Source organism: Acinetobacter sp. YH01011 (genome assembly GCF_013420785.1).
GTDB lineage: Bacteria > Pseudomonadota > Gammaproteobacteria > Pseudomonadales > Moraxellaceae > Acinetobacter > Acinetobacter towneri.
The window spans coordinates 1-43690 of sequence record NZ_VOYG01000020.1 but is presented as its reverse complement, the minus strand read 5'-3'; the positions used below and the strand labels follow the sequence as shown (position 1 = coordinate 43690).

The following is a 43690-nucleotide window of genomic DNA, read 5'->3' as shown; positions in this document are numbered from 1 at the left end:
TGCTGGCGACCATAGCAAGAGTGAACCACCTGATCCCTTCCCGAACTCAGAAGTGAAACCTCTTCGCGCTGATGGTAGTGTGGGGTTACCCATGTGAGAGTAAGTCATCGCCAGCTCATTATTCAAACACCCTCAACAAATGTTGGGGGTGTTTTTTTATGCAAGAGAGAAAATAAAGTTAGAAAAACAATAATAAATTGAATAGAACTTCTGATTAAAATCTTTATGTCTTTTGATAAATCTGTGCTATACCTAATAAAACGGCATAGAAATTGCTTATCAAAAACTTATATATTAAGTTGTTGAAAAACATAAATTTAAAAGAGTGGGTGAAAATGAAGTTATCGGTTGGATTAAAAGTTGCAAACTCCTTGTCACTGACACCGCAGTTACAACAAGCCATTCGTTTGCTTCAACTTTCGAGCTTGGAACTTGAACAAGAAGTTCAAATTCAGTTGGACAGTAATCCCTTATTAGAAAAAGTCGAAGAACAAAGTAGTGTCGAAAGTTTATCCACCTTAGAAGAGCAAGAGCATGATCAAAAGGATTTGACTAAAGAATTAAATGCAGATCATCTACCGAATGACTTGCCTGTCGATACAGACTGGGATGATGTGTACACTCATTTACCCACGAGTTTGGGAGCAGCGGAATATGAAGAGCGCGAGGATAATCGTCAGGGACATTTAGGTTTAAAAGAGCACATGATGCAACAAATCAATCTGTTGCATTTTTCTCAAGTCGAGCAGCTCATTGCCTACTGTATTGTCGATGCTTTGGATGACAATGGTTTCTTGGATTGTGAAATATCTGAAATCACTACATCTGTGCAACATTTATTGATCTCCATGGAATACGAAGATGAAGTTGAAGACGATGAAGTTTTGGTCGTTTTGAAACATATTCAGCGTTTAGAGCCGATTGGTATTGGTTCGCGTAATTTGGCGGAATGTTTATCTATTCAGCTTGAAAGTTTGGCTACAGATGTGCCTTATCGGCAGGAAGCACTGCAACTCTTGCAGCATTATGAGTTATTAATTTCGAATGATTTAGCCAAGTTAATTAAGCAAACGGGTTTAAGCGCAGATCAGCTACAGCATGCAGTGGCTTTATTAAAAACCTTGAAAGCGCATCCTGGTACAGCATTTGAAGATCAGGAGTCAGATTATCAAATTCCAGATGTAGTGGTCAGTAAAAAGCAGTACCATTGGCAGGTGCAGCTGAATCCTGATGTTGTGCCTAAGCTTAGAATTAATTCGTTTTATGCCAATATGATTAAACGCGCAGATCAAAGTGAAGATAATCAATATTTGCGTAATCAAATGCTAGATGCGAAAAACTTTATTAAAAGTGTTGATGAACGTCATAAAACCTTATTAAAGGTAGCGACTTGTATTGTGCAGCATCAACGTGAATTTTTAGAAATTGGTGCTGAAGGAATGAAACCGTTGATTTTGCGTGATGTAGCTGATGAGGTGGAGTTGCATGAATCTACAGTTTCACGGGTGACCACCAATAAATATATGTTAACTCCACGTGGTTTATTTGAATTGAAATATTTCTTTTCAAGTCATGTTGGAACCTGTTCAGGTGGAGAAGCATCCTCAACTGCGATTCGCGCGAAGATTAAAAAGTTAATTGCAGATGAAAATCCACGTAAACCTTTGTCAGACAACACAATTGCAAACCTTCTTAAGGAAGAAGGAATTGATGTGGCACGTAGAACGGTTGCGAAATATCGTGAGTCATTAAATATTCCGTCATCTTCTGAACGAAAAGTCTTGATCTAGTTTTTAAAATCGGTCTATTCTAAGGATTCATTATGACCAAATAATGAATTTTTTTTGAAGGAATAGTTAGACATGATTTAAAGTGACCGCTGCAGTGATCTGTTATTTGGCAATCAATCATGTGAACTATGCCTTCCTAATCCTAATGAAGGTGAGGGATAGAATTATGCAAATAACAATTCGTGGACATCACTTAGCTATCACCCCTGCAATTGAAGAAAATATTCGACTTAAGTTTGCACAAATGACCAAACATCTGGATCAGGTCAATAGTATGCAGGTGAAATTAAGTAAAGATCATCAAATCGATAAACATTCTAAAAAAGGCAGTGCCAATCATATTGCTGAAGCGATTATTCGCTTGCCCGGCACCGAGCTGTTTGCGCAAGCTTGTGCGGATGATATGTATACTTCAATTAAGATGATGACAGAAAAATTAAAACGTCAGTTAGAGAAACATCGGAAGATGCAGTTGGATTATCAGCCTTTAGCCATCTAGTTAAAATGTGATTTAAAAAGAGGTTTTGGATAAACCTCTTTTTTTATTGCGATAATGTATAGGATTAATGAATTATTTTTTCTATTTATAGTAAAATGACAGGTTTTTACACCGTTGGTCCTATAAGAGGTCTTTGTGATGAATAGTGAACAGCTCACTGAAACTTTAAAAGCTGCTTTTCCAGAGGCTGAAGTTGCTGTAAGTGGGCAAGGCGGCAAGTTTGATCTTCGTATTGTAGATAATCAGTTTGAAGGTAAGCGTCCTGTTGCTCGTCAACAAGCAGTGTATGCACCATTGAATAGCTATATTGCCAGCGGTGAAGTTCATGCGGTTACAATTCGTGCAATGACACAAGAAGAATGGCGTAAAGCAAGCTTATTTGGAGCTTAATAATTTAATGGATAAATTTTTAATTCAGGGCGGTAATAAGCTCGAAGGTGAAGTGCGTATTTCTGGTGCAAAAAATGCAGCCTTGCCACTTCTTGCTGCAATGATTCTTGCAGAAACGCCAATTACATTGAAAAATGTTCCAAATTTAAAAGATGTAAATACCTTGGTGAAGTTGATCGCAGGCTTGGGCATTAAAATGTCTTATGAAGGCGATACAGTCATTGCAGATACATCAACGTTGAACAACCAATTTGCACCTTATGAATTGGTAAAAACCATGCGTGCTTCTATTTTGGTGCTTGGCCCATTGGTCGCGCGCTATGGTAGTGCAAAAGTATCTTTGCCAGGTGGTTGTGCAATTGGTTCACGTCCTGTCGATCAGCATCTTAAAGCACTTGAAGCTTTAGGCGCAGAAATTGAAGTTGAAAATGGCTATGTAAATGCCAAAGTCAATGGTCGTCTTAAAGGTGGCGAAGTGGTCTTTGATATGGTCACTGTTGGCGGTACAGAAAACATTCTCATGGCTGCGGTATTGGCAGATGGTGTTACCACTATTCGTAATGCTGCACGTGAACCTGAAATTACCGACCTTGCGCAAATGCTCATCAAAATGGGCGCTAAAATTGAAGGTTTAGACACCGATACTTTAGTGGTTACAGGTGTTGAACACTTGCATGGTTGTGAGTATTCAGTAGTTGCTGACCGTATCGAAACAGGTTCTTATTTGGCTGCAGCTGCAATTACGGGCGGTAAAATCAGAACCACACATACCGATCCTGCCTTGCTAGAATCTGTGTTAGATAAGTTTGAAGAAATGGGTGCGGAAGTCACACGTGGCGATGACTGGATTGAACTGGACATGATGGGCAAGCGCCCTAAAGCCGTGAGTTTCAGAACTTTACCACATCCTGAATTTCCAACAGACATGCAAGCACAGTTAATGGCGGTGAATGCGATTGGACGCGGTTTTGCTACCATTTCGGAAACTATTTTTGAAAACCGTTTTATGCATGTCCCTGAGTTGTCACGTATGGGTGCCAATATTCAGGTAGAAGGCAATGATGCGGTGGTGACAGGCGTAGAAAAACTTTCTGCTGCACCTGTTATGGCAACCGATTTACGTGCCTCATTCTCGTTGGTGTTAGCAGCATTGGCGGCAGAAGGCGAAACATTGATTGACCGTATTTATCATATTGATCGCGGTTATGAAAATGTAGAACAAAAGTTACAAGGTTTAGGCGCCCAAATTAAGCGAGTAAATTGATGAATGACATGAGAAACGATGATCCAAATTTTGACGTCATGGGCAATTTTGATCATGGTTTAACTTTGGCATTAAGTAAGGGGCGAATTTTAAAAGAAACTTTGCCTTTATTAGAAACTGCGGGAATTAATTTACTGGAAGATCCAGATAAATCACGTAAGTTGATTTTCCCAACCACACATAAACAAGTGCGTATTTTAATTTTACGTGCCTCTGATGTACCAACTTATGTTGAAAATGGTGCGGCAGATATTGGGGTTGCGGGTAAAGACGTGCTGATGGAGCATGGCGCTCAAAATGTATATGAGCCGCTGGATCTGAAAATTGCCAATTGTAAATTAATGACTGCGGGCAAAGTTGGTATGCAGCGTCCAAAAGGTCGTTTAAAAATTGCCACTAAATATGTGAATTTGACCCGTCAATATTATGCCAGCTTAGGTGAGCAGGTTGATGTCATTAAACTCTATGGCTCAATGGAATTAGCACCATTGGTCGGTTTGGGTGATTACATTGTCGATGTGGTTGATACAGGTAATACTTTACGTGCCAACGGTTTAGAGCCGCTAGAAGAAATCTGTAAAGTATCTTCACGTTTAATTGTCAATAAAGCCAGTTTTAAGCGCAAGCAAGATTTGCTCAATCCAATTTTGGCACAACTTGAAAAAGCTGTGGCAGAACGAGAGTTGGCAAAACAATCTGCTTAACTTTGAACTTTGTATCCATCATCCTGCCTTCTCAAAAAACCGTCATTCAATGGCGGTTTTTTTATGTTCGTGCATGATTCTGTTCTTGAATGATTCTGTTCTTGAATTTCCATCAAAACATACTGCTTTCGCCATGTATAGATTCCCACAAAGCCCTAGAAACAAGGTAAACTAAACTTTTCTATCAAACCTTGTGGGTAAATTGATGCGACGTTTATCGACTCAAGATCAAAGCTTTAAACAAGCCTTTGCAGACTTGTTGGCTTTTGAAACTGTCAGTGATCCTGAACTTTTAAAAACTGTAGATCAAATTATTGCTGATGTGCGTCAGCACGGTGATGCTCAGGTTCTTAAACTCACTCAACAGTTCGATCGACATCCAGCGCATCAATTTTCAGAACTTGAGTTAAGTCAAGAACAACTGAAAGCCGCATTTGATGCTTTAGATAACGAAGTTCGTGAAGCTTTGGAATTGGCTGCTGCACGTATTCGTGAATTTCACCAAGCGCAAAAGCAGGATGGTTGGACTTATGTTGATGCTTTGGGCAATACACTCGGGCAAAAAGTCACACCATTAGACCGTGTTGGTATTTATGTGCCAGGTGGTTTGGCGTCTTATCCATCTTCAGTGCTTATGAATGCTGTACCTGCGCATGTTGCTGGCGTGCCTGAAATTATTATGGTGGTGCCTGCACCGAATGGTGAACTCAATCCATTGGTTTTGGCTGCTGCATATTTGGCAGGGGTGACTCGTGTATTTACCATTGGCGGCGCGCAAGCCGTTGCTGCGTTGGCGTATGGTACAGAAACTATCCCTTCGGTAGATAAAATTACGGGGCCGGGTAATCGCTTTGTGGCAGCTGCAAAACGTGCTGTGTTTGGTCAGGTCGGCATTGATATGATTGCAGGGCCATCCGAAATTTTGGTTTATGCTGAAGGTGAGAATAATCCTGAATGGTTGGCCATGGACTTACTTTCTCAAGCCGAGCATGACACGGTTGCACAATCTATTTTTATTACACCAGATGAGCAATTGCTGAATCAGGTTGAGCAAGCGATTGAACGGCACTTGGCGAATTTGCCTAAAGCTGAAATTGCCCGTACTTCTATTGCAAATCGTGGTGCATTGATCTTAGTCAAAGATCGTCAAGAGGCGATTGAATTGATCAACCAAGTTGCGCCCGAACACTTGGAGTTGTGTATGGATGATCCACAAGTGATGGCAGAAGAAATTCGTCATGCGGGTGCGATCTTTATGGGGCGCTATACACCAGAAGCTATTGGTGATTATTGTGCAGGGCCAAACCACGTATTACCAACGTCGGGTACAGCACGTTTTTCATCGCCATTGGGTGTTTACGATTTCCAAAAACGCTCAAGTCTGATTATGTGTTCAGCTGAGGGCGTGAAAAGTTTGGCGAAAACCGCTGATATTTTAGCGAAGCAGGAAAATCTGGATGCGCATGCACGATCAGCACGTTATCGTTATCAATCATAAATAGCATTACAACCTCTCCCTGACCCTCTCCTAATAAAGAGAGGGGAATTTAAACCACACAAATTTTGTGTCTTTAGTAATGAAAATTCCTCTCCCTTTGGGAGAGGTTAGGAGAGGGTTTAAAGAGAATACAAAATGAATATCACAGCAGAACAAATACGTTTTTGGAGCCCTGAAGTACGTGAGCTAGAGCCTTATGTACCGGGTGAGCAGCCAAAAATTCAAAATTTATTAAAATTAAACACCAATGAAAACCCGTATCCACCTTCGCCTAAAGTGGTGGAAGCGGTGCAAAAGGTTTTAGAAAACTCGGCAGATGCACTGCGTTTATATCCAGACCCAGATGCGTCTGAGCTTAAGCAAGCCATTGCGAAACAGCAAAATGTAGCTGTTGGAAATGTCTTTGTTGGCAATGGTTCAGATGAAGTCCTTGCACATATTTTTAAGGCTTTTTTTGTTCAGGAACAGCCGTTACTGTATCCGGATATCACCTATAGCTTTTACCCTGTATATAGTCAATTTTTTGGGGTGAAAACTAAAATTTTGCCTTTAAATGATGATTTTGAAATTGTAGTTGATGACTATAAGCAAGCCAATGGTGGCATTATCATCACCAATCCGAATGCACCGACCAGTATTGCTTTAGGTTTAAGCGCTATTGAAGAAATTTTACAGGCCAATCCAAATTCAGTGGTCGTGATTGATGAGGCTTATGTCGATTTTGGTGCAGAGTCTGCAGTAAAATTGGTAGAAAAGTACGATAATCTTGTGGTGTGTCAAACCACATCTAAATCACGTTCTTTGGCAGGTTTACGTGTTGGTTTTGCGATTGCGCAACCGCATTTAATTGCCGCACTGGAAGCCGTGAAAAATAGTTTTAACTCCTATCCAATGGATCGTTTTGCGATTGCAGCAGCGGTGGCATCTTTTCAAGATCAGGCGTATTTTGAAGCACAATGCCAAAAAGTTATTGCAAGCCGTGAGAAATTGGTGACGGATTTAACGAGCTTGGGCTTTAAGATATTGCCATCACACGCCAACTTTATTTTTGCATCACATCCTCAACAGGATGCGGGTGAATTAGCTGCAGCATTACGTGAACGCGGTATTATTGTGCGTTATTTTAATAAACCACGCATCAATCAATATTTGCGCATTACTATTGGTACAGATGATCAAAATCAACGCTTAGTAGATACTTTAAAATACGATATTTTGGCTTAATTGTTAAAATATCGTAGAGGCGAGTGAAGCATTGAATTCACTCGCTTTTTTTGTTTTTGCGACATGCTATTGCGCAGGTTTGTACCAGCGGTTCAATAAGTCCAACATCGCTGAAACCTTGTCAAAACATTCTTGATATTCTGCTTCACAAACAGATGCAATCGTGACGCCACCACCAGCCCATAATGAAACATCTTGCTGATATTTCTGAATAGAACGGATCAGGATATTCCAAGAACCCGTTCCATCGGCATCAAAATAACCCATAGAGCCGCAATAGGCGCCACGTGCTGCACCTTCGAGTTCATCTATAATTTGCATGGCACGAATTTTCGGTGCGCCTGTAATTGACCCACCTGGCAAGGCAGACATCAACACATCAAAAGGATTCATCTCGGCTTTTAGTGTTGCGGTCACTTCACTGACCATGTGATGCACTTGGTTAAAAGACTCAATATTGAATAACTTTGGCGTTTTGACGCTGCCAGTTTCGGCATAAACACTTAAATCATTACGTAATAAATCCACAATCATCACATTTTCAGCCTGATCTTTTTTAGATTCACTTAATTGTTGTTTCGATTGTCGGTCTAATTCAGGATCATCATAGCGTGGCATCGTGCCCTTAATGGGTTTTGTGGTAATTTTTCGATTTTCCTCAAAATCGATAAAGAGTTCGGGCGAACAACTTAAAATTTCAAAATCACCAATACGTAAATAACTTGCATAAGGTGCATTGGTCAGTTGCCAAAACTGAGCTGCAGTCTCTAAAAGTTGACCTTGAGCCTCAGCGCTAAACTCTTGCGTAAGATTAATTTGATAACAATCTCCTGCCACTATATAGTCTTGAACATGTTGAAAGGCGCGTTGGTAATCTGTGAAATTCCAGCGTGCTTGACACTTTTGGCTTAATTGGAACTGTTCAATTATGGTTGATTGAGTATATAAATTTAAAATAAAATCAAAGATTTGAGTAGCAGCATCGTCTGAACTATAAAAATACCAGCCATCAGTTTCTTGCTGTAAATAGCTTTTAAATTGACCTAAAAAAATACTTGGCTGGGGACGAGACTGCATATTGATGTGTTGCTGTGCTGCTGCATCATACGAAACAAACCCCATTACACTGCAAAATGGGGCGGTGTCAGCATCTTCTAAAGCACCGAGATGAGCTGTTAAATCTAATTGAGTTGGACTTAATTCATATTGATCCAATGCCGTTTTTTGAAAGTAAAAATGTTGATGGTTTTGCTGCACACAATAGCGTTCAGCCAAAAAAGCAATACGTGCCTTTCCATTATTTTGCAAATAAATACAATGTGAAAGTGCTGCCAAAGCTTGCAAAATTCTTGCAGCCTCATATTCAGGTTCACAGAATAATTTTTTAAAATGAGTAGGATAGGACATAAAGCGTAAACAGCTGAGAGATTTTAAAAGGCTATTTTACATGATTGCAGCAGATAAAAAGCAAATAACCGTTTGTCGGTAAGATGTGGATTGCGACAAACAGCAGTTGAACAAAAAATAACTCAGATATACCTTTGTATGTGCAAACCGACTACTCAAGGAATGTGTGTTAGTGTTGTCCTCATCAAATAAAAAAACAATTACTAGCACTGAGTGGTAAAACCAAAAAAATAATACTCTCGGGAGAGTAACAAGATGAAAAAATTTACTAAACTTGCTTTGGTATCATCAATTGCGTTAACGACAAATGCAATGGCAATGCAGGCAATGGACGATACTGCATTAAGCGCAACTACTGGTCAAGATGGTTTAAGCATCGGGATTGGTATTTCTAAAATCGAAATCGAAAAACTTTTAATCCATGATAATGATGGTTTGGCTGCAAAAGGTGCTGCTGGTGACCTAGGTTTTGGTGGTACTGGAGATGCTGGTGCGATTGTAATTAAAGCTAATGGAAAAGGAAAAACAGCGAATCATGGTGTAGTCATTGAAGCTAATATGTCTGATTTAAGTAATCCGACAAAATATTTATTAGCATCTCATAATTTAGCAGATTTAGTCATTGATACAGATGCTGGTGATACTGCTGATGGTGGTGCATTTATTAACGTAGCTGCTCAAGTAGCTGGGCTTGAAATTAATATTGGTGAAATTGGTGTCTCTGCATCGAATGCTAAGCCAGTAGCAGGTGCTACGAGCATTCGTCGTGGTAATGATGATAACAACTATAATGCAATTTTATCTGGCTTAACGTTAAAAACAGGTAAAATGGATGCCAATATTCAATTGGGTGCAGCGCCACAAGGTGCCATGATTAAACTTGATACCACAATGGTGGGTGGTTTAGAAATTGCAAACTTAGGTATTTTAGATAACTCTACTAAAGCAGGTACTGGTGATGGTACTGTAGGTAATCGTGCAGCAGGTGAAATCTTTATTGAAAGTATTAAGTTTGCAGATGCTAATTCTACGGACTTAACCTTAAAGCAAGATATTAGTGTGATAGGTAAGGAAGGTGCAAACAATGGCTATATTCAAATCATTAGCCATGGTGGTGCAAAAGATAATTATGTACAAGGTATCCGTTTAGGCAGTAAGACTGCTGCTTCTATTGGTGATATGGAAGTTCAAGGCTTACAAACTTATTACGGTGGTAATACATTGCAACCTGCTGGTTATACACAAGGTGCAAAAATCACCATTTCGGGTCACTAATTTAAACACTGAAAAAGCGCGTGAATTCACGCGCTTTTTTTTACAAATAAACTGATGAGTTCGCAAAAAAATATAGAAAGCTCTTTTTTTTTTCTATAAAACGAGTATCTTTCTAAATACAAGGAAGTAGAGTGAAAACTCTAAAAATAAAAATATTAGGCAGGTATTGCCGAGAACTAAAAAGTAAAAATATATGTTAGAGATCGCTTTGGGCTCGGCATTGATCTATTACGCTGCCACACAAGCCTTTGATTTAAAAGAACAGCATCCAGAAGCTGTGCACTATACAGAAACTTTGGATTCTAGAAATAATTCATTTACCCGTATGCATAGAGAACCTGTGCAAATTAAACCTGCTTTAGAAGATCAATTCCGTGGCATTGTACGCCAAGCCTATGACTATAGCTGTGGTTCTGCAGCGTTAACGACTTTGCTCAATGGTTATGTTGGCACACAACTGAACGAACAACAGACCATGAGTGGTTTACTTCGTTATGGAGAGTATGAGCGAATTATCGAGCGTCGTAGTTTTTCATTGTTAGATATGAAGCGCTTTGTTGCTGCTTTAGGGCTAGAGAGTGGGGGGTATCGTGGTGAATTTGAAGATTTAGTCAAGCAAGGGCAGCCTGCAATCGTACCAATTTCTTATGCAGGTTTTAAACATTTTGTGGTGTATAAAGCCTATAAAAATGGGCGGGTTTATGTGGCTGACCCAGCTTTGGGCAATATTAGTTTTGATGAAGAACGATTTAAGGACGTTTGGGAGAATAACACCTTATTTCTAATTAATGTCGCACCGCAAAATCGTCAAACTATGTTGGCATTACAAGAAAAAGACTTGCGTCATGTGGAAGACGCAACAGTGAATCGTTATGCCTTTGTTGATATTCAATATCCACAATTTGCGATGGAAAAAATAGCCGATAAAGCATCGACAATACGTCTAGAGCGTAATGTAAATAAAGATTCTGAAAATTACGGACAGTACGAGCATCGTTTTTTAAGACTCTACTACAAAAACAAATAATCAGTTGTTCACGAAATACAAAAATAAAAAATGGAAGGGGTAAATCATGGATCGTAAATGGATGAATAAAACCTTATTGGCTCTCAGTATTCAAATGGTATTTGGGGTGGCTTATGCCGCAGAGGAGCCGCAATTAGGGGAATATGAAACCACAACTGAACAGGCAGAAGTATCAGATACAGCAGCATCAACTGCAGATACAAGTGCTGAAACAAATAGTGCGGTTGTCGCTGCAAATGGTGCACAAGCAGCATCATCTGCTTTGCAACAGCAAGAGGGCGACGCAACCAAAGAGGCGAATTTAGAGGAAGTGTTTACCTCGAATGAGCGTCAATATTCCCTTATGAGACAAGGTGAAATTTCATCTTATTATGATATTGATTATACCTATCATCGTGATACGCAGCTCGACCTTGAAATGGCTCAAGGTCAGTTGTATCAGCTTCGTGTGCAAGAAAATGCGTCCCACGCATTAACTAACACCTTCACCGCACAATATGGTTTGCGTGACAATTTAACTTTATCTGCTTCTGTACCATTGGTTGCAAAGTCAGACTTGTTAAAAGATGCCACGGCAGCAGGCTTGGGGGATATTTCTTTAGGTGCACGTTGGGAGCCATTCCCATTAAAAGCGGGGCGTTTACCTTTAATTTTATTCGCAAATTTATCGACCAAAACGGGGGATAGTCCTTACGAGATTAATCCTGTTAAAGATTTATCAACAGGTAAGGGTTACTACTCTGCAGGCATCGGTGCAAGTACGCGTAAGTATATTGACCCAGTTGTATTGTTTGCTTCTGCTTCAGCCAACTATGGTTTTAAAGAAAGCGGTCTCAATCAAATTCGCGGTAGCCGTATTATTGAAGAGTTTGAGCCAGGTATTAGTGGTGGTTTTGCTTTTGGTTTTGCTTATTCGTTTAACTACGATGTGTCGATGACCATGTCCTATCAGCAAAGCTTTAATACAGGTTCGGAGTTTACTTATCATACGGGTGAAAGCTATTCACCTGCAGACCAGACCAGTTCGACTTTGGCTATTTCATTAGGCGTTCGCGTTTCACCTGAAACCATTGTGAATGGTACGGTAGGAATCGGTCTGACCGAAGACGCGCCAGACGTATCACTTGGTTTGTCATTCCCACTGGATATTCTCGGTTTCGGTAAAAAAATTCGCTAAGAGGCTAGTCGCATGAAAATGATACGACTTCGCCCGTTAGTGACTGCAATTATACTGTCGGGCTGTTCAGGGGCTGCTTTTGCGCAGCTTGGACAAAACTTATCTGTCGATATTCGTTCTTTGACTATGGGGAATGCGGTCACTGCAGATCCTCCTGGTATTAGTGCGATTCACTTTAACCCTGCTGCACTGACCAAGATTGAAGGTTTGCAAACAGATGTGCAAGGGGTGTTGGCACATTTTGATGTACAGCGTGAGCTTTCCGTTCCAGCAGGTTATGACGTATTTGGTTATTCTGATGACCCTGTGGTGTGTAACGATGGACCAGAAATTTTGGCCGATTTTTGTACCGATTTTAAAGGTACAGTACAAGCCGATGTAGAATATCCAACGCTGTATGTCCCGATTCTGAAAAAATTTGTCGATTTGGGTAAAGGCATGCCACTGGCAGCGCCAACCAACGGTATTGCCTATAATCCACCTGGTTCCAAAGTAACCTTTGCCACCGCATTATATGCACCGCTGATTGCAGGCTTTGGTGCCGAAAATGGTAACCCTGGTAACTTTATGGGACAACAGGTTGCCTTAGAACGTATCACCTATCTTTCTCCATCTATTGCCTATCAAGTCAATGATGAATTGTCAGTCGGTGCGTCAATTGGGATGTCTTACCAAGCTATCGCCATGAATACCGATTTGCGCTTCCCGAATGAACTAATCGGGATGTTGCGTATGGTGGATGAGGTCGTCTGTACCCCATTTAAAGAAAATTCAGACATCATTACCGATATTTTGTTGCTCGGGATTTGTAATGCCGAAGAAGGTATGAATCCATTTTCGCGTTTTGGGCAAATGCAATTGGCGGTTGAGCAAAGTTTAAGCCCGAGTTATAACTTGGGTATTTTGTGGGAACCGACAGAAGATTTTAGCTTTGGTATGGTGTATCAGAGTGCAGCTAAAATGCGCTTGAAGGGCAAATATCATATTGATAACTCGAAAGCACCGCGTGAGTTAATTAATGGTTTGATGTCTTCACCAACAGGGCAGATTTTAGCGGCAATTTTAGGTTTCCCAAGTTATATTCCAGCCAGTGAGTCTGGTTTGGTTTCTATGGATTTTGAATATCCTGCGCACTTTCAAGCGGGGATAAAATATAAAGTCATGCCTGATTTACAAGTCAATTTTGATGTGGGCTGGACTGACTATAAAGCATGGGATAAATTCAAATTCGAGTTTGACCGTCAAATCTCGGCATTAAAAATTGCAAAATTGCTTTCGGAGCATGTGTCTGATGACAGTTTAGCTTTGCCATTAGAGTTTAAGTCACCGTGGAACTGGGGTGTTGGCATCGAATATTCAGCCACAGACCGTTTAAAACTGCGTGCGGGTTATGAACCACGTGGTAGTGCGATTCCTGACAATAAACGTAACACTATGGTACCAATTAATAATGCACGTTTATTCGGTCTGGGTGTGGGATATCGTTTTGATGCAGATACAGACCTTGATTTATCCATCGGCTTTTTACAAAGTAAGGATAAAATTCCAGCCAATACCAGTAGCTTAGCCAATAAGGAAGGTGTGAATAACCTGCTGTTAAACCCTTATGCGGGTTTGAATGTGAAAACGGATACAAAAATTACAATTCTTGGATTGAGTTATAGAACACGATGGTAAGTTCAGTACGGAAAATAAAACGGACTTTATTTTCAAAGTCGATACTCACACTGATTTTCAGTATGGGATCGGTGTGTTACGCGAATCAGTTTTACACCATTATTGGACCAGATGGTCGTCCAATTGTGGTGCAGCGTAATGCTGCAGAAAAAAAGCAAACGATACAGGCGTTGGAAACCGCACAACAGCAAAAGCAAGTCCAACAAAAGCAACTACAAGAAAACCAACAACAAGACCAGTTTAAGCAAGACAAGGTGCATCAAGTACAGCAGATAACTGCTCAAACATCCGTTCAGGTATCTAAAAATATTTCTGTTCAGGCGAGCAAGCAACTGAATTTGTCTAAGCCGAATATCTCAGAACAATCCGCTATGTCACAAAATCAGGCTAGTCAAAGCAAAGAGAACTCATCATTGCGTGCATCACACACTGAGCCAAATGCAGTGCAGCAAGATATTTCCAGTGCGGAATCTGTTCATCAAACAGGATTGGCAAAAGAAGCAGCGATCAACAAAGTCGCGGTAAAACCATCTGTACTAGAGGATTTACAACAGCTTCCTCAGCAATTTGCGATTGATCCATCCACAGTGTCTGTTTCTAAAAAAACACCAGATCAAGCATCGCATGCATCTGCCCAACAAACGGGTTTTATGGAGATGGCGGGAGAACAGTATGTTAAAAGTGAGTATTTGGAAGATCAGGAGTTTAATTTAGAAGGAAAAAAACGCTTTTATAGTATGCCAGAAGGCATAATTGACACAAAAAATGGCGGTGGTGCTCGTATGCAAGTGGTCGAACGTGAACGTGGTGTAAGCCGTTCCGTTCTCAATAAATTATTTAAAAAGCAATCGGTTGCTGAGCCTCACGCTATTGTTTTGGCTGCAGACTATTATCGTGTTAATCAAGCTGAAGCAATTGAGGGTTTGGGGCAGCAATGTTTTGCTGAAAGCAAAAAAAATAAAGCTAAAACCTTAAAAGCACAACAAGATTTAAATTTGTGGCCTAGAGCTCCCTTAACCGAAAAATTTGATTATGAATTGGTGAAGTTAGAAGGCAATATTCAAAATATTCAAATCAACTCTTATGCCATGAAGCAAAATCAACCGACCTTTTATTGGCCGTTTGTGGTTTTTCTGGATCAAAAAGGCTGTGTGATTGAAGGTGCAGGTGGTTTTAGAAATCAGGATACTGCAGGCAATGTCTTACGACACGAGGTAATAGAAGGTATGCTGCAACTTCCAAAAAATAGCCACTATGTATTATTAACGCCATTGGCTTCTGCAGTGGATATGGAACATCGCGCGCTCAGTAACCAAGGGCAATTAAAACTCATTGCGATACGCTAACAACAATAAGAGAATTCAGGATGAAAACAAGACATATTTTACCTTTTGCAACGACAGCATTGATGGCGGCATTGAGTGGCTGTGGTGGAGAAAGTGCCAATATTAATCCAGAGCCTAATGCTGTGGCGTATATCAACGGGAGTTGTGCCAGTACAGCAAAAAACTGCGTGGAATTTGCATTGGATTATCCTGTGGATGGTTTGAATTTTACCTGTAGCAGTGATACCAGTAAAACCTACATCACCATGATTGAGCCGAAAAGTAATGCGGCAACAGGTAAATGTAGTGAAGGAGATAAAGTCCACTTCTTTATTCAGGAAAAGACCAATCAATATATTGATTTAGGGACAGTATCATTGTCTGATATTGGAATGGTCAGTACTGCAGGTGCGGGTTATCCACGTTTAAGTGTGTTAGATATGGCACGTGGATTAACAGGACGCCAAGCAACGAGTTTAAGTAGTAGTGACGAAACGATACAGGTCGCGACTGCAATTGTACGCTTGCTACAAGCACTTTCTGTTGAAGGTGGAGGAACCATTGCAGGTGATATTCAGCCTTTAACGATTACGACACTCAAAAAAGAACAATTGGCAAATATTGCTGAGTCCGTTGAGGTTGGTGACTATCGTTCAGGGGCTTATGCCAGTATTTTACGCCCGTGGGTAGATGTGTCACAGGTATCTCAAGATGATGCTTATCAAGCATTAAACACCTTGGTTTACATGAATAACTCGGCATCTTATCAAGCTAACTATCCAATTTTAGCCAAAGAAGATTCACAATTACCACAAGGTTTATATGGCTGTAATTTGGCAGACTGTAAATCTACGGTCGCAGATTTGAAACACCTCATTGGGCAATATCAACTAATCACAGACCGTTCTGGATATACCTTCGGTTATGGTATGCAATGGAAAGGTGCGGTGTCTGCAAACACGACCAACCCAATTTTAACGGTGAGTGGTGAATTGATTCGTAAAGTACGTCCTGAGCGTATGGTAGCAGCAGCACAAACCACATGGGTCAACCCATTGAATAAACGTATTCAGGGGCCATTCCGTTTTAGTGTGAATGACAATGCGGCTGATGATTTTAAAATTACCCAAGGTAAGGTGTTTAATGATTATTTAATTGCAGGCACGGAAGGTTTTTATAAATTATTGACCAAATCTACAACAGCGAATCCTGCAGATTATGGTCAATGGCAACAAACCATAGGTACCGATCAGTTCAAAGGTTCTTTTGATGCCTATAAATTCTTTTCTGTGAACTTTTTGGATAATCGCGTTTTTAAAACCCAGAAAAATGTACCTTTAGGCAGTCGCTATATTTTCCCAATTTATGCAACCTTGACCTTTAATTTTGATGGCGGAACGACTACAGATAGCATCAAATTAGGTGTTGTTTTAGATGAGGATGGCAATATTCGTACAGATATAGCACCAAATGCCACAGAAACCGATATGTCTGGTCAGTGTGCAGCAATTCGTCAGTCTGGTGCTGAATATGTTGATACAAATGGTGTGCAGCAATACCGTATAGGTGTGTTAGGTGCAACCGATATCGACAATAAAGCAGTCACTTTACGTATGATTTTAGCCAATCCAAAATTTCATAAACTTGATGGCGCAGTCATTGGTTTGAATACCAAAATTGAAGCGGTTGAAGGTGGAAATGGTCAAGTGGTGGGCGGTGCACGTGCCAATATTGGCAATTTAGTTGCAGCCAACTCTACACGTATTACATTGTCTGATTTCAATGGCTCAACAGTGAAGTGGAGCAATATTTATCATGCGCAACTTGCAACTTACGTGGCTCAAAACCCTGCTTTAGCAACTGATGCAGATAAAGCTTTGGTGAAAGCCCAAGGTGGAGCTGTAAGTCTAGATGTTGCTGAGTGTTATAACCCAAATAAAGTGCGTATTTAGCATTAATTTTAGGTGACATAGTGATGAAAATAGCCCACTTTAGAGTGGGCTATTTATTATTCGAATTTTAGCTTGATTCAAATGAACATCATGTGGGGTTTTTAACCCGTATGATCTGTACGTGAACCTAAGGTTTCTAAGTGGGTCGTAAAATGATTGTTTTTTCGATCTGCAAAGTAGTGTTGTAAAGTACGTTCTACACTTGGGAAAGCCAATTCAGACCACGGAATTTCATCTTCACTAAACAAGCGTGATTCGATGGTTTCTTCACCTGCACCAAATTGACCATTCAACAATTGAGCTTTGAACAGCACATAAATTTGCCCAATCCGTGGAATGTTATACATGCAATAAAGTTGTTCGATTTCAATTTCCGCTTCGGCTTCTTCGCGGGTTTCACGGGCAGAACCTTGCTCCATGGTTTCAAACATTTCCATATAGCCTGCGGGTAAAGTCCACAAACCATAGCGTGGTTCAATTGCACGACGACACAACAATACTTTATTTTCCCAAACGACCAATGCACCACAAATGACTTTTGGATTGACATAGTGAATATTGCCACATGCGCTACACACTTGACGTAATTGCTGATCGCCAAGCGGAATTTTCGTTGTTGTTTTTTGTCCACAATTTCCACAAAAGTTCATAGTGATCGTCATTGTTGAAGGGAGTTCTCAGAATAACTGAAAATTTCAACTTTGGCATCCTCTCTATCTATTGCCCACCTATTTCAGCTATGATGAAAACTTAGACAAGGAGAATTATAAGGCATGATTGATCATTCGCTCACGCATCTATTACAGCAACGTTTGCGCTTTTCTAAAACGTTCATGGAAGCGCATGCAGCGGTATTGATTGCCATTACCGACGAGTCTGATCCAAAGGTATTGCTAACCCGCCGTTCTACCTTACTCAATAATCACGCGGGTGAGGTGTCTTTCCCTGGTGGCAAACGCGATCCGCAAGATACCAGTAATATTGTGGTGGCATTGCGTGAAGCGCAGGAAGAAACCGCATTAAATCCATTTGAAGTGCAGTTGATTGGTGACTTGCCAATGCAAAAAGCCCGTAATGGAATGTTGGTTAAGCCTGTGGTGGGGCTGATTCCTCCAAAAGTAGAATTAATTCCACAACCTTCAGAAATTGATCGGATCTTTTTTGCCTCTTTGCAGCATTTAATGGAAGCGCCACCAACGCCGTATGAAGTGAGCTTTGCACAACAAAAATTATATTTTCCGAGTATGCAGGTTGAAGATGAAGTGGTTTGGGGCTTAACAGCGCGGATGTTGGTGTCTTTATTTGAATATGGTTTGGATTATCGTAAAGAATGGCCGTTTTTGTTAAATTCACCAACATTTAAGAAATAGAAAAATTTTGATGTGAAGATAGGAAGGAACCATGTTGTATAAATTTAAAGGATATGCCCCGAAAGCAATGCAGCAACCGTGGGATGGTTGGGTGGCGGATAATGCCACGGTCATTGGTCAGGTTGAGTTGGGACAGAAAGTTAGTATTTGGTTTGGGGCTGTGGTACGTGCCGATAACAGTAAAATCAAATTGGGTAATTTTAGTAATGTTCAGGAAAATGCTGTTTTGCACACCGATGCAGGTATTGAAATGCAGATTGGTGATTATGTGACTATTGGACATCTGGCGATGTTACATGGTTGTACCGTGGGCGATAACACCCTGATTGGTATTAATGCAGTGGTGCTGAATCATGCGGTGATTGGTAAAAACTGTATTATTGGTGCCAATGCTTTAATTCCTGAAGGGAAAGTGATTCCCGATAATTCTGTGGTGATGGGTTCTCCCGGTAAAGTGGTTAAGACTTTGGATGAGTCTGCAGAAGCACGTTTAAAAATGAGTGCGCTGCACTATGCTGAACATTTTCAGCATTTTGTAAACCTAGAGCCTGCAACACTCTAAAATAGAATTTGCATCGTTTAGTCAAACGCATTTTTTAGCTGTAATGACTTAGAGTTTTATACGCAGGAATTGCAATCTGGTACGTGTAAAACCTCGCTTGAATTTCAGGAGTGGAGTATCATAACGCCAATTTTTGATATTTAATTCTTGAAGGTTGTGCATGAAATTGCTGGCATTGGAAACTGCCAATGAGCAGTGTTCCGTTTCGATTGTAGATGAAACACAGGAACTCTTTTTTCAATTAGATGCGCGAGCAAAAGCACAAACGCAAACCATCTTACCGATGATTGAGCAAGGCTTTGCTGAAACTCAAATCAGTACGGCCGAGCTAACTGCAATTGCCTTTAGCCGTGGTCCGGGTTCTTTTAGCGGTGTGCGAATTAATGCGGCAGTGACGCAAGCTTTGGCGTGGTCACATGATGTGCCTGTAATTCCTGTATCGACTTTGCAGGCATTGGCGCAAACGGCTTATCGTCTTGAAGGATTAACTGCAGTTACTGCTGTGTTGGATGCACGCATGAATGAAGTGTATATCGCTAGTTACGAGTTAAACGCACAGGGAATTATGCAGGCGGTTGATCAGGAACAATTATTGAATTATAGCGATGCTGCACAGGTGGTACGCTTTCAATTGGTTGGTTCTGGTGCAGGTCTAATTGATCAAGAACAAATACAATACAAAGGCTTAAGTGCAAGCGCACAAGATATTGCTACTATTGCACGCGTCTGTGCACAGCAACAGCAATGGGTCAGCGCAGAACAAGCATTGCCTGTTTATTTACGTGACAATGCTTGGAAAAAAATTCCAGAACAAGGCAAGGCATAATTAGGGTTATTTATGGATCTTTTACTGCTGCTCAAAGCAGCAATTATGGGTATTGTAGAAGGGATTACCGAATTTCTACCCATTTCTAGCACAGGACATTTGATTCTAGCTGCAGAGTTAATGGACTTTTGGACCAAAGAAAAAAGTGATGTATTTGTAATTGCCATTCAAATGGGGGCAATTGCAGCGGTCATATATGAGTATTGGGCACGTCTATGGGGCGCAGCCACAGGTATGTTTACAGGCGAAGAAAAAGGTCGACGCTTGGGCTTTGGTCTGATCATAGCATCTATTCCAATTATTCTGATTGGATTGACCTTTGGGCAGACTGTAAAAGAATTACTCTTTAATGATGTTGCCGTAGCGATTGGTTTGATTATTGGCGGCTTTATCATTATGTGGATTGAAAAACATCCACCACAAGTACGTGCCCATGAGGTTGAAGAACTAACTTATCGAGATGCGATTTGGATTGGTCTAATTCAGGTATTGTCGCTGATTCCGGGGACTTCGCGTTCAGGTGCAACTATTATTGGCGCGATGTTCTTGGGTGTATCGCGAAAAGCAGCAACTGAGTTTTCCTTCTTTTTGGGAATTCCTGTCATTATTGGCGCAGGCTTGCTCGACTTATATCAAAGCTATGATGTATTCCAAACTACTGAAGATTGGACCGTACTCAGCTTCGGGATCATCGTCTCTTTTGTTTCCGCACTTTTGCTGATCCGTGCATTGGTGGCTTATGTGGCGAAACGTGATTTTATGATTTTTGCTTGGTATCGTATTGCTTCAGGTTTAATCATTTTATTGTTCGCATTCACAGGCTGGAAACTATGGTAAGCGAACTTCGCTTATACACCGAAGCCGAGTGGCTCACTCAAGCACAGCATTATTCTGCTGTGCTTTTGTCTAGAGGCGTGCAAACGTGCATTGAAACAGTAGAAAAACTCAATGCGCGTTTTTTGCGTTTGAACCCTGAATTGGCATTGTGTGTAGATGCTGAAGGGTTGTGGTTGTGTGCCAATGGCATGAAAATGCAACCCGATTGGAAAGCTGAAGTTGGGCGATTGAAACGTGCCTCTTTAAAATCGGAAATGATTGCTCGTGCCTGTAATTTGTCGGAAAAACCAAGCCTAATTGATGCTACGGCAGGATTAGGACACGACAGCTTACTCATGGCACACTTGGGTGCTCAGGTCACGTTGTTGGAGCGTCATCCTATTCTTTTTACTTTGTTGGAGGATGCTAAACGCCAAGCCGCAGATGATCCTTTTTTAGCAAGTGTTGTTGCCCGTATCCAGTTGGTTTTTACAGATTCAGCAGATTATTTACGCAACTGCGCAGCGCAGGGCAAAGTGGTTGATGTGGTGTATTTAGACCCGATGTTTCCGCAGCGAGATCAACATCAACAGGCGCAGAAAAAGCAGGCACAAGTCAAAAAACAAATGCAGTTATTACATTTGCTGTTACCTGAAGATGGCGAAATGGATTTAGGTGATCATTTACTGGGTTTGGCACAGCAAATTGCCAAACGTGTTGTGGTGAAGCGCCCACGTTTGGCTGTATTTTTGGCGGGGCAGGAAACCACACATCAATGGCAGGGTGATGCTTGCCGATTTGATGCCTATTTCCAAGCAAATTTGAACAATGGGTAGATTTCTACCACTAAAGCAGTGGCAAGGCGTTCAATGCTTCTATAATGCGCAAAGATTTGTTATATAGTTAAAATTGACAATTGATAATTACGACGACAAGCATAAACTTGGAGTGTGGAAACGCGAGCTGCGATTAACAGAATCCTATGATTGACTTCAAACCCTCCATTAATTTTTGGCACGATTTTAAAAGCAACCAAGCCGCAGGCGTTTGGTTATTTTTGGGTTCGCGACGCTCTTTGCAAATTATTCGTCCTTCTATCTTACAACTGATTTTTTGGGGGATTTTAGGTGGTCTTGCCAATACCTTATTCAGTTGGTTGGTCGCGGGAGAAGTGGGTGAATTTAACCCACAAGGTTTGGTCAGTTATGCCTTGTGGCCCTTTATTGCCTTAATTGTCGGAATTATTCTTTCTCAGCGTGTCAATAACCCGCGTTTATTGTTAGTACCTGCTTTGTTGTGGTTGGTATTAGATACTCACGTTGCATTATTACAAAGCTTGATTCAATACATGGGCATGATGGATGTCTTGCCGTATGTGTTGTATGACTATTTGCCTACCATTTTTATGGTGCTATTTGTTTGGCAAAGTTTGGCAGTGGTATGGGTGTTTTCACGTGAATTGCATTGGCCGTGGTGGGAACGTGCGCTGATTGTTTTGGCGACCTTATTCACTTTGGTAGTTTGGCAAATGTCAGTGAAAAGTCAGCCCATTTGGAAAGTAGAAGAAGTTCCACCAAGTCTAAGCGAAGAAGCTTTTTATGCACAAAGTCGTGTACTCAATAAAGCTTTAGACAGTATTCAATATGGGGAATTTGCTCAATCGCATTGGTACTTTTTAGGTGTTGCAGGGGCGAGTTATCAAGACGTATTTATGTCTGAAATTGAGCGCATTCGTGAACAGTTTGATACCCGTTTTGGTACTTTTGGGCGTTCGATGGTGTTAATTAATAACCCAATGACCCGCAATGTAATTCCAATTGCTTCGCAAACCAGTATTGAATTAGCGCTGCGCCGTATTGGACAGCGCATGAACCGTGAAAGTGATGTGCTGTTTTTATATATGACCTCACACGGTTTAAAAGATCATTTTGAAATTGAAAATGCACCACTTGACTTAAATCAGGTCGATCCGAAATGGTTACGCGATACTTTGGATAAATCGGGTATTCGTTGGCGTGTGATCGTCATTTCAGCCTGTTATTCAGGTAGCTTTGTATCCGCCTTGCAAGATGATAATACCTTGGTGATTACTGCATCGGCAGCAGATCGTGAGTCGTTTGGTTGTTCAAACGAAGCTGATTATACTTATTTTGGTCGTGCCTTTTTTGATCAGGCTATGCGTGAACAAAACTCTTTTGCTAATGCTTTTAATGAAGCCAAAGTGACTGTGGCGAAATGGGAGCAAGCGCAAGGTTTTGAACCTTCAGAGCCACAATGGGCAATTGGTAAAAATATGGAATTGATGTTGCCACAATTAGAGCAGCGTTTGTTTCCTCAAAAAAGTGTTGCAACATCGGCTGAAATTCAATTGAGTGCACAATCTGTTCAATAAGCCAAAGAGGAGAGGGTGATGGAGTTAATTCAGAACAACCGCTGTTTTGAGGGTGAGCAACGGATTTATCGTTTTCATTCAAATGCTTTACAGACTGAAACTCAGTTTGGCATTTTTTTACCAGAACAAGCTTTGGCGGGGCAGGCGTGTCCTGCGGTATTTTATTTGGCGGGTTTAACGTGTAACGAAGAAACCTTTGCGATTAAAGCACATGCGCAGCACATGGCAGCACAATTGGGATTAATCTTGATTAGTCCAGATACTTCACCACGTGGTGAAGCTGTTGCGAAAGGCGACCATTGGGATATTGGACAGGGTGCAGGTTTCTATATCAATGCGACACAATCACCGTGGGCGGCACATTATCAAATGGAAACTTTTGTCACCGATGAGCTTTATCAATTGGTGCTGCAACAGTTCCCAATTCAGGCACAGCACGTTGGCATCATGGGGCACAGTATGGGCGGTCATGGTGCATTGACCCTCGCGTTTAAATATCCTGAAAAATTTAAGTCAGTATCTGCTTTTGCTCCGATTTGTGCGCCAAGCCAATGCCCGTGGGGTGAAAAAGCGTTTTCGAATTATTTAGGTACAGATCAGCAAGTATGGTTACAGCACGATGCGACTGCTTTGGTGCAGGCCAAAGGTGCATTGTTCAGTGAAATTTTGATTGATCAGGGATTGAAAGATCAATTCTACAGTCAGCTCAATCCTGCATTATTTCAGCAAGCTTGCGATGCGGTTGGGCAAAAATTGAGTTTGCGGGAACATGCAGGCTATGATCATGGCTATTATTTCATTCAAAGCTTTATAGATCAGCATTTGCAATTCCATGCGGTACAATTGCAAGCGGACTAAGCCAAGTACTCAATTTTACGCATTGATTTTTAAACTTTTCTAGGCAAGTTGTTCACTTTTTATTAGAATGTTGAAGACTTGCTTTTTTACCATTTGGAAACATTGCTCATTTGGGTTTGAGTGTCTGGGTAAAATAACGACCGCACAATAAAATAAATAAGGCATCACATGCACAATTCAGAATGGGATTCACCACAACAAGCAACGCCATCTTCCCCGTTTTTTCCAGTGGAACCGACAACGCCACCCGCACGGAATCCATTACTTGGACGGATTCATCATTTTCAGTTTCATGGTAGTGCCTCAGAGTATTTTGGTATTTGGATTGTCAATATTTTGTTGATGATCGTGACCTTTGGGCTGTATGCACCGTGGGCAAAAGTACGTCGTTTGCGCTATTTTTATGGCAATACCGAATTAATCAAACGTCGTTTTGATTTTACAGGCATCCCACATAAAATTTTATTGGGACGTTTAATTGCCATTGGAATTTATGTTGCGATCTCGGTGGTTTCCAATTATTCAGTCAAAGCCATGGTTATTGGCGTGGTGGCTTTATATTTGGCTGTGCCGTGGTTGATTCGAGCGACCATCCGTTTCAAGGCGCGAAATAGTAAATTTGGCAATGCGCGTTTTTATTTTTCAGGCAGTAACAAAGAAGCCTATTGGGTATTTCTAAAATGTATCGTAATTAATTTGTTTACTTTGGGCTTATTTTTTCCTGTGTTGGTGTGGATGTATAAGCGTTATTGCCTAGACCATTTATATGCAGGACAGCTTAAATTTAAACTAAAAGCAGACTGGCCAGCATATATGCGCGCAATGTATATGCCTATTTTTTTGTTCTTTGGCATTTTGCTTGCTGTCGGGATAATGTTGACTTTGGCAGGACAGTTGAGTCGTAATCCTGCGCAGTTGGTTTGGTTATTTTTAGCGGTTTATCTGTTGGGGATATTTTTAATTTGGCCACTAATGTCGGCGCGAATTTTTATCACCACATGGAACAATACCAGTATCAGTCGTAGTGAATTTCAGACCGATTGCGGACAGTGGCACTATACTTGGATTGTGGTGACCAATTGGATTGTGAAAGTTCTGAGTTTGGGTTTAATGACCCCATGGGCAGCCATTCGTTTATATCGCTATCAGGTTGAGTCTTTAAGTCTACATTTAAAAAATGATCCAGATTTGATGATCAATAAACTGCAAGCTGAACATAGCGCACTTGCAGAAGAACTCAGTGATATTTTTGATATTGATGTATCGCTGTAAGCTAGGAGAAGAAGATGGCAGCACAGATCGTGGATGTGGTGTTTTATGATGGTGTAGTGTCTAAACCATGGGCTGCCAAAATCTCTCCTATAGATGCTCAGTCGGTACTTATTCGTTATGGTGAAAATTTACAGCAACAACGACACTATCATTATCAAGACATGATGTTGGTGGGCGCACTAGGTAAAATTCAACCTGTCATTGAACTTAAAGACGATGCACGTATTGAATTTTCCGAAGCCTTGCCTGAATGGTTTCAACTGCGAAATAAACAGGTGCAGCATTCTATTTGGAAATTGGAACGTACGCCAAGCCTAATTGTATTTAGTCTGGTTTTTGTGTTGTTGATGGTATTTGCCACAGTGCAATGGGGCATCCCAAGTGCATCCAAATACGTTGCTTTTCAGTTACCTGCGAATACCTTAAAGCAAATTGGTGATGAAGCAGAGCGTTATATCTTAGACATGACAGCGCCAAGCCAACTGCCCGCAGCGCGTCAGCAGAAAATTCTAACAGATTATCGACAGCTTATTGCAGGAGATACACGTGCCAAAGTGCTGTTTCGACAAGGTGATCGCTTAGGCGCGAATGCTCTGGCAATTCCGAATAACACCATTATTTTGACCGATGAATTGGTGGAATTGGCGGAGAATGATCAGGAAATCATTGGCGTGTTGGCACATGAACAAGGGCATTTGGTAGAACGACACAGCTTGCAACAGGCTTTATCGAGCTTAGGGTTTAGTATTATTTTGCTCGCGATTACAGGAGATGGTACAGATTTAGTTTCGACCTTGCCTGTGGCGCTCGTGGGGGCAAATTATTCACGTAATTTTGAATCTGAAGCAGATTATTATGCTTTAAATACGATGCATGCTCAGGGCATTCCAACCATTCATTTTGCCCATTTTCTGGAGCGTTTGGCAGAAGATGCAGGTGAAGACACCGCCAAAAGCCCTTTGGATTTTTTACAAAGCCATCCTGCAACACAAAAACGTATTCAAGCGGTTAAGGATTTTGAACAAACGCAGCGTTTAGCGCCTTAACATGAAACAGTTAGTACCGTTGCCAAACCGCGCTCAATTCTGTTTGTCCCATACGACTTAAATGATCAAGCACGACTTGTTCGAGGTAACTTAAATCTGTTTCAGTATTTTTTACCTGAATTTCAACTACAAGCTCATGTGTTTGGGGTATAAGTAGAATTGTGGCACTTGGCATCATAATTTGGTATTGGGTTGCGCTTTCTGCAACGTCAAATTTATGTTTCCAGTGGTTGAGTAGACGCTTGGCAATACGGCTTGCTTGCGTTGTTTGAATATGGGCAGAACTGTTCATCATCTGTTGAAACCAGCATTTTGTTCAAATGAGTAAAGACCTTTACTATACAAAGCCAGACTGAAAGAACAGTGGAGTGCTGCAACAGAGCGTTGCGGAGATAGAATTATCAAATTGGCTGATCGACCTGAATCATCGAACTGAATGATCCAATCGTAACAGAATCCACCACACCAAGCAGTCTTTGCTATAATGCGCCACAATCCCAATATTTAGCTAGGTTCTCCCATGTCCAAGCCTTATTTAATTGCGCCGTCTATCTTATCTGCAGATTTTGCTCGTCTAGGCGAAGAAGTGGAAAATGTACTTCAGGCAGGTGCCGATGTGGTGCATTTTGATGTGATGGATAATCACTATGTACCGAATTTAACTTTCGGTGCAGGTGTATGTAAGGCATTGAAAAACTATGGTATTACTGCACCAATTGATGTGCACTTAATGGTAAAACCTGTAGACCGCATGATTGGTGATTTTCTAGAAGCGGGCGCAGACATTATCACGTTCCATCCTGAAGCTTCAGAGCATATTGATCGTTCATTGCAACTGATTAAATCGGGCGGGGCAAAAGCGGGTTTGGTATTTAACCCTGCTACACCGCTGCATTATTTAGATTATGTACTTGATAAAGTTGATCAGATTTTACTCATGAGTGTGAACCCTGGTTTTGGTGGGCAAAAATTCATTCCAATGACTTTAGAGAAATTACGTCAGGCACGTCAAATCATTGATGCTTCAGGTCGTGATATCCGTTTAGAAGTCGATGGTGGTGTGGGACCTGCCAATATTCGTGAAATTGCAGAAGCGGGCGCAGATATGTTTGTTGCAGGCTCAGCAATTTTTGGCAAGCCAGACTATAAAACGGTGATTGATGAAATGCGTGCTGAATTGGCAAAAGTTGGCGCAGTCGAAGTATAAATTTCTACAATCACAAGTGCTTATGCTGTGGATAACTTTGTAGATAACCGTATGGATATCTATGTTGATAACACTATGGATAAGCCGATTAATTTATAAACATTTGTACATCAATTGTTTATGACTTATACAAAATAAGTATAAAAAGGATTCAATCGAATCCTTTTTGTTTATTTTAAATACACTGAATTTATTGAGTATTTACTCAGTTAATTATAAAAATAAGTTGCTTAATATATAACTTGATTGTTTTAGTTGGCTTTTAAATCGCACGGATTCACTCTGTTTTTCAATGCAGAAGATATTGTGTATAAGTGGGGCTTGAATTATATTGAGTGCATTGTAGATTGTGGATTGTACTTGGCAAAAATGTTCAATTCTTGTGCAAGTTCAGGTCTGCATCTTTCATACTCAGGAATTTATTTAGTGCTGACTCAACCCTACAAACAAATGTGGTTTGTTGTCCTGATGGCATTTGTCATAGGGTGGAGTGGTATTGTTAGTGCTGCGGTAAAACCTGCACATGATTGGATGATGTCAAATCAGGCAGCAGGGTCTGAGATTCGACATTCTGCAACCGCAGCGAGTGAAATGACATCTTTACCAGATTGTCATACCACAGCTTTACAAACGTATCCTGAAACCAAGCAGCATATATCTGGGCATGATGCCAAGGCCAACCATCATCTCAGTCAGCACACATCCGCAACGGATACCGATTTAAATGCGGCAGATTGTTATGGCTCGGCTGATTTTTCTACTGCAAAGATGAATTGTCAGGACTGTGCGCAGTTGCATTGTCAAAGCTTAAACAGTGTGTTGAATGTGCAAGTCCCTGAACTGATTCAACCTGTAGCACTTTCATCTGTCAATATTCTGTTGCCTGCTTATCAAGCTCAACATTTACTTGGGCATTGGCAGCAAATTTTACGTCCACCCAAAGCTTAATCCTGAATTCAAAACACTTTTACGTTTTATTTTAAGGATTAAGTCATGTCTAAATTTTATCAGCCTGCGCTGTTTTTAACAGTCTGTGCATTGTGTTCGAGTTCTGCATTTGCTGCGGTCAAGGAATATCACCTGACCATTGCAGAACAAACGGTCAATATCACGGGAAAACCTGTTCAACGTATTACAGTCAATGGACAATTTCCCGCGCCTGCACTCGAATTTGAAGAAGGCGATGAGGCGGTAATTCACGTTAATAATCAATTAAAAAATCAGGACTCATCTATTCACTGGCATGGTTTATTGTTGCCCGGTTTGATGGATGGTGTGCCTGGATTTAATGGTTTTCAAGGGATTAAGCCACAAGGACATTTTGTTTATCAATTTAAAGTACGTCAAAGTGGTACCTATTGGTATCACGCACATTCCAAAGGTCAGGAACAAGATGGTCTATACGGCTCTTTGGTGATTCATCCTAAAGCCAAGCCAGCCGTAAACGCACATGAATACACAGATCGTGATTATGTGGTGATGCTGTCAGATTTTCATGAAAAATCTAGCAATCAAATTCAGAAAGATTTAAAAATTTCAGCCGAGTTTTATCAAAATCAGCGTGAAACCTTAGGTGATGTTTGGCGTCAAGTACAGCGTGATGGGCTAAAAGCCACATGGTCAGACCGCAAAATGTGGAATCAGATGCGCATGCTGAAAACCGACCTTTCCGATGTCACAGGCTATACTTTTTTAATGAATGGCAAGACACCTGAACAGAACTGGACAGGTGTATTTAAGCCAAATGAAAAAGTGCGTTTACGTTTTATCAATGCCTCTGCCATGTCGTTTTATGATGTGCGGATTCCAAACTTAAAAATGACAGTGGTCAGTGCCGATGGTCAGCCAGTCAAACCTGTTACTGTGGATGAATTTCGTATCGGCACTGCAGAAACCTACGATGTGATTGTTGAACCTCAAGCAGCGCATTATCAAATTGAAGCGGAATCAATAGACCGCTCAGGTTTTGCTGTGGGTAGCTTGCAGAGTGAACTTCATTCTGCAACATCAAATCTACAGCTCCCTGCAGCGCGCCCGCGTGCTTTACTCACCATGCAAGATATGGGGCATGCTACAGAGCATTCAGGCGATGATCATTCCAAGATGAACCATGCAACGATGTCTGAAATGGATCACTCAAAAATGAATCATGCAGCGATGTCTGAAATGGATCATTCCAAAATGAACCATGCAGCGATGTCGGATATGGATCATTCCAAGATGAACCATGCAGCGATGTCGGAAATGGATCATTCCAAGATGAACCATGCAGCAATGTCGGAGATGGATCATTCCAAGATGAATCATGCAGCGATGTCGGAAATGGATCATTCCAAGATGAACCATGCAACAATGTCTGAAAATACGCATACACAACATGGCATGCCTTCAACAGAACACAAAAATGCGGTGGTATATGGATGGGCAAATGCTTCTACACCCGCGGGGCATAAAGCCTTGCACTATGAAGATTTGAAATCGCTGCAGCCACAAGCAGATACACGTGAACCAAGCAGTGAATTGGTCGTGCGTTTAGGCGGTACGATGGAGCGTTATATCTGGACAATCAACGGTAAGAAATTTAGTGATGCCACACCACTCAAGGTGAAATATGGTGAGCGTATTCGGATTAAATTTATCAATGACAGCATGATGGCACATCCAATGCATTTACATGGCATGTTTATGCAGTTGGAAAATGGTCAAACGGCAGCAGAAATGCCGAATAAACACACCTTAATTGTGCCGCCAGGTCAAACTGTAACTGCACTGCTTACTGCAGATGAATTAGGTGAATGGGCAATACATTGTCATTTGCTCTATCACATGAGCGCGGGAATGATGAATAAATTGATTGTAGCGCAGGTGAGTGAAAATGAACCGCTTTCAACCACAGCAATTCAAGCCACTCAAACCCCTTCAGCGACAGCGCAAAAAGGAGCAGCACATGCACAACATTAATCTTTTTGCGAAAACAGTTTTAAGTATTTCTGTCTGCTGCATCAGTACAGTTGGGCTAGCAGCGACAGAGGTGCATAGTGCACATGCCAGTTCAGCAGAGATTGCAACAATTGCAGCTCAGGCTGATACTCAATCGCATCAATCGCATCAATCGCATCAATCGCATCAATCGCATCAATCGCATCAATCGCATCAATCGCATCAATCGCATCAATCGCATCAATCCGATTCGTCCGTGCAAGAGTCGCAGTCACACGATCATCGTAAAGAACATGGTGCGCAGGTGTACGCGGTGAGCACTTTAGATACGCAATGGCAAGTGAATGATCATGCCGAGGGAGTGCTCAAATCTAAATTACAAACTCGTATCGGAACTGATGAAAACAAGTTGTTTGTGAAAATTCATAGCGATAAGCAAGAGTCACAAGCGACTGAATATGATGCCAAGTTGTTATACAGTCGTATGATTTCAGATTTTTGGGATGTGCAAGCAGGTGTGCGTTATCGACACGAAGTGAATCAGCAAGAGCATCAAACAGACCGAGAAGATAAGTTTGACGCTGTGTTTGGCTTACATGGTTTAGCTCCATATTTTTTTGAAACCGATGCTTATTTTTATTTGGGTGAGGATCAATATGCGGCTTTGAGTTTGGAAACCACACGGGATCTGTTATTGACTCAGAAATTGATCGCACAGCCTTATTTAGATGTAGATGTTATTCTGCAGGATGATGCCAAATATGCGAAAAAAACAGGACTCAACCGCGCAGCTGTGGGTGTGGAAATGCGTTATGAAATCAGCAAGAACATCATGCCGTATATCAGTGCAGGTTATGAGTATACGAAAGGTGATCAACACACTGATTGGCAGTCTGCAACCGATTCCGAGCAGAGCGGCTTATATGCGATAGGCTTGCGTTTCAGGTTTTAATGATTAGGGGTATTTATCAATGATTAAGTCAATGGATCGTTGCTGCTTCTAAATAGAATAGATTGTCCCTAAATACATAGGCTTGGTTTATACTGAGCCTATTGTATTTTTGGGTGTGGCGTATGTCTTCATCAACTCAAGATCCTCAATCGAATCAAGATAAAAACTTAGAAAACCAAAATCTAAACAATACTGGCTGTGGTTGTGATACGCAAAAAAATGTAAACCAGCCTTGTGCAACTGCGCCTACACACTCCAAGTCATGTGGCGATACAGGCTGTGGTTCGTCTTGCGATACAGAAAAAAGCTGTGCTGATCAAAATAGCTGTACATCTGCAACGACTGCCAAGGCAGATAAAGCAACAATTTTGGATTCGGAACTTTTGAGTCCGTGGGTGAGTGCATACCATATTCCTAAAATGGATTGTGGCGCAGAAGAACAAATGGTGCGGATTGCTTTGGCAGATCATAATGATATTGCAGCCTTGTCTTTTGATTCACCTGCACGACTTTTAAAGGTTTATCACAGCAACCAATCTGCCACAGAAATTACCCATAAATTAGAAGCATTGGGTTTGGGTGCTGTGTTGCAACAGACTGAAGCCAATACACAAACTGAACTGCCTGTATCTAACAGCGCTGCACAACAAAAAGTGCTATATGCCTTGCTTGGTATTAATGCCGCTATGTTTTTGGTGGAATTAATTGCAGGTTTAATTGCATCTTCGACTGGGTTAATTGCTGACTCCTTAGATATGTTTGCCGATGCCGCCGTGTATGGTTTGGCTTTATTTGTCGTGGGTCAATCCGCCAAGAAACAGCTCAAAGCTGCACATTTGTCTGGTTGGGTACAACTGGGTTTGGCTGCACTGGTTATCTTTGATGTCCTGCGCCGTTTCTTCTTAGGCAGTGAGCCTGAATCCATGTTGATGATGGTCATTGGTGCTGTGGCATTGCTGGCAAACGTCACCTGTTTATGGCTAATTTCAGGGCATAAAGATGGTGGAACCCACATGCAAGCCAGTTATATTTTTTCCGCCAATGATGTGATTGTGAATTTAGGTGTGATTATCGCGGGCGGTTTGGTGATGCTGACAGGGTCGAATTATCCAGACCTGATTATTGGCTTAGTTGTGGCCATGTTTGTATTGAATGGTGCGCGCAAAATTTTAAGTTTAAAATAGACGGATCATCGCTGCGCGGTGGCTTAAATTGCAACAGGAGGAACGACCTCCCTTGTTTGGGTTTTTAGAAATAGTCAAAGTGACTGAACACTCGACAAGAAAAATCTTCAGGACGGCCTGATTTCATGCTATTGAAGGAGGGCGTTATGGCCTGGATGATGTTGATATTGGCGGGTATTTTTGAAGTGGTTTGGGCATACTCCATGAAGTTGTCTGACGGCTTTAGTAAATTAACGCCCAGTATCGTGACTATCTTTTTTATGATTTTAAGTTTTGCGCTTTTGGCCTATGCCATGCGTACTTTGCCATTAGGCACGGCTTATACGATTTGGACAGGTATAGGCGCAGTCGGTTCATTTTTAGTCGGTATTTTTGTTTTAGGCGAACCTGCCAGTGCTATGCGTATGTTGGCTGCAGTTCTGATTATTTCAGGTTTGGTGCTTATGAAAATTTCATCCAGCTAACTTGGAATGCAGTCTTTTAGTGTGTGCTCAATAACAGATCGGTTTGAGTTAAAAACAGGATGACCTGATACCCAACCTGCTTGAGGAGAAAAATAATGCAATTGGCATTTACTGAAATGGACACTCCTGTAGGCGTGCTTAAATTGGTGGCTCACGATCACGCATTGGTTGCGGTAATGTGGGATAACGAAGATCATAAACGGGTACGTTTAGCCAGTTTAGTTCGACAAGATGATCATCCAATTTTGCTCAAAACTCAGCAGCAACTCCAAGAGTATTTTGCAGGTCAGCGTCAGCAATTTGATGTGCCTCTTGATTTTGAAGGCACTGAATTTCAGAAGAAAGTCTGGCAGGCGTTATTAAGCATTCCTTTTGGGGAAACTCGTAGTTATAAGCAAATTGCCGAACAAGTTGGTAGTGAGAATGCGATGCGTGCCGTAGGGGCGGCAAATGGCAAAAATCCAATTTCGATTATTGCACCGTGTCATCGGGTGGTGGGTGCAAGTGGAAAATTGGTGGGCTTTGCAGGCGGGTTGGATAATAAAGCGATTTTGTTAAAGTTAGAATCTTCAACTTCAAAAGTTTAAATGACTGAGATTCAACAACAATTTTGATCAAAATAAAATAGAGCAGGGGAAATGTTAAAAACATTATTGTTGCAGTTTTGGTGGCTTATTCTGCTTGTTGCAGGTGTAGGGCTGATCAAAATTTTCAAACCTTTTCTAAAGGGAAAGGTGGGGGAACTCGCAGTAAGTACGCATGTGAAGTTGTATTTAGATGAACGTTATATCTTGTTGAATGATGTAACTTTGCCTGATGAATCCACAGGAACAACCCAAATAGATCATATTTTATTGAGTCCTTTTGGGGTTTTTGTGATTGAAACAAAAAACTATAAAGGCTGGATTTTTGGTGGAGAACGCCAAAAAGTATGGACACAAAAAATTTATAAAAAGACCTACAAGTTTCAAAATCCTGTCTATCAGAACTATAAGCATATAAAAGTTTTGGAATCAGTATTGAGCGATATTGTCGAGCCTGAATATCTGCATTCTGTGATTGTATTTATGCCAGACTGTGAGTTTAAGACCTCTTTGCCCAACAATGTTTTTAAAGGCAGTGCATGGGTTGAGTATGTCAAAGGTTTTCGGCATGAAGTCATTTCACCGATGAAACTGAAACGTATTCAGCTGAGAATTGAAAAAGAACTACTTGATAAGTCTTGGAAAACCAATCGTCAACATGTCGAAAATTTGAAACAACGGCACGAACGTTAAAAAGTTGCAATGAAAAACCCTGATACAAGGTGATCAGGGTTTGAAGGAGTTGAACGATAAGCACTAAAACCTTTTCGGAATTTTCTGTCCGTTCGGTACAGGCGTTTCCGCATATTTAAGCACACCAAACAACCAAGTTTCAGCATGTTGTACCGCTTGTTTCAGTTGATCTCCCATTGCCAAGCGCCCTGCAATAAAGCTCGCCAATGAACAGCCTGAACCGTGATATTCACCTTCAAGCCGTGGACAGCGGGTTTCTGAAACCATTTCATTGTTAATATACAGTGCATTACGAATATGATCAGGGGTATCTTCATGCCCACCTTTGACCAAAACGGCCTGCGCGCCCATTGCAAATAATTTAGCTGTTGCGCGTTCTAAATCATCTTCACCCGTTAAGGCACGTAATTCCACAGTATTTGGCGTGATTAAAGTCGCCAGTGGAATCAACTCGACAAATGCCTGAACCAAAGTCGCTTGATTACCTAAAGAACCACCACTATTGGCAACCAAAACAGGGTCAAGCACATATAAATAATCAGGATGTGCACGTAAAAAATCTGCCAGCGCTGCAATATTGTCAGTGGTGCCCAACATGCCCGACTTTACAACTTTAATGGGCAAATCATTCACCACCGCATTGGCTTGCGCCAATAACAATTCTTTAGACGTTGCTTTAAAGCCAAATACTTGCTGAGAGTTTTGAATGGTCAGTGCTGTGCAGGCAATCGCTGCATGTGCACCGCTATTGCCAACGGCTTCAATATCAGCCTGTAAACCAGCGCCACCCGAAGGGTCTAAACCAGAAAAACATAGTACTGTTGGTCGCACACACATATCCTTAATTGCTTCTATTTACGTTAGTATAGGCAACTTTGGAGTAACACTCGATAGTCATTTAGGCACATAGGCTGACATTGTGATAAAGAACCTTTTAATTGATTTAGATGGCACGCTGACCGACCCGAAAGAGGGCATTACCGCTTCTGCGCGTTATGGTTTGGCTAAGGTTGGACATCCTATTGCAGATACGGAAAATATTGATTGGATTATCGGGCCGCCCTTAAAAGCCTCTTTGGCAAAATTACTTCATGTAGATGTGCATGACGTATTGGCAGAGCAAGCCTTAGCAGGCTATCGAGAGCGTTTTGCTGCAACAGGCTTATTTGAAAATCATGTCTTTGAAGATGTTGCTGCAACATTGGCAGATTTAAAACAGCAAGGCTATCGACTGTTTTTAGCAACAGCCAAACCTGAAATTTATGCACGCCAAATTTTAGATCACTTCGATTTATTGCAATATTTTGAATATCCCTACGGTAGCGAACTAAATGGTGAGCGTACCAATAAAGCGGATTTAATTGCCTATATTTTGCAGCAAGAACAATTGCAACCTGAACAATGTTTAATGATTGGAGATCGTGAACACGATATTTTAGGTGCACGAGCCAATGGAGTCGATTGTGTTGCAGTCGAATACGGCTATGGTTCGGCTCAGGAGTTAGACTTGGCTGCACCAAAACATAGAATTCAGTGTTTTGCGCAAATTTTGTCGGTGCTTGAACAGTTATCTGGATGAGCGAGATGCTTACATCTGTTTGCATTTCTAGCGCAGTGTTATTGCAAAGATCGTGCTTCAATATTTAATTTGAATATTTAATTTTAATATTGAAAGAGGGTATGTGATGAAGATATTTAGTCAATCTATTGCAGTAGTAGCGGTTTCAATACTGATGACTGCATGTGCCAATCATGCTGCTACATCCACAACACCTACTGCGCAGGTCGAAATGTACACATCATTGCAACATCGACAGTGTGAGCCAGATTCAGGTTTAACCCTTACGGAAATTGTTCAGCGTTTACAGCAAGCACAGATTCAGGTGAAGCGGGCCAGTGTAGGTTCAGATGGGCGGATGTATGCACAGGTCTGTGGTGGTGCAGATGGAAAAATTGCTATTGTCACGATTCCTCAATCTCAGCAGAAACAAGCAGCGGCATTGGGCTTTCAGCCTTACTCACAAATACGTTGAATTAAAGCATAAGTGCTGTTTTTAGTTGTCACCCATAAAAAAACCTCAGTTCTTTGCACTGAGGTTTTTTTACAACCGAATCAGGTTGAGATGTCAGGATACTTGGCGTTTCAAATTTTAGAACTGTGGTTTTACCACGACTAAAATTACAATCGCTAATAGCAGCACAGTCGGCATTTCATTGAAGAATCGCCAGAACTTGTGTGATTTATAATGCGCATTGCCAATCAGTTTTTGGCGGTAATAGCCACAAACCAAATGGTAAATCACCAATAAACCGACCAATGCTACTTTCAGGTAAAACCATAACGCATCGTGGTAATTGCGGGTCGCATCGCCCCAATCTACCAAAAAGTGTGCCGTGATGAGGGTGGCAATCATAGACGGCCACATAATCCCTCGGTACAACTTGCGCTCCATGATTTCAAAACGCTGATGGCTCAGTGTATCTTCACTCATGGCATGGTAAACATATAAACGTGGTAAGTAGAACAATGCAGCGAACCAGCAAACCACGGCAATAATATGTAATGCTTTTACCCATAAAAAAGCATCAGAAGGTGCATCCATCGACTATCCTATAGGAGATTATTCATCCCACTTCTTGAAAATAAGGCAGGCATTTACACCGCCAAAACCAAAACTGTTACTCATCACAGTATTCAATTTTGTGTCGCGTTTTTCAAGTACGATATCAAATGCTTTCGCGCCTTCATCAAGTTCAGTGACGTTGATGTTTGGTGCAATGAAGTCGTTTTGCATCATCAAGACAGAATAAATTGCTTCTTGAACGCCTGCAGCACCCAAGCTGTGACCAGTCATTGACTTCGTTGAGCTAAGAGCAGGCACTTTACCTTCACCAAACGCACGTTCCATGGCTTTCAATTCAGTCACGTCACCTGCTGGAGTAGAAGTACCATGTGTGTTCACATAGTCAATTGCGTCTACACCGTGTTGTTTCGCTTCGTCTAAAGCCATCAAGATACAACGTGTTGCACCTTCACCGCTTGGTGCAACCATGTCTGCACCGTCAGAGTTTGCAGCATACGCAACCACTTCAGCTAAAATATTTGCACCACGTGCTTGTGCGTGTTCAAGTGATTCAAGAACCACGAAACCACCACCACCTGCAATGACGAAACCATCACGGTCTGCAGAGTACGGACGAGATGCTGTTTCTGGTGTGTCGTTGTATTTAGAACACAAAGCACCCATCGCATCAAACAATAAGCTTTGTGACCAGTGATCTTCTTCACCGCCACCTGCAAGCATTAAATCTTGTTTACCCAATTGAATTAGGTTGTAGGCATAACCAATTGCATCGGCAGAAGTTGCGCATGCACTGGTAATTGAGTGCGCGATACCTTGTAATTTGAACGCAACACCCAAGTTTGCCGTAATGGTGTTCGACATGTTACGTGGTACGAAGAACGGGCCAATTTTACGTGCGCCTTTTTCTTCAAGTAGCTCAATCATTTCTGCAACAGATGCAGTTGAGTTACCGCCTGAACCACCCGCGATACCGTAACGTGGGTTGCCTGCTAAATCTTCTTGCTTTAAGCCCGCATGTTCAATGGCATCTACTGCAGCGTTGTAAGCGTACATCGCACACACGCCCATAAAGCGTTTTAATTTACGGTCAATGTGGTTAAAGTTTTGTTCTGCTGCTGCACTTACGTGGCTTTTGAAATTAAGTTCAGCATAAGTTGGGTTGGAACGTGTCCCAGAAATACCGTTTTGTAAAGAATGAGTCACAGCTTCTAAAGTATTACCAATGCACGAGTTAATGCCCATGCCGGTGATTACAACACGTTTCATCTACAGATCCCTTTTATGGTGATAATGTTGAGCCGAACACCGTGACTGCCAAGCAATCGCTGATACGGTATGACTCATGTCTTACAATTGAGTTCATAATAGCAGAAAGAATTTTGAATTCTTATGGCAAATATGATGCCACTTTGCAGGGAAGATCAAACCGCAGTGAAGCGGCAAATGAGATGCAGGAAGCCAACCAAAAGATACACAATCATATTGAGATAAACTTAGACTACACCTAGTATCTACCCATAAATCATAGAAATTAAAAATGAGGAGTAAGAATGTCAGATTCCAAGAATAAACAATCAAGCGGATTCTTCTCGAATGCGATTGGGGTGGCTAAAAAGCTCAGCAGTACAGGCATCCATGTATTGCAGCAAGTTGCACCGGGTACTGTAGCGAAGGATGAGCACAGTGCAAAATCAGGGCAAATTATTGAAGGTCAGGCACGTAGTTTTAGTGCTTTTCAAGCGCGTCAGTATGACAATCCTCAACACATGCTCAGACAGCATGTGCCACAAGTTTCACGTCAGCTTTTAGGACGTCACTATAATCGCGTCAATCAGGTAGCGAGTTTTGTGTCGCCCGATTTTTCCGACAAAATTTCAGATTATTTATTTGATCAGCTGAATAGTTTTACCTCCAATATTAGCTCTGTTGATGATGTGCTTGATCAAGCAGGTGTGCGCGATTTAGAAGAATTGACTCAAGATGTAGATCGTTCTAAACGAATTAGTCAGGCACTCGCAGAACAAAATAAATGGATTGCATCACTGCAAGGCGCATTGACAGGTGCAACAGGAGTAATCGGTTCAACTATTGATGTGCCTGCATCTATTGTGATGTCTTTGCGTACCATTTATCAGGTGGGACGTGCATACGGTTTTGAACTGAACAAAGACACCGAGCAAGAAATTGTTCAGTTTATTTTTAAACAAATTGATTTAGGCGTCATTGCAGAAAAGCAAGCGGTACTGATGGGGCTAAAAACCTTATCCAATATGCTGCAAACTCATGATGTGCATCAATTACAAAATATGCTCGGTTCAAGCAATGATTATGAGGCATTAAAGAAATACTTCTTGAATGAGCAAGGTCAAGTCAAATGGCCGTGGTTGAATCATGTACCTAAGTTTTCCATGTTGAATAAACTCACGCCTGTAGCAACCGCATCGGTGAGTGCAGTATATAGCTGGAAATTGGTGGAAGATGTGCATCACAAGGCACAGCAAGTGTTTTCCAATGCCCGTAGCTATTTAATTCAGCATAAAGACAGCAATTTATCAGCCATTCATGCATATGAAAAATCGTTGGAATTGCTGGCACAGGCTGCGCCTAAACTCTTGGAGCAATTGAAGGGCAATGAAGCTAAACATGCGGAGCAAGATGAATTAGTAGCGGGGCAAGAGCGCGCGGAATCTGCGCCGTCAGATGCTTTAGTGCAAACCGTATCAGACCATGAAAGTATCCGAGCGGTAAAAGTGCAGAAAAAATCGGACAAAGTGGAAACAACTGCAGCACAGCTCGATGAAAATATTCAGCAAGGTCTAGAAGAATTGGCAGATCAAATGCTAGAGCCACATGCTGAAGTTGCACCGCAAAAACCTGCTGTACCTGCAGAAGAAATTGATGAATATAGGCTGGAAGATGCTTTAGAGCCTGTGGAAGATTCAACCCAAGTGGCTGAAACTGTTTCGGAAAATCCAGTAACATCAAGTACAGAAACTGCAAAGCAGGTTACAAAAAAGCCGAGAACTCGTACAAGTACTCGCAAGCCAAAAGCTGAATAAAAACAAGTGATAAGTAGAAATTTGGTTGGTATTTTAACTGCCTATGAAATATTGACCATTTTTCTATCTTCGCTTACAATTGCATGCCCTCAAAAAGTAGTATGTTTTTGGGGCTTTTTATTAACGGGAGAATTGCCACATGGCAACAACAAATCAGTTGATCCGTAAGGGTCGTACGACTTTGGTTGAAAAATCAAAAGTTCCTGCGTTGAAGGCTTGTCCACAACGTCGTGGTGTTTGTACACGTGTTTACACAACTACACCTAAAAAACCTAACTCAGCAATGCGTAAAGTTTGCCGTGTTCGCTTAACTTCAGGTTTTGAAGTTTCTAGCTACATCGGTGGTGAAGGTCACAACCTACAAGAGCACAGTGTTGTTCTTATCCGTGGTGGTCGTGTTAAAGACTTACCAGGTGTACGTTACCATACCGTTCGTGGTTCTTTAGACTGTGCTGGTGTGAAAGATCGTAACCAGTCACGTTCTAAATACGGTGCTAAACGTCCTAAGAAATAATCTTTTAAAGATTAAGCCCTTAGTTCGTAGAACTGCAATCCTTTATCGTCTCGCTTGTCTGATTTCTGCATTTAATTTTGTGAAATTCAAGCGACGTGTAGTAAGGCCAGCGAAATGCACACGACACTTTGTGCTACGGCTGGATCACCCTGAAGTGTCATATTTATAGGTAGTTTAAAATGCCAAGACGTCGCGTAGTCGCTGCTCGTGAAATCCTTCCGGATCCTAAATTCAGCAGCCAAACAATCGCTAAATTCATGAACCACGTAATGCAAGATGGTAAAAAATCTATTGCTGAAAGTATCGTTTACGGTGCTTTAGACCGCGTTCAAGAAAAATCTAAAGTAGACCCAGTTGAATTTTTTGAAGCTACGCTTGAAAAAGTTCGTCCAATGGTCGAAGTAAAAGCACGCCGTGTTGGTGGTGCTACTTATCAAGTTCCTATGGAAGTACGCCCATCCCGTCGTACTGCTTTAGCGATGCGTTGGTTGGTAGATGCTGCTGCTAAGCGTTCTGAAAAAACTATGGCGTTACGTCTTGCTGGCGAGTTGCTTGATGCATCTGAAGGTAAAGGCGCGGCGATCAAAAAACGTGAAGATGTGCACCGTATGGCTGAAGCCAACAAAGCCTTCTCTCACTACCGTTTCTAAGCGGATAAAACAGGCCCTAATCAGGAGGGTGATGAATCGGTTGTCACTGAATTGTCATCAAATCGCTTTAAGTTGCTAGGCAGCTTAAAGCGTCCTGTTTTAAACAACAAAATTTAGGAATGCTAGAAATCATGGCACGTCAAACCCCAATTTCTCGTTACCGTAACATTGGTATCTCTGCGCACATCGATGCGGGTAAAACAACAACTTCAGAACGTATTTTGTTCTATACAGGTGAAAGTCACAAACTTGGTGAAACTCACGAAGGTTCAGCAACAACTGACTGGATGGAACAAGAGCAAGAACGTGGTATTACTATTACCTCAGCAGCTGTAACATGCTTCTGGAAAGGTATGGGTAACCAATTTGACCAACACCGTATTAACGTAATTGACACCCCAGGACACGTTGACTTCACAATCGAAGTTGAGCGTTCTATGCGTGTTCTTGACGGTGCATGTATGGTTTACTGTGCTGTAGGTGGTGTACAACCTCAGTCTGAAACTGTATGGCGTCAAGCAAACAAATATAAAGTACCTCGTTTAGCGTTCGTGAACAAAATGGACCGTACAGGTGCAAACTTCTTTCGCGTTGTTGAACAAATGAAAACTCGCTTGGGTGCAAACCCAGTGCCTATCGTTGTTCCAGTGGGCGCAGAAGACACATTCACAGGTGTTGTTGACTTAATCGAAATGAAGTCAATCATCTGGGATGAAGCTTCACAAGGTATGAAGTTTGAATACGGTGAGATTCCAGCTGACCTTCAAGCAACTGCTGAAGAATGGCGTACTAACATGGTTGAAGCTGCTGCAGAAGCATCAGAAGAACTCATGGACAAGTACCTAGAAAATGGCGAACTTTCTAAAGAAGAAATCGTTGCTGGTTTACGTCAACGTACATTAGCGGGTGAAATTCAACCTGCAATGTGTGGTTCGGCGTTCAAAAACAAAGGTGTTCAACGTATGTTGGACGCAGTAATTGAATTCTTACCTGCACCAACTGACGTTGAAGCGATCAAAGGTATCTTAGACGACAAAGACGAAACTGAAGGTTCTCGTGAAGCGTCTGACGAAGCTCCTTTCGCAGCGTTAGCGTTCAAAATCATGAACGACAAATTCGTTGGTAACTTAACGTTCGTACGTGTTTACTCTGGTGTTCTTAAAGCGGGTAGCCCGGTTTATAACCCAGTGAAAATGAAGCGTGAGCGTATTGGTCGTATCGTACAGATGCACGCAAATGACCGTCACGACATCGAAGAAATTCGTGCAGGTGACATCGCAGCGTGTGTAGGTCTTAAAGATACAACCACTGGTGATACATTATGTGACGAAAACCACGTAATTACACTAGAGCGTATGGAATTCCCAGAGCCAGTAATTGCATTGGCTGTTGAACCTAAAACTAAAGCTGACCAAGAAAAAATGTCAGTTGCTTTAGGTCGCTTGGCGAAAGAAGATCCATCATTCCGCGTTCGTACAGACGAAGAATCTGGTCAAACGATCATTGCGGGTATGGGCGAGCTTCACCTTGACATCATCGTTGACCGTATGAAGCGTGAATTCAACGTAGAAGCGAACATTGGTAAACCAATGGTTGCATACCGCGAAACGATCAAAAAGACGATTGAGCAAGAAGGTAAATTCGTACGTCAAACTGGTGGTAAAGGTAAATTCGGTCACGTATTCGTACGTTTAGAGCCGCTTGATCCTGAAGCTGGTAAAGACTACGAATTCGCTGAAGAAGTTGTAGGTGGTGTAGTACCTAAAGAATTCTTCGGTGCAGTAGACAAAGGTATCCAAGAACGTATGAAGAATGGTGTCTTGGCTGGTTACCCAGTTGTAGGCATTAAAGCGACATTATTCGACGGTTCTTACCACGATGTCGACTCTGACGAATTATCGTTCAAAATGGCGGGTTCTTACGCATTCCGTGACGGTTTCATGAAAGCAGATCCTGTTCTTCTTGAGCCAATCATGAAAGTTGAAGTAGAAACTCCAGAAGACTACATGGGCGATATCATGGGTGACTTAAACCGTCGTCGTGGTATGGTTCAAGGTATGGACGACTTACCTGGTGGTACTAAAGCAATTCGTGCAGAAGTTCCACTTGCAGAGATGTTTGGTTACGCAACACACATGCGTTCTATGTCTCAAGGTCGTGCGACTTACTCTATGGAATTTGCTAAATATGCTGAAACTCCACGTAACGTGGCAGATGGCATCATTGCTAAATTCCAGTCTGGTGGTAAAAAAGGTGACGACGAGTAATCTTTCGATTACTATAAGCGCAAACTAATTCATAGTTAAAAAACCTAATGCTCATGGAGTGATCCTCCATGAGTTGTTTTAAAAAGGAAGATCTCATGGCTAAGGCTAAGTTCGAACGTAATAAGCCACACGTTAACGTGGGCACAATCGGTCACGTTGACCATGGTAAAACAACTTTAACAGCTGCGATTGCTACAGTATGTGCACGTAAGTTTGGTGGTGAAGCGAAAGATTACGCTG

The 43690-nt window shown here is 41.5% G+C and carries 43 protein-coding genes and 1 rRNA gene; 38 read left to right on the top strand and 6 right to left on the bottom strand.

All coding sequences use genetic code 11. From position 1 onward, the window contains the following. Position 1 precedes the first annotated feature (1 nt). From rrf to hisC, 8 genes are all read left to right on the top strand, one after another. Positions 2-116: ribosomal RNA gene (gene rrf / locus FTT78_RS12435) — 5S ribosomal RNA — on the top strand. A 219-nt stretch (positions 117-335) separates the two neighbouring features. After that, positions 336-1790: an RNA polymerase factor sigma-54 gene (locus FTT78_RS12430; RefSeq protein ID WP_180044410.1), complete on the top strand. Its 1455-nt coding sequence runs from the start codon at positions 336-338 to the stop codon at positions 1788-1790. Between the two features lie 166 nt (positions 1791-1956). Beyond that, a complete protein-coding gene (gene hpf / locus FTT78_RS12425) occupies positions 1957-2289 on the top strand; it encodes a ribosome hibernation-promoting factor, HPF/YfiA family (RefSeq protein WP_096902101.1) in 333 nt (110 codons plus the stop codon). A gap of 138 nt (positions 2290-2427) precedes the next feature. Beyond that, positions 2428-2679 carry a BolA family iron metabolism protein IbaG gene (ibaG, locus tag FTT78_RS12420; RefSeq protein WP_180044412.1) on the top strand — a complete coding sequence of 84 codons (252 nt, stop codon included), beginning with the start codon at positions 2428-2430 and terminating at the stop codon, positions 2677-2679. 7 nt (positions 2680-2686) lie between these two features. Then, the gene (gene murA / locus FTT78_RS12415) at positions 2687-3943 is read left to right on the top strand and encodes a UDP-N-acetylglucosamine 1-carboxyvinyltransferase (RefSeq protein ID WP_179990909.1); all 1257 of its coding nucleotides are present in this window, start codon (positions 2687-2689) and stop codon (positions 3941-3943) included. Then, entirely contained in the window at positions 3943-4647 is a 705-nt protein-coding gene (gene hisG, locus FTT78_RS12410; protein ID WP_004975201.1) for an ATP phosphoribosyltransferase, read from the top strand. The genes murA and hisG overlap by 1 nt, the downstream gene beginning before the upstream one ends. 193 nt (positions 4648-4840) lie before the next feature. Beyond that, a complete protein-coding gene (gene hisD, locus FTT78_RS12405; RefSeq protein WP_180044414.1) occupies positions 4841-6145 on the top strand; it encodes a histidinol dehydrogenase in 1305 nt (434 codons plus the stop codon). Positions 6146-6280: 135 nt separating this feature from the next. After that, positions 6281-7369 (top strand): histidinol-phosphate transaminase, encoded by a 1089-nt coding sequence (gene hisC, locus FTT78_RS12400; protein ID WP_180044416.1) that lies wholly within the window; start codon positions 6281-6283, stop codon positions 7367-7369. A 66-nt stretch (positions 7370-7435) separates the two neighbouring features. Here hisC and pabB read toward each other — a convergent pair whose 3' ends face one another. After that, entirely contained in the window at positions 7436-8776 is a 1341-nt protein-coding gene (gene pabB / locus FTT78_RS12395; protein WP_180044418.1) for an aminodeoxychorismate synthase component I, read from the bottom strand. 255 nt (positions 8777-9031) lie between these two features. Here pabB and FTT78_RS12390 point away from each other — a divergent pair, with 255 nt between their 5' ends. From FTT78_RS12390 to FTT78_RS12365, 6 genes are all read left to right on the top strand, one after another. Continuing rightward, positions 9032-10051, top strand: coding sequence for a DUF6160 family protein (locus FTT78_RS12390; protein ID WP_180044420.1), 1020 nt, complete (start codon positions 9032-9034; stop codon positions 10049-10051). 193 nt (positions 10052-10244) lie between these two features. Then, on the top strand, positions 10245-11078 hold the full coding sequence (locus tag FTT78_RS12385; RefSeq protein ID WP_180044422.1) for a C39 family peptidase: 834 nt from the start codon (positions 10245-10247) through the stop codon (positions 11076-11078). Between the two features lie 46 nt (positions 11079-11124). Next, complete coding sequence (locus tag FTT78_RS12380) at positions 11125-12255, top strand: hypothetical protein (protein ID WP_004975214.1); 1131 nt, start codon at positions 11125-11127, stop codon at positions 12253-12255. A gap of 12 nt (positions 12256-12267) precedes the next feature. Next, a complete protein-coding gene (locus tag FTT78_RS12375) occupies positions 12268-13932 on the top strand; it encodes an OmpP1/FadL family transporter (protein ID WP_004975217.1) in 1665 nt (554 codons plus the stop codon). Further along, positions 13926-15278, top strand: coding sequence for a putative pilus assembly protein FilE (gene filE / locus FTT78_RS12370; RefSeq protein WP_179989110.1), 1353 nt, complete (start codon positions 13926-13928; stop codon positions 15276-15278). The genes FTT78_RS12375 and filE overlap by 7 nt, the downstream gene beginning before the upstream one ends. Positions 15279-15298: 20 nt before the next feature. After that, on the top strand, positions 15299-17209 hold the full coding sequence (locus FTT78_RS12365; RefSeq protein ID WP_131261918.1) for a flagellar protein FilF: 1911 nt from the start codon (positions 15299-15301) through the stop codon (positions 17207-17209). Between the two features lie 101 nt (positions 17210-17310). On the opposite strand, the gene FTT78_RS12360 is transcribed toward FTT78_RS12365, so the two are convergent. Then, a complete protein-coding gene (locus FTT78_RS12360; RefSeq protein WP_026438436.1) occupies positions 17311-17859 on the bottom strand; it encodes an NUDIX hydrolase in 549 nt (182 codons plus the stop codon). A gap of 123 nt (positions 17860-17982) precedes the next feature. On the opposite strand from FTT78_RS12360, the gene FTT78_RS12355 reads away from it, so the two are divergent. The 9 genes from FTT78_RS12355 (at position 17983) to FTT78_RS12315 (ending at position 26351) form a co-directional block, all read left to right on the top strand. Next, a complete protein-coding gene (locus FTT78_RS12355) occupies positions 17983-18579 on the top strand; it encodes a CoA pyrophosphatase (RefSeq protein ID WP_004975226.1) in 597 nt (198 codons plus the stop codon). Positions 18580-18610: 31 nt separating this feature from the next. Beyond that, complete coding sequence (locus FTT78_RS12350; RefSeq protein WP_131261917.1) at positions 18611-19141, top strand: gamma carbonic anhydrase family protein; 531 nt, start codon at positions 18611-18613, stop codon at positions 19139-19141. A gap of 160 nt (positions 19142-19301) precedes the next feature. After that, positions 19302-19967: a tRNA (adenosine(37)-N6)-threonylcarbamoyltransferase complex dimerization subunit type 1 TsaB gene (gene tsaB / locus FTT78_RS12345; RefSeq protein ID WP_180044424.1), complete on the top strand. Its 666-nt coding sequence runs from the start codon at positions 19302-19304 to the stop codon at positions 19965-19967. A 12-nt stretch (positions 19968-19979) separates the two neighbouring features. After that, positions 19980-20804 carry an undecaprenyl-diphosphate phosphatase gene (locus FTT78_RS12340; RefSeq protein WP_096902125.1) on the top strand — a complete coding sequence of 275 codons (825 nt, stop codon included), beginning with the start codon at positions 19980-19982 and terminating at the stop codon, positions 20802-20804. Further along, on the top strand, positions 20798-21619 hold the full coding sequence (locus FTT78_RS12335; protein ID WP_179989105.1) for a class I SAM-dependent methyltransferase: 822 nt from the start codon (positions 20798-20800) through the stop codon (positions 21617-21619). Before FTT78_RS12340 ends, FTT78_RS12335 begins: the two co-directional genes overlap by 7 nt. 146 nt (positions 21620-21765) lie before the next feature. Next, on the top strand, positions 21766-23175 hold the full coding sequence (locus tag FTT78_RS12330) for a C13 family peptidase (RefSeq protein ID WP_070154323.1): 1410 nt from the start codon (positions 21766-21768) through the stop codon (positions 23173-23175). 18 nt (positions 23176-23193) lie between these two features. Next, the gene (gene fghA / locus FTT78_RS12325) at positions 23194-24033 is read left to right on the top strand and encodes an S-formylglutathione hydrolase (protein ID WP_004975242.1); all 840 of its coding nucleotides are present in this window, start codon (positions 23194-23196) and stop codon (positions 24031-24033) included. A gap of 168 nt (positions 24034-24201) precedes the next feature. Then, entirely contained in the window at positions 24202-25305 is a 1104-nt protein-coding gene (locus tag FTT78_RS12320) for a YjgN family protein (protein WP_180044426.1), read from the top strand. A gap of 14 nt (positions 25306-25319) precedes the next feature. Continuing rightward, entirely contained in the window at positions 25320-26351 is a 1032-nt protein-coding gene (locus tag FTT78_RS12315; RefSeq protein WP_180044428.1) for a M48 family metallopeptidase, read from the top strand. 10 nt (positions 26352-26361) lie between these two features. On the opposite strand, the gene FTT78_RS12310 is transcribed toward FTT78_RS12315, so the two are convergent. Then, positions 26362-26643 (bottom strand): DUF2218 domain-containing protein, encoded by a 282-nt coding sequence (locus FTT78_RS12310; protein WP_026438437.1) that lies wholly within the window; start codon positions 26641-26643, stop codon positions 26362-26364. A 228-nt stretch (positions 26644-26871) separates the two neighbouring features. Between FTT78_RS12310 and rpe the strand changes: the two genes are divergently transcribed. The 8 genes from rpe to FTT78_RS12270 all read left to right on the top strand — a co-directional run bounded on the left by rpe (position 26872) and on the right by FTT78_RS12270 (position 34375). Then, entirely contained in the window at positions 26872-27558 is a 687-nt protein-coding gene (gene rpe, locus FTT78_RS12305) for a ribulose-phosphate 3-epimerase (protein WP_004975246.1), read from the top strand. A gap of 426 nt (positions 27559-27984) precedes the next feature. Beyond that, entirely contained in the window at positions 27985-28506 is a 522-nt protein-coding gene (locus FTT78_RS12300; RefSeq protein ID WP_257234791.1) for a hypothetical protein, read from the top strand. 45 nt (positions 28507-28551) lie between these two features. Further along, entirely contained in the window at positions 28552-30519 is a 1968-nt protein-coding gene (locus FTT78_RS12295; RefSeq protein ID WP_179990897.1) for a multicopper oxidase domain-containing protein, read from the top strand. Further along, positions 30506-31450, top strand: coding sequence for a copper resistance protein B (locus FTT78_RS12290; protein WP_180044430.1), 945 nt, complete (start codon positions 30506-30508; stop codon positions 31448-31450). The genes FTT78_RS12295 and FTT78_RS12290 overlap by 14 nt, the downstream gene beginning before the upstream one ends. 122 nt (positions 31451-31572) lie before the next feature. Continuing rightward, positions 31573-32634 carry a cation transporter gene (locus FTT78_RS12285; RefSeq protein ID WP_004975253.1) on the top strand — a complete coding sequence of 354 codons (1062 nt, stop codon included), beginning with the start codon at positions 31573-31575 and terminating at the stop codon, positions 32632-32634. 146 nt (positions 32635-32780) lie between these two features. Next, positions 32781-33098 (top strand): quaternary ammonium compound efflux SMR transporter SugE, encoded by a 318-nt coding sequence (gene sugE, locus FTT78_RS12280; protein WP_004975255.1) that lies wholly within the window; start codon positions 32781-32783, stop codon positions 33096-33098. A 95-nt stretch (positions 33099-33193) separates the two neighbouring features. After that, on the top strand, positions 33194-33685 hold the full coding sequence (locus tag FTT78_RS12275) for a methylated-DNA--[protein]-cysteine S-methyltransferase (protein WP_004975257.1): 492 nt from the start codon (positions 33194-33196) through the stop codon (positions 33683-33685). Positions 33686-33736: 51 nt separating this feature from the next. After that, complete coding sequence (locus FTT78_RS12270) at positions 33737-34375, top strand: nuclease-related domain-containing protein (protein ID WP_179990310.1); 639 nt, start codon at positions 33737-33739, stop codon at positions 34373-34375. 63 nt (positions 34376-34438) lie between these two features. Here the strand turns inward: FTT78_RS12270 and FTT78_RS12265 are convergent, their stop codons facing one another. Further along, positions 34439-35206: a hydroxymethylpyrimidine/phosphomethylpyrimidine kinase gene (locus tag FTT78_RS12265; protein WP_167846215.1), complete on the bottom strand. Its 768-nt coding sequence runs from the start codon at positions 35204-35206 to the stop codon at positions 34439-34441. Between the two features lie 88 nt (positions 35207-35294). Between FTT78_RS12265 and FTT78_RS12260 the strand changes: the two genes are divergently transcribed. Together FTT78_RS12260 and FTT78_RS12255 are read left to right on the top strand one after the other, a co-directional pair. Continuing rightward, on the top strand, positions 35295-35954 hold the full coding sequence (locus tag FTT78_RS12260; protein WP_019837216.1) for an HAD-IA family hydrolase: 660 nt from the start codon (positions 35295-35297) through the stop codon (positions 35952-35954). A gap of 106 nt (positions 35955-36060) precedes the next feature. Continuing rightward, positions 36061-36408 (top strand): hypothetical protein, encoded by a 348-nt coding sequence (locus FTT78_RS12255; protein ID WP_004975264.1) that lies wholly within the window; start codon positions 36061-36063, stop codon positions 36406-36408. A 117-nt stretch (positions 36409-36525) separates the two neighbouring features. Here FTT78_RS12255 and hemJ read toward each other — a convergent pair whose 3' ends face one another. Together hemJ and FTT78_RS12245 are read right to left on the bottom strand one after the other, a co-directional pair. After that, positions 36526-36978 (bottom strand): protoporphyrinogen oxidase HemJ, encoded by a 453-nt coding sequence (gene hemJ, locus FTT78_RS12250; protein ID WP_004975266.1) that lies wholly within the window; start codon positions 36976-36978, stop codon positions 36526-36528. An 18-nt stretch (positions 36979-36996) separates the two neighbouring features. Then, the gene (locus tag FTT78_RS12245) at positions 36997-38226 is read right to left on the bottom strand and encodes a beta-ketoacyl synthase N-terminal-like domain-containing protein (RefSeq protein ID WP_004975268.1); all 1230 of its coding nucleotides are present in this window, start codon (positions 38224-38226) and stop codon (positions 36997-36999) included. Positions 38227-38510: 284 nt separating this feature from the next. On the opposite strand from FTT78_RS12245, the gene FTT78_RS12240 reads away from it, so the two are divergent. From FTT78_RS12240 to FTT78_RS12220, 5 genes are all read left to right on the top strand, one after another. Beyond that, the gene (locus tag FTT78_RS12240) at positions 38511-40019 is read left to right on the top strand and encodes an EcsC family protein (RefSeq protein WP_179990308.1); all 1509 of its coding nucleotides are present in this window, start codon (positions 38511-38513) and stop codon (positions 40017-40019) included. A 139-nt stretch (positions 40020-40158) separates the two neighbouring features. Continuing rightward, entirely contained in the window at positions 40159-40533 is a 375-nt protein-coding gene (gene rpsL / locus FTT78_RS12235; protein ID WP_000246374.1) for a 30S ribosomal protein S12, read from the top strand. Positions 40534-40712: 179 nt separating this feature from the next. After that, on the top strand, positions 40713-41183 hold the full coding sequence (rpsG, locus tag FTT78_RS12230) for a 30S ribosomal protein S7 (protein WP_004975277.1): 471 nt from the start codon (positions 40713-40715) through the stop codon (positions 41181-41183). 131 nt (positions 41184-41314) lie between these two features. Continuing rightward, complete coding sequence (fusA, locus tag FTT78_RS12225; RefSeq protein WP_004975278.1) at positions 41315-43450, top strand: elongation factor G; 2136 nt, start codon at positions 41315-41317, stop codon at positions 43448-43450. Positions 43451-43545: 95 nt separating this feature from the next. Then, a partial coding sequence (locus tag FTT78_RS12220) for a GTP-binding protein (RefSeq protein ID WP_257218308.1) occupies positions 43546-43690 on the top strand: 145 nt, incomplete at its 3' end.

Excerpts from the sequence above, each read along its gene's own strand:
- FTT78_RS12430 (WP_180044410.1), top strand. The coding sequence starts at position 336 with ATGAAGTTATCGGTTGGATTAAAAGTTGCAAACTCCTTGTCACTGACA.
- hpf (WP_096902101.1), top strand. The coding sequence starts at position 1,957 with ATGCAAATAACAATTCGTGGACATCACTTAGCTATCACCCCTGCAATT.
- ibaG (WP_180044412.1), top strand. The coding sequence starts at position 2,428 with ATGAATAGTGAACAGCTCACTGAAACTTTAAAAGCTGCTTTTCCAGAG.
- murA (WP_179990909.1), top strand. The coding sequence starts at position 2,687 with ATGGATAAATTTTTAATTCAGGGCGGTAATAAGCTCGAAGGTGAAGTG.
- hisG (WP_004975201.1), top strand. The coding sequence starts at position 3,943 with ATGAATGACATGAGAAACGATGATCCAAATTTTGACGTCATGGGCAAT.
- hisC (WP_180044416.1), top strand. The coding sequence starts at position 6,281 with ATGAATATCACAGCAGAACAAATACGTTTTTGGAGCCCTGAAGTACGT.
- pabB (WP_180044418.1), bottom strand. The coding sequence starts at position 8,776 with ATGTCCTATCCTACTCATTTTAAAAAATTATTCTGTGAACCTGAATAT.
- FTT78_RS12390 (WP_180044420.1), top strand. The coding sequence starts at position 9,032 with ATGAAAAAATTTACTAAACTTGCTTTGGTATCATCAATTGCGTTAACG.
- FTT78_RS12385 (WP_180044422.1), top strand. The coding sequence starts at position 10,245 with ATGTTAGAGATCGCTTTGGGCTCGGCATTGATCTATTACGCTGCCACA.
- FTT78_RS12380 (WP_004975214.1), top strand. The coding sequence starts at position 11,125 with ATGGATCGTAAATGGATGAATAAAACCTTATTGGCTCTCAGTATTCAA.
- FTT78_RS12375 (WP_004975217.1), top strand. The coding sequence starts at position 12,268 with ATGAAAATGATACGACTTCGCCCGTTAGTGACTGCAATTATACTGTCG.
- filE (WP_179989110.1), top strand. The coding sequence starts at position 13,926 with ATGGTAAGTTCAGTACGGAAAATAAAACGGACTTTATTTTCAAAGTCG.
- FTT78_RS12365 (WP_131261918.1), top strand. The coding sequence starts at position 15,299 with ATGAAAACAAGACATATTTTACCTTTTGCAACGACAGCATTGATGGCG.
- FTT78_RS12360 (WP_026438436.1), bottom strand. The coding sequence starts at position 17,859 with ATGAACTTTTGTGGAAATTGTGGACAAAAAACAACAACGAAAATTCCG.
- FTT78_RS12355 (WP_004975226.1), top strand. The coding sequence starts at position 17,983 with ATGATTGATCATTCGCTCACGCATCTATTACAGCAACGTTTGCGCTTT.
- FTT78_RS12350 (WP_131261917.1), top strand. The coding sequence starts at position 18,611 with ATGTTGTATAAATTTAAAGGATATGCCCCGAAAGCAATGCAGCAACCG.
- tsaB (WP_180044424.1), top strand. The coding sequence starts at position 19,302 with ATGAAATTGCTGGCATTGGAAACTGCCAATGAGCAGTGTTCCGTTTCG.
- FTT78_RS12340 (WP_096902125.1), top strand. The coding sequence starts at position 19,980 with ATGGATCTTTTACTGCTGCTCAAAGCAGCAATTATGGGTATTGTAGAA.
- FTT78_RS12335 (WP_179989105.1), top strand. The coding sequence starts at position 20,798 with ATGGTAAGCGAACTTCGCTTATACACCGAAGCCGAGTGGCTCACTCAA.
- FTT78_RS12330 (WP_070154323.1), top strand. The coding sequence starts at position 21,766 with ATGATTGACTTCAAACCCTCCATTAATTTTTGGCACGATTTTAAAAGC.
- fghA (WP_004975242.1), top strand. The coding sequence starts at position 23,194 with ATGGAGTTAATTCAGAACAACCGCTGTTTTGAGGGTGAGCAACGGATT.
- FTT78_RS12320 (WP_180044426.1), top strand. The coding sequence starts at position 24,202 with ATGCACAATTCAGAATGGGATTCACCACAACAAGCAACGCCATCTTCC.
- FTT78_RS12315 (WP_180044428.1), top strand. The coding sequence starts at position 25,320 with ATGGCAGCACAGATCGTGGATGTGGTGTTTTATGATGGTGTAGTGTCT.
- FTT78_RS12310 (WP_026438437.1), bottom strand. The coding sequence starts at position 26,643 with ATGAACAGTTCTGCCCATATTCAAACAACGCAAGCAAGCCGTATTGCC.
- rpe (WP_004975246.1), top strand. The coding sequence starts at position 26,872 with ATGTCCAAGCCTTATTTAATTGCGCCGTCTATCTTATCTGCAGATTTT.
- FTT78_RS12295 (WP_179990897.1), top strand. The coding sequence starts at position 28,552 with ATGTCTAAATTTTATCAGCCTGCGCTGTTTTTAACAGTCTGTGCATTG.
- FTT78_RS12290 (WP_180044430.1), top strand. The coding sequence starts at position 30,506 with ATGCACAACATTAATCTTTTTGCGAAAACAGTTTTAAGTATTTCTGTC.
- FTT78_RS12285 (WP_004975253.1), top strand. The coding sequence starts at position 31,573 with ATGTCTTCATCAACTCAAGATCCTCAATCGAATCAAGATAAAAACTTA.
- sugE (WP_004975255.1), top strand. The coding sequence starts at position 32,781 with ATGGCCTGGATGATGTTGATATTGGCGGGTATTTTTGAAGTGGTTTGG.
- FTT78_RS12275 (WP_004975257.1), top strand. The coding sequence starts at position 33,194 with ATGCAATTGGCATTTACTGAAATGGACACTCCTGTAGGCGTGCTTAAA.
- FTT78_RS12270 (WP_179990310.1), top strand. The coding sequence starts at position 33,737 with ATGTTAAAAACATTATTGTTGCAGTTTTGGTGGCTTATTCTGCTTGTT.
- FTT78_RS12255 (WP_004975264.1), top strand. The coding sequence starts at position 36,061 with ATGAAGATATTTAGTCAATCTATTGCAGTAGTAGCGGTTTCAATACTG.
- hemJ (WP_004975266.1), bottom strand. The coding sequence starts at position 36,978 with ATGGATGCACCTTCTGATGCTTTTTTATGGGTAAAAGCATTACATATT.
- FTT78_RS12245 (WP_004975268.1), bottom strand. The coding sequence starts at position 38,226 with ATGAAACGTGTTGTAATCACCGGCATGGGCATTAACTCGTGCATTGGT.
- FTT78_RS12240 (WP_179990308.1), top strand. The coding sequence starts at position 38,511 with ATGTCAGATTCCAAGAATAAACAATCAAGCGGATTCTTCTCGAATGCG.
- rpsL (WP_000246374.1), top strand. The coding sequence starts at position 40,159 with ATGGCAACAACAAATCAGTTGATCCGTAAGGGTCGTACGACTTTGGTT.
- rpsG (WP_004975277.1), top strand. The coding sequence starts at position 40,713 with ATGCCAAGACGTCGCGTAGTCGCTGCTCGTGAAATCCTTCCGGATCCT.
- fusA (WP_004975278.1), top strand. The coding sequence starts at position 41,315 with ATGGCACGTCAAACCCCAATTTCTCGTTACCGTAACATTGGTATCTCT.